This window comes from Flavobacterium ginsenosidimutans (assembly GCF_003254625.1).
GTDB lineage: Bacteria > Bacteroidota > Bacteroidia > Flavobacteriales > Flavobacteriaceae > Flavobacterium > Flavobacterium ginsenosidimutans.
Genome location: NZ_QJRJ01000060.1, coordinates 1 through 57,621, shown reverse-complemented (window position 1 = coordinate 57,621; position 57,621 = coordinate 1). Strand labels below are relative to the sequence as shown.

Annotated in this window: 47 protein-coding genes; 31 read left to right on the top strand and 16 right to left on the bottom strand. The window is 33.1% G+C overall.

Going from position 1 to position 57,621, the window contains the following annotated elements:
- Positions 1-219 precede the first annotated feature (219 nt).
- Positions 220-612, top strand: a complete 393-nt coding sequence (locus DM444_RS01190) for an SRPBCC family protein (protein WP_111283220.1) — start codon at positions 220-222, stop codon at positions 610-612.
- A gap of 270 nt (positions 613-882) precedes the next feature.
- Here DM444_RS01190 and DM444_RS01185 read toward each other — a convergent pair whose 3' ends face one another.
- Entirely contained in the window at positions 883-1,611 is a 729-nt protein-coding gene (locus DM444_RS01185; protein ID WP_111283218.1) for a biotin--[acetyl-CoA-carboxylase] ligase, read from the bottom strand.
- Positions 1,612-1,703: 92 nt separating this feature from the next.
- Here DM444_RS01185 and rsfS point away from each other — a divergent pair, with 92 nt between their 5' ends.
- The 8 genes from rsfS to DM444_RS01145 all read left to right on the top strand — a co-directional run bounded on the left by rsfS (position 1,704) and on the right by DM444_RS01145 (position 8,457).
- The gene (rsfS, locus tag DM444_RS01180) at positions 1,704-2,075 is read left to right on the top strand and encodes a ribosome silencing factor (protein WP_008462770.1); all 372 of its coding nucleotides are present in this window, start codon (positions 1,704-1,706) and stop codon (positions 2,073-2,075) included.
- Between the two features lie 15 nt (positions 2,076-2,090).
- A complete protein-coding gene (ftsH, locus tag DM444_RS01175; RefSeq protein WP_111283216.1) occupies positions 2,091-4,016 on the top strand; it encodes an ATP-dependent zinc metalloprotease FtsH in 1,926 nt (641 codons plus the stop codon).
- 118 nt (positions 4,017-4,134) lie between these two features.
- Positions 4,135-4,740 carry a lactate utilization protein B/C gene (locus tag DM444_RS01170; protein ID WP_111283214.1) on the top strand — a complete coding sequence of 202 codons (606 nt, stop codon included), beginning with the start codon at positions 4,135-4,137 and terminating at the stop codon, positions 4,738-4,740.
- A 1-nt stretch (position 4,741) separates the two neighbouring features.
- Complete coding sequence (locus DM444_RS01165; RefSeq protein WP_111283212.1) at positions 4,742-5,632, top strand: phosphatidate cytidylyltransferase; 891 nt, start codon at positions 4,742-4,744, stop codon at positions 5,630-5,632.
- Positions 5,622-6,275 carry a phosphatidylserine decarboxylase family protein gene (locus DM444_RS01160; protein ID WP_111283210.1) on the top strand — a complete coding sequence of 218 codons (654 nt, stop codon included), beginning with the start codon at positions 5,622-5,624 and terminating at the stop codon, positions 6,273-6,275. Before DM444_RS01165 ends, DM444_RS01160 begins: the two co-directional genes overlap by 11 nt.
- Positions 6,276-6,545 carry an acyl-CoA-binding protein gene (locus DM444_RS01155; protein WP_111283208.1) on the top strand — a complete coding sequence of 90 codons (270 nt, stop codon included), beginning with the start codon at positions 6,276-6,278 and terminating at the stop codon, positions 6,543-6,545.
- A gap of 8 nt (positions 6,546-6,553) precedes the next feature.
- Entirely contained in the window at positions 6,554-7,333 is a 780-nt protein-coding gene (locus DM444_RS01150) for a superoxide dismutase (protein WP_111283206.1), read from the top strand.
- Positions 7,334-7,398: 65 nt separating this feature from the next.
- Positions 7,399-8,457, top strand: a complete 1,059-nt coding sequence (locus tag DM444_RS01145; protein WP_111283204.1) for a glycoside hydrolase family 130 protein — start codon at positions 7,399-7,401, stop codon at positions 8,455-8,457.
- Between the two features lie 65 nt (positions 8,458-8,522).
- Here the strand turns inward: DM444_RS01145 and DM444_RS01140 are convergent, their stop codons facing one another.
- Entirely contained in the window at positions 8,523-10,394 is a 1,872-nt protein-coding gene (locus DM444_RS01140) for an alpha-amylase family protein (RefSeq protein WP_111283202.1), read from the bottom strand.
- A gap of 287 nt (positions 10,395-10,681) precedes the next feature.
- Between DM444_RS01140 and DM444_RS01135 the strand changes: the two genes are divergently transcribed.
- The 7 genes from DM444_RS01135 (at position 10,682) to DM444_RS01105 (ending at position 19,947) form a co-directional block, all read left to right on the top strand.
- On the top strand, positions 10,682-12,358 hold the full coding sequence (locus tag DM444_RS01135) for an OstA-like protein (RefSeq protein WP_111283200.1): 1,677 nt from the start codon (positions 10,682-10,684) through the stop codon (positions 12,356-12,358).
- A 260-nt stretch (positions 12,359-12,618) separates the two neighbouring features.
- The gene (locus DM444_RS01130) at positions 12,619-13,812 is read left to right on the top strand and encodes an aspartate aminotransferase family protein (RefSeq protein WP_111283198.1); all 1,194 of its coding nucleotides are present in this window, start codon (positions 12,619-12,621) and stop codon (positions 13,810-13,812) included.
- A 263-nt stretch (positions 13,813-14,075) separates the two neighbouring features.
- A complete protein-coding gene (locus DM444_RS01125) occupies positions 14,076-15,470 on the top strand; it encodes a tetratricopeptide repeat protein (protein WP_111283196.1) in 1,395 nt (464 codons plus the stop codon).
- 2 nt (positions 15,471-15,472) lie between these two features.
- The gene (locus DM444_RS01120; RefSeq protein WP_111283194.1) at positions 15,473-16,225 is read left to right on the top strand and encodes a shikimate dehydrogenase family protein; all 753 of its coding nucleotides are present in this window, start codon (positions 15,473-15,475) and stop codon (positions 16,223-16,225) included.
- 67 nt (positions 16,226-16,292) lie between these two features.
- Positions 16,293-17,039, top strand: coding sequence for a lipid A phosphoethanolamine transferase (locus DM444_RS01115; RefSeq protein ID WP_111283192.1), 747 nt, complete (start codon positions 16,293-16,295; stop codon positions 17,037-17,039).
- Between the two features lie 250 nt (positions 17,040-17,289).
- Complete coding sequence (locus tag DM444_RS01110) at positions 17,290-19,269, top strand: DUF349 domain-containing protein (RefSeq protein ID WP_111283190.1); 1,980 nt, start codon at positions 17,290-17,292, stop codon at positions 19,267-19,269.
- Positions 19,270-19,527: 258 nt separating this feature from the next.
- Positions 19,528-19,947 carry an OsmC family protein gene (locus DM444_RS01105; RefSeq protein ID WP_111283188.1) on the top strand — a complete coding sequence of 140 codons (420 nt, stop codon included), beginning with the start codon at positions 19,528-19,530 and terminating at the stop codon, positions 19,945-19,947.
- A gap of 67 nt (positions 19,948-20,014) precedes the next feature.
- Here the strand turns inward: DM444_RS01105 and DM444_RS01100 are convergent, their stop codons facing one another.
- Positions 20,015-21,283, bottom strand: a complete 1,269-nt coding sequence (locus DM444_RS01100) for a tetratricopeptide repeat protein (protein ID WP_111283186.1) — start codon at positions 21,281-21,283, stop codon at positions 20,015-20,017.
- Between the two features lie 37 nt (positions 21,284-21,320).
- Positions 21,321-23,960 (bottom strand): DNA gyrase subunit A, encoded by a 2,640-nt coding sequence (gene gyrA, locus DM444_RS01095; protein ID WP_111283184.1) that lies wholly within the window; start codon positions 23,958-23,960, stop codon positions 21,321-21,323.
- 256 nt (positions 23,961-24,216) lie between these two features.
- Here gyrA and DM444_RS01090 point away from each other — a divergent pair, with 256 nt between their 5' ends.
- From DM444_RS01090 to DM444_RS01080, 3 genes are all read left to right on the top strand, one after another.
- The gene (locus DM444_RS01090) at positions 24,217-26,763 is read left to right on the top strand and encodes an ATP-dependent Clp protease ATP-binding subunit (protein ID WP_111283182.1); all 2,547 of its coding nucleotides are present in this window, start codon (positions 24,217-24,219) and stop codon (positions 26,761-26,763) included.
- Positions 26,764-26,904: 141 nt separating this feature from the next.
- Positions 26,905-28,275 carry a 30S ribosomal protein S6--L-glutamate ligase gene (gene rimK / locus DM444_RS01085; RefSeq protein WP_111283180.1) on the top strand — a complete coding sequence of 457 codons (1,371 nt, stop codon included), beginning with the start codon at positions 26,905-26,907 and terminating at the stop codon, positions 28,273-28,275.
- A gap of 96 nt (positions 28,276-28,371) precedes the next feature.
- A complete protein-coding gene (locus tag DM444_RS01080) occupies positions 28,372-28,890 on the top strand; it encodes a DUF421 domain-containing protein (RefSeq protein WP_111283178.1) in 519 nt (172 codons plus the stop codon).
- On the opposite strand, the gene DM444_RS01075 is transcribed toward DM444_RS01080, so the two are convergent.
- The 6 genes from DM444_RS01075 to hutH form a co-directional block, all read right to left on the bottom strand.
- On the bottom strand, positions 28,887-29,423 hold the full coding sequence (locus DM444_RS01075; protein WP_111283176.1) for a hypothetical protein: 537 nt from the start codon (positions 29,421-29,423) through the stop codon (positions 28,887-28,889). The genes DM444_RS01080 and DM444_RS01075 overlap by 4 nt on opposite strands.
- Positions 29,424-29,593: 170 nt before the next feature.
- Entirely contained in the window at positions 29,594-30,220 is a 627-nt protein-coding gene (locus tag DM444_RS01070) for a hypothetical protein (protein ID WP_162614894.1), read from the bottom strand.
- A gap of 177 nt (positions 30,221-30,397) precedes the next feature.
- The gene (locus DM444_RS01065; RefSeq protein WP_162614893.1) at positions 30,398-31,021 is read right to left on the bottom strand and encodes a hypothetical protein; all 624 of its coding nucleotides are present in this window, start codon (positions 31,019-31,021) and stop codon (positions 30,398-30,400) included.
- A 225-nt stretch (positions 31,022-31,246) separates the two neighbouring features.
- A complete protein-coding gene (locus tag DM444_RS01060; protein WP_111283170.1) occupies positions 31,247-32,587 on the bottom strand; it encodes an inorganic phosphate transporter in 1,341 nt (446 codons plus the stop codon).
- Positions 32,588-32,617: 30 nt separating this feature from the next.
- Positions 32,618-33,262: a DUF47 domain-containing protein gene (locus tag DM444_RS01055; RefSeq protein ID WP_008462731.1), complete on the bottom strand. Its 645-nt coding sequence runs from the start codon at positions 33,260-33,262 to the stop codon at positions 32,618-32,620.
- 48 nt (positions 33,263-33,310) lie between these two features.
- Positions 33,311-34,825 carry a histidine ammonia-lyase gene (gene hutH / locus DM444_RS01050; RefSeq protein ID WP_111283224.1) on the bottom strand — a complete coding sequence of 505 codons (1,515 nt, stop codon included), beginning with the start codon at positions 34,823-34,825 and terminating at the stop codon, positions 33,311-33,313.
- 645 nt (positions 34,826-35,470) lie between these two features.
- On the opposite strand from hutH, the gene thrA reads away from it, so the two are divergent.
- The 4 genes from thrA (at position 35,471) to DM444_RS01030 (ending at position 44,234) form a co-directional block, all read left to right on the top strand.
- Positions 35,471-37,918: a bifunctional aspartate kinase/homoserine dehydrogenase I gene (thrA, locus tag DM444_RS01045; protein ID WP_111283168.1), complete on the top strand. Its 2,448-nt coding sequence runs from the start codon at positions 35,471-35,473 to the stop codon at positions 37,916-37,918.
- 156 nt (positions 37,919-38,074) lie between these two features.
- The gene (locus DM444_RS01040) at positions 38,075-38,995 is read left to right on the top strand and encodes a homoserine kinase (protein WP_111283166.1); all 921 of its coding nucleotides are present in this window, start codon (positions 38,075-38,077) and stop codon (positions 38,993-38,995) included.
- A 412-nt stretch (positions 38,996-39,407) separates the two neighbouring features.
- Positions 39,408-40,697 (top strand): threonine synthase, encoded by a 1,290-nt coding sequence (gene thrC, locus DM444_RS01035; protein ID WP_111283164.1) that lies wholly within the window; start codon positions 39,408-39,410, stop codon positions 40,695-40,697.
- A gap of 102 nt (positions 40,698-40,799) precedes the next feature.
- Positions 40,800-44,234 carry a leucine-rich repeat domain-containing protein gene (locus tag DM444_RS01030; RefSeq protein ID WP_111283162.1) on the top strand — a complete coding sequence of 1,145 codons (3,435 nt, stop codon included), beginning with the start codon at positions 40,800-40,802 and terminating at the stop codon, positions 44,232-44,234.
- Positions 44,235-44,386: 152 nt separating this feature from the next.
- Here DM444_RS01030 and DM444_RS01025 read toward each other — a convergent pair whose 3' ends face one another.
- On the bottom strand, positions 44,387-44,776 hold the full coding sequence (locus DM444_RS01025; protein ID WP_111283160.1) for a helix-turn-helix domain-containing protein: 390 nt from the start codon (positions 44,774-44,776) through the stop codon (positions 44,387-44,389).
- Positions 44,777-44,909: 133 nt separating this feature from the next.
- Between DM444_RS01025 and DM444_RS01020 the strand changes: the two genes are divergently transcribed.
- Positions 44,910-45,434: a hypothetical protein gene (locus tag DM444_RS01020; protein WP_111283158.1), complete on the top strand. Its 525-nt coding sequence runs from the start codon at positions 44,910-44,912 to the stop codon at positions 45,432-45,434.
- Positions 45,418-45,651, top strand: coding sequence for a hypothetical protein (locus DM444_RS01015; protein WP_012024635.1), 234 nt, complete (start codon positions 45,418-45,420; stop codon positions 45,649-45,651). Before DM444_RS01020 ends, DM444_RS01015 begins: the two co-directional genes overlap by 17 nt.
- A gap of 165 nt (positions 45,652-45,816) precedes the next feature.
- Here the strand turns inward: DM444_RS01015 and DM444_RS01010 are convergent, their stop codons facing one another.
- Entirely contained in the window at positions 45,817-46,587 is a 771-nt protein-coding gene (locus DM444_RS01010; RefSeq protein ID WP_204251655.1) for a hypothetical protein, read from the bottom strand.
- Positions 46,588-46,742: 155 nt separating this feature from the next.
- On the opposite strand from DM444_RS01010, the gene DM444_RS01005 reads away from it, so the two are divergent.
- Complete coding sequence (locus DM444_RS01005) at positions 46,743-47,249, top strand: GNAT family N-acetyltransferase (protein WP_111283156.1); 507 nt, start codon at positions 46,743-46,745, stop codon at positions 47,247-47,249.
- A 184-nt stretch (positions 47,250-47,433) separates the two neighbouring features.
- On the top strand, positions 47,434-47,982 hold the full coding sequence (locus DM444_RS01000) for a HutD family protein (RefSeq protein WP_111283154.1): 549 nt from the start codon (positions 47,434-47,436) through the stop codon (positions 47,980-47,982).
- 277 nt (positions 47,983-48,259) lie between these two features.
- Here DM444_RS01000 and DM444_RS00995 read toward each other — a convergent pair whose 3' ends face one another.
- Positions 48,260-48,832: a Crp/Fnr family transcriptional regulator gene (locus DM444_RS00995; protein ID WP_111283152.1), complete on the bottom strand. Its 573-nt coding sequence runs from the start codon at positions 48,830-48,832 to the stop codon at positions 48,260-48,262.
- Positions 48,833-49,068: 236 nt separating this feature from the next.
- Between DM444_RS00995 and DM444_RS00990 the strand changes: the two genes are divergently transcribed.
- Complete coding sequence (locus DM444_RS00990) at positions 49,069-50,184, top strand: pectate lyase family protein (RefSeq protein WP_111283150.1); 1,116 nt, start codon at positions 49,069-49,071, stop codon at positions 50,182-50,184.
- 335 nt (positions 50,185-50,519) lie between these two features.
- Here DM444_RS00990 and DM444_RS00985 read toward each other — a convergent pair whose 3' ends face one another.
- The 3 genes from DM444_RS00985 to DM444_RS00975 form a co-directional block, all read right to left on the bottom strand.
- Positions 50,520-50,903, bottom strand: coding sequence for a DUF3037 domain-containing protein (locus tag DM444_RS00985; protein WP_111283149.1), 384 nt, complete (start codon positions 50,901-50,903; stop codon positions 50,520-50,522).
- Positions 50,893-51,672 (bottom strand): HipA family kinase, encoded by a 780-nt coding sequence (locus tag DM444_RS00980; RefSeq protein ID WP_111283147.1) that lies wholly within the window; start codon positions 51,670-51,672, stop codon positions 50,893-50,895. Before DM444_RS00980 ends, DM444_RS00985 begins: the two co-directional genes overlap by 11 nt.
- A gap of 333 nt (positions 51,673-52,005) precedes the next feature.
- Entirely contained in the window at positions 52,006-52,854 is an 849-nt protein-coding gene (locus DM444_RS00975; protein WP_111283146.1) for an NAD(P)H-hydrate dehydratase, read from the bottom strand.
- Positions 52,855-53,111: 257 nt separating this feature from the next.
- Here DM444_RS00975 and gcvT point away from each other — a divergent pair, with 257 nt between their 5' ends.
- From gcvT to DM444_RS00960, 3 genes are all read left to right on the top strand, one after another.
- The gene (gcvT, locus tag DM444_RS00970) at positions 53,112-54,194 is read left to right on the top strand and encodes a glycine cleavage system aminomethyltransferase GcvT (RefSeq protein WP_111283144.1); all 1,083 of its coding nucleotides are present in this window, start codon (positions 53,112-53,114) and stop codon (positions 54,192-54,194) included.
- Positions 54,195-54,394: 200 nt separating this feature from the next.
- Entirely contained in the window at positions 54,395-56,428 is a 2,034-nt protein-coding gene (locus tag DM444_RS00965; protein WP_111283142.1) for a S41 family peptidase, read from the top strand.
- 346 nt (positions 56,429-56,774) lie between these two features.
- On the top strand, positions 56,775-57,488 hold the full coding sequence (locus tag DM444_RS00960; RefSeq protein WP_026729302.1) for a YebC/PmpR family DNA-binding transcriptional regulator: 714 nt from the start codon (positions 56,775-56,777) through the stop codon (positions 57,486-57,488).
- The last annotated feature ends 133 nt before the right edge of the window (positions 57,489-57,621 follow it).

Genomic DNA, 57,621 nt, shown 5'->3' with positions numbered 1-57,621 from the left:
TTTTAGATTTTAGATTTTAGATTTTAGATTTTAGATTTTAGATTTTAGATTTTAGATTTTAGATTTTAAAGTCGCTTTGCTCCTTTTGGAATTTGGGATTTAAAAAATTGGGATTTTATTTAAAATTTCAGCTTTGCGAACTTAAATAAAGTCATAGTAAAGAAAAAAACCTTGCGTTCTTTGCGTTAAAAAAAACAAAAACAAAACAAAAAACACTATATGAACTTAGAAAGTCCAAAAGTTACAGTTCAGAAATCAGCACAGGATTTATTCGATCAACTGACTGACGTAAAGAATTTCGAAAAATTAATGCCAGACAATATCGCTAAATTTGAAGTAACTGGCGAAGACGCTTTTATTTTTGGATTGAAAGGGATGCCTGAAATCAAATTGAAAATGAAAGATAAAGTAGCGCCAAACAAAATTGTTTTGGGCGCTGCAAGTGATAAACTTCCGTTTACACTAACTTCAAACATTGACACTGTTTCTGATTCAGAAAGTGCTGTTCAATTGTTCTTTGAAGGCGAATTCAACGCTATGATGGCAATGATGGTTAAAGGTCCAATTAGTAAGTTTATTGAAACTTTAGCAAACAATATGAACAAGTTATAATGGTGAATTGTAAATTGTGAATTATAAATGAAAAGTCCAATCTAACGATTGGACTTTTTTATTTTTTGTAATTTATCATTCTTGAAGGTGATAAACTATGTGGTAACTTTGCGTTAGACGCACTGCAGTGCGTCTCTACTGAAAATTCTTTATCAAAAATCTTAGAATCTTAGTAACTCAGAACCTTAGCACCTTAGGTTAGACGCACTGCAGTGCGTCTCTACAGAAAAAACCTTAGAATCTTAGTAACTCAGAACCTTAGTCACTTTCTCAATAAAGCATCTTAACCTCTTTAATCTCAAATTCCACAACAGAATCATCTTCTAATAAAACCTGTAGTTTACCAATTGGAGAAACTCCTTGAATGATTCCCATAAAATCCTGGTTGTTATTGTCTCTAAATGCTGTTGGAACACCTTTCTTAAATAAGAAATTAAAATAATCCTTCCAGAAATTTTCCGAATCGGTTTTCCAGAACTGAATCTTTTCTTTTAGTTTTTCAACGATTAAAATTGCTAATTCTTGCTTATCAAAAGGTTTTCCCGAAATCACTGCTATTGAAGAAGCATTTGGCAATTCATCAAAATCGATTTGATTGACATTAATTCCGATTCCGACAACTGACACAATTCTGCCATCGCTTTTTAAGGTGTTTTCGATTAATATGCCAACTAACTTCTTATTGTATGACAGAATGTCGTTTGGCCATTTTATGCATATATTAGGAATATTTATCGATTTTAAAGTTTCTGCAACAGCCAAAGAAACAGCTACGCTAAGATTAAAGACTTGCTCGTTATCAAAAAGAAAATCTTTTACCAAAATGCTCATAGTTAAGTTCTTACCAGCTTGAGTCTTCCATACTCCACCAACTTGTCCTTTCCCTTTTGTCTGATTTTCAGCTGTTACGACCGTAAAATTCTCCAGTTCTTCTTTGCTGGACAATGATTTTAAGAAATCATTTGTCGAATCTATGGCATCGAGTTTGATTAGTTTCATTAAATAATTTAAATATCTTAATTTAATATTTTGTTAAGGTTCAAAAATAATCACAAAATTTGGTAACTTTACAAATTCATATAAAATAATTCATGGCGAAAAAGACTATTAATAATGATGTTCTACTGGCGAACATAATCAAAGGGATTGAGGAAGTAAAAGGAAATGATATCGACATTCTTGACTTAAGAGAAATAGATACAGCTGTATGCGACTATTTTGTTATTTGCAACGGTAGCTCAAACACCCAAGTTAACGCCATCGTAAACTCAATTCAAAAAACTGTATCAAAAGACTTAAAAGATAAACCTTGGCACGTAGAAGGAACCGATAACGCAGAATGGGTTCTTATGGACTATGTACACATTGTAGTACACGTTTTCCAGAAGCATATTCGCGAATATTACAACATCGAAAGCCTTTGGGGCGATGCCAAAATAACTTCAATCGAGAACAAATACTAAAGAAACTTTCATTAAATGGCTAAAGATAACAATCCAAATCCGAATAAATTTAAAATAAGTCCTTGGTTAATATACACCGCAATACTTTTAGTTTTTTTATTCATAAGTTTTGCCACAGGAGGATCAAGCTTAAGCGAACCTGCTCAATTAACTTCTTCTAAATTCAACACCCTTTTAGAAAAAGGACAGATTGAAAAAGTAATTGTTTACAATAAAGCAGAAGCTGAGGTATATTTAAATGCTGCCGCTCTTAAAGATCCGGCAAATAAAAAAGTAGCTGAAGATATTTTCAAACAACCAAACAAAGGTCCACACTATACGTTGGAAATTGGTAATGACCAAATCTTTCAGACTAAACTGGAAAAAGCAGTTAGCGAAGGGAAATTAAAAGATTTTAACTTCCTTCAAAAAAATAACTGGAGCGATATTTTAATCAGCTTACTTCCTATCATCATCATTGTTGGTGTATGGATTTTCATTATGCGTAAAATGTCTGGCGGAGGTGCTGGCGGAGGAGGACAGATTTTCAATATCGGAAAATCTAAAGCTAAACTTTTTGATGAAAAAACAGACATTAAAACAACTTTTAAAGATGTTGCAGGTCTAGAAGGTGCAAAAGAAGAAATTCAGGAAATCGTTGAATTTCTTAAAAACCCAGAAAAATACACGAATCTTGGAGGTAAAATTCCAAAAGGCGCTTTACTTGTAGGACCTCCGGGAACTGGTAAAACGTTATTAGCAAAAGCTGTTGCTGGTGAAGCTCAAGTACCTTTCTTCTCTTTATCAGGTTCTGATTTCGTAGAAATGTTCGTAGGAGTTGGTGCTTCACGTGTACGTGACTTATTTAAACAAGCAAAAGAAAAATCTCCTGCTATTATCTTCATCGACGAGATCGATGCTGTTGGTAGAGCAAGAGGAAAAAGCAATATGTCTGGCGGAAACGACGAGAGAGAAAATACTTTAAACCAATTACTAACAGAAATGGACGGTTTTGGTACAAACTCTAACGTAATCGTTTTGGCTGCAACTAACAGAGCTGATGTTTTAGACAAAGCTTTAATGCGTGCTGGACGTTTTGACAGACAAATTTTTGTTGACTTACCAGACATTCGCGAAAGAGCTGAAATCTTCAAAGTACACTTAGCTCCTATCAAAAAAGTTGAAGGTCTAGATTTAGATTTCTTAGCTAAACAAACTCCAGGATTCTCTGGTGCTGATATTGCCAATGTTTGTAACGAAGCCGCTCTTATCGCCGCACGTAACAACAAAGCAGCAGTTGACAGACAAGATTTCCTTGATGCTGTAGATAGAATTATTGGTGGTCTTGAAAAGAAAAACAAAATCATTACTCCAGAAGAGAAAAGAGCAATTGCAATTCACGAAGCTGGTCACGCGACTGTAAGCTGGATGTTAGAGCACGCTGCACCACTTATTAAAGTAACAATTGTTCCTCGTGGACAAAGTTTAGGAGCTGCATGGTACTTACCAGAAGAGAGACAAATCGTAAGAACAGATCAAATGTTAGACGAAATGTGTGCTACTATGGGAGGTCGAGCTGCTGAAAAAGTAACTTTCGACAGAATTTCTACTGGTGCTTTAAGCGACTTAGAAAAAGTAACACGTCAGGCTCGTGCAATGGTAACAATTTATGGATTAAACGATAAAATCGGAAATGTTACTTATTACGATTCAACTGGACAAAGCGAATATAATTTCTCTAAACCATATTCTGATGAAACTGCAAAAATCATTGATGCTGAAATTTCAGAATTAATCGAAGGTCAATACAAAAGAGCTATTCAGATATTAGAAGAAAATAAAGATAAATTAAATCAACTTGCTGATATTCTGATCGAAAAAGAAGTTATTTTCAAAGATGACTTAGAAAACATTTTCGGAAAACGTACTTTTGATAAAAATTTAGAAGAAGTAGTTTCATAAGTTAATTACGAAATACGCAATAATTTTTTAAAATCTTAATTCAAAATACCCTTTTGAATTAAGATTTTTTTATCTTTGAACGTTTTCAATTAACATGTAAAGCATTTCATATAAAAAAATGAATTTTTTCAAAAAAATATTTGGCTCAAGCGAAGCCGCTTCTGATGAAGAGCACGAAAGCGAATATGCGGGCACACCTGCTCAGAATAGTCATTTATCTTTAGATGAACAGTTTATTTTCAACTTCAAAAAGAATGGAGGTAAATTTTTATACTGTGAAAACACTCTAGAAGTTGCTGAACAATTTGAAAACATTTTAGAAGAAAATGATTGGTTCGAAAATGAAGTTTTATGCTACGAACCGGCACTTTTTGGTTTACTGGAAGAAAACAAATTATTTTATATTGCTCCAACAAAACCAAGATTCTTATTAGCAAGCTGTGAAAACCTTATAGCCGATGAAGGTTCGATTTTATTTTCATCGAAACAAATCAGACAAAACAAACCAAACGAATTACCTGCTAATATTGTTATTATTGCAACCACAAGCCAAATCCTTCCAATGAAAAGCGACGGATTGAGCGCTATAAAACGCAAATACGAACGAGACTATCCTACTAATATCACTACAATAAAATATTTCGAAAAAGCGAAAGAAGAAGATTTTACACAATACGGAAGTGTTGCGAAAAACCTATATTTACTGCTTCTAGAAGATCTTTAAGATGAACGAAACACTGAAGAGAACCATTTCTGGTGCTGTTTATATCGCTTTATTATTAGCTTCGATATTGTTTTCCACAGAGAGCTTTATTACTCTTTTTGGTATTTTCTTGATTATTACGATATACGAATTTTCTAATATCGTAAAATTGAACAAAGTGTTTTCTATATTTTTCGGAATCTTAGTCTATGCAGCAATTATCCTTGTTAGTCATTACAATAAAGAAACGAGCCTATTTTTAAATGATTCGTTTAATTCTAATATAAGCTTAGAAACAAACATTAAACAGCTCGATTTAGTCTTGCTGGCAGTTACTATTGTTGTTTCCATTAAATGCATCATATTCTTATTTTATGATTCTGTACAAAATGTAAGCACCTCTTCAAAATATTTATATCTACTAGGATATATTACACTTCCATTTGTATTTATTGTCAAAATCTCTTTTGGAACAAATGATTATAATCCGAAAATTATTTTAGGTTTATTTGTCTTGATTTGGACCAATGATACTTTTGCGTATTTAGTTGGAAAATCAATGGGAAAACACAAATTATTTGAACGTGTTTCGCCTAAAAAAACAATTGAAGGTTTTATTGGCGGTGTTGTTTTTGCTGCATTTGCAGGTTTTTTGATCTCTAAGCTTTACATTCAGCCAAAACCTGAGTTTAGCAGTAAATCGATTTTAATCTGGACTGTTATCGCATTAATAGTAAGTATTTTTGGAACTATTGGAGATTTAATAGAATCCAAATTTAAACGAATTGCAGGAATAAAAGACAGCGGTTCGATAATGCCTGGTCACGGAGGTATTTTAGATCGATTAGATAGTGTTATATTTGTAGCACCAATTATATTTTTATTTTATCAAATTTTATATTATGTTTCATAAAGAGGGAGGCCCGTCCATTTTATTAGGTACTGTATTTACTGTAGCTGTACTTTTACTTGCTGATAAATTCATTGATATTGCTTGGCTGAGAATGCTTGTTCAATTTGCAGCGCTTGTAATTTTGATTATTATTTTACAATTCTTCAGAAATCCGAAGAGAATTGCAGTTAGAAACAGTGATCATATCCTTGCTCCAGTAGATGGAAAAGTGGTGGTTATTGAAGAAGTTTATGAAGGAGAATATTTTAAAGATAATCGTTTACAGGTTTCTATTTTTATGTCGCCAATCAATGTGCACGTTACTCGTTACGCAATGGATGGTATCATCAAATTTAGCAAATATCATCCTGGAAAATTCTTAGTTGCTTGGCATCCAAAAGCAAGTGAAGAAAACGAAAGAACTACAGTAGTTATCGAAAATGAAACTTTCGGCGCTATTTTATATAGACAAATCGCTGGAGCATTGGCTCGTAGAATTGTAAATTACGCTAAAGAAGGAATGCAAGTGATTCAAGGAACTGACGCTGGTTTCATTAAATTTGGATCGAGAGTAGATTTATTTTTACCTTTAGGTACACCAATCAATGTTGAGTTAAATCAGAAAGCGATTGGAGGAAAAACAATTATTGCTACAAAGGCATAAATGGCTGATAAAGATTTAGATATTCGCTTTGCTAAAGCTGTAGAAGTTGCGATGACAATGACTCAGGCTTCACTGCCGCAAGATGTGCAGTTGAGACTTTACGCTTTTTACAAACAGGCCACTTTTGGTACAGCAGTTTACAATCAATCTGAAAATTTTGATTTAAGAGATGCTTTTAAAACCAATGCTTGGATGCAAATTAGCCATATGTCGATTGATGAAGCTAAAGAAAATTATATCGAGATCATCAATTCATTAACATCAAAATAAATAACATTATGAAGAAAAACGTTGTTCTTTTTAGCACTTTAGCTTCATTTTTACTATTGTTTTCTTGTAAAGAAGATAAGCTGACAGAAGTTGTTGAGGTTCCTCTGCCAACAAAAGAGGAAAAAATAACTATTGGTTCGCCAAATGATGTTAAAGCTGATGCCGGTTCTTTTGAAATGACGAAACTGCCATTTAATTATGATGCCCTTTCGCCAGACATTAGAACTTTAACTTTAGAAACTCATTATTCTAAGCATTATTTATCGTTCACAAATAATTTCAATAAAGAAATTCTTTCGACTGAATTTGAAAATATGCCTATTGAAGACATTTTAAAAAAAATGCCTCTTACTAATTTAAAACTTCGTCAGAATGCTGGCGGATATTACAACCATACGCTTTATTTTAATACCTTGACTCCAAAAGAGCAGACTCCAAAAGATACGCTTGCAGGTTCAATTAATAAAGAATTTGGTTCGTTTAATAATCTAACCAATCAATTTAAAGCGCAATCAGAAAAGCAGTTTGGTTCTGGATGGGTTTGGCTGGTTGTAGACCGATATGGTAAATTACAAATTACTGCAACTGACAATCAAGATAATCCGTTAATGAAAAATGCTTTGATTCCTGGAACACCAATTATGGGAATTGATCTTTGGGAACATGCTTATTATTTAGATTACCAAAACCGAAAAGGGAGTTATATTGATGCCTTTTTCAAACATATTAATTGGGAAAAAGTAAACGAATATTACGTTGAAGCACTCAAAAAGGTTAAAAAAGTATAGAAAAAAAGCTGATGCAATTAAGTATCAGCTTTTTTTTATACCTTTTAGGTACTTAAACGAAGATCATGAAAGACATTGCCAATCGTTTTATAGAAAACCCTTTATTATCACCATCAGATTTACCACCAAGCAGAGAAGGATTAGAAATTACCTGTTTGCTGAATCCTGGCGTGTTTCAATTTCAAAATAAAATCTGGCTTGCAGTGCGAGTTGCAGAAAGACCAAAACAAAGCGAAAATATCATTTCGTTTCCTGTTCTTAATGACGCTGGCGCCATTCAAATTATTGAAATTTTAAAAGATCATCCGGAACTTATTGCAACAGATGCACGAGTAATAAACTATCAAGGAATTGATTATTTAACTACTCTATCTCACATTCGTTTATTATGCAGCACAGATGGGAAACATTTTTACGAGCCAGAAGATTACCCTTATTTGGTTGGTGAAGGTATTTTGGAAACTTTCGGAATTGAAGATTGCCGTGTTTCTTTAATTGAAGGAAAATATTACCTCACTTTCACTTCAGTTTCTGGAAATGGCGTTGGTGTAGGTTTAAGAACCACAACGGATTGGAAGAATTTTCAAAAACACGGAATAATATTTCCTCCTCACAATAAAGATTGCGCTATTTTCGAAGAAAAAATAAACGGATTATTTTATGCTTTACATCGTCCGAGTAGTGTGGATATTGGCGGAAATTATATTTGGATTGCTTCTTCTCCAGATGGAATTCATTGGGGAAATCATAAATGCATCATCAAAACCAGAAAAGGCAATTGGGACAGTAAAAGAGTTGGCGCTGGCGCTGCACCAATTAAAACCGAATTGGGCTGGCTCGAAATTTATCACGGAGCAAACGAATTTCATCAATATTGTTTGGGCGCATTTTTAATGGATTTAGAAAATCCTTCAAAAGTAATTTCAAGAACTGAAACTCCAATTATGTTTCCTAAAACAAGTTATGAATTAAGTGGTTTCTTCGGAAATGTCGTATTCACAAATGGCCACATTATTGATCCTGATGGCGATACATTAACGGTTTATTATGGCGCTTCGGATGAATTTGTGTGTGGCGCGCAATTTTCAATTAGAGAAATCCTTTCGTTACTTAAAAAGGTTTAAAAACAAAGAAACTTGTCTAGAGAATTACTAGACAAGTTTCTTTTTTAAACCTTTTTTTCTTTTTATTAATTCACTTCATAAATAAATGATTCAGAAGGCTTTATTTTAACTCTTGCGGAACCTTCTCCATTTTTAACTGTAAAATAAGTTTTACTTGCTGAATATATTTTATCTACAAGCACATAAGAACCATCTTTCAGCTTCCACTTTGAAATAATAGATGAAGGAATTTTCAAATCAAATTCGCTTTCTTTTTCTGATGAGAAATTAGCTATTACAATTAATTTTTGGCTCTCTGACCAACGAACATAGCTATATAATAACGCATCATAATTTGAATTTCCTTGACGATTTACGGATTGAATTTCCTCAAAACTTCCCATTAAAGCACTGCTTTTGATTGTGAAATTCAACAAACGTTTGTAAAAATCACGAAGTTCTTTTTCTGAATTAGAAAGCTGTCCGCCATCAAATTTACCATCATTCATCCAACGCTGATGATTTGGAACTCCGATATAATCAAAAATGGATGTTCTCGAGCGTTTTCCAAAACCGGCATCTTCGTTTCCTGATTCCCCTACTTCTTGCCCGAAATAAATCATTGTTGGCGAAGTACTAATCGTTGCCGAAATTACCATCAAAGGTTTTCCTCTTTCTGGCGTTCCTGCAAATTCTGGACTTGCTAAACGCTGTTCATCGTGATTATCTAGAAAATGAAGCATATGATGTTCGATATCCGACATTCCGTTTTGGATTTTTGTTAATTCGTCAGGCGAAGATTTTCCACGAATAACATCTTTCAACTTATCGTAAGTTTCTACTTTATCATACAAATAATCCATTTTTCCTAAACGAATATAATTTCGGTATTCATTAGGGTTATAAACTTCTGCCAATAAAAATGCTTTTGGATTTTTCATTTTTATAGAAGAGTTCATATAACTCCAAAATTCGTAAGGAACCATTTCTGCCATATCATAACGGAATCCGTCAACTCCTTTTGCGATCCAATACAATGCAATATCTCTAAATTTCTTCCAAGAATTTGGAACATCTTTATCTTGCCAAAAAGCAAAATGCTCTTGATATGATTTTTGGTCAAAACCAGCAGGAAGTTCAGGAAAATCTTTAGTTCCGCCTGGGCGAACTCCATAATTTACTTTTACCGTTTCATACCAGTCATTTTGGTCTGGTTTGAATTTTCTTGAACCATTTCCGGTCCATTTCGCAGGATTTTCGTCAAACTTTCCATCAATCAATGGATTCTTTTCTCCATTTAAAGGAACATCTCCATCTGGAATTTCGAAATGCTCATTTGGAATATAATAGAAATTATTATCTCGTTTGTATTCAACCGTTACATCATCATCTGCACCAAAATCATTTATGCCCGCAGGATTTGATTTTCCTTCGTATTTACGAGCAATATGATTAGGAACAATATCAATAATTACTTTTAAACCCGCATTGTGAGTCCGTTTTATTAAAGCTTCAAATTCTTCTAAACGCTTTGCAGGATTAACAGCCAAATCCGGATTTACATTATAATAATCTTTCACAGCATAAGGCGAACCTGCGCGTCCTTTTACTACTTCTGGATCATCATTTGAGATTCCGTATGCTGTATAATCGCGCACTAAAGCATGATGAGGCACTCCAGTGTACCAAATATAAGTAACACCTAAATCTTTTATTTCATGAAGCGCTTTATCTGTAAAATCATTAAACTTTCCAACACCGTTTTCCTCGATAGTTCCCCAAGGTTTATTTGTTGTATTTTTATTTCCGAAAAGGCGTGTAAAAACTTGATAAACTACAACTTTCTTTTCTGTTGCAGTTTGTTCTTTTGCTGTACTCATTTTTAAATCTTTTGTTTTACAGGCTGAAAATAGTACAGTTAACGTAATTCCGGCTGCAATTATTTTTTTACTTATCATATCTTTTTTGGCTATTCTTAACTTGTCTTATAATTTAAATACCACAAAAGGCATTAAAACTAATCTCTAAATGTAATTCATTTTTTAAAATTCAGAACATCATCTTTTTAAAATGCTCTGTTTTAAGTCTAAAATACCACAACTACAACGTGAGAGTTCTTTGTTTTGTTGAAAAAATAAATGATGTTCAACTTCTTAATTAAGGTATTGATGACGAATTATAAATTAATGCTAATATCAGCCACAGGTTCTAACCTTTTTTATAAATTTGACAAAAATTTAATCAGTTGAATAAATCACTCTTTTTCATATTTTGTTGTTTGTTTCTTAGTGCACAATTTATTTCTGCGCAAGCAAAAAAAACTGCACAAACTCCTAAAACTATCGTCATCGAAAATGCTGACTTTTCTGATGTTGATCAGGTCAACGTACCAGATGCACTTTTACTTACCGGAAATGTAAAAGTAAATCATGATGGTGTTGTATTAACTTGCAATAAAGCCTATTTTTTTCAGAAAGAAAATTATTTAAAAGCATTTGGAAATGTACAATTAGTACAAGGAGACACTTTGTTCTTGAATAGTAAATATGCTGAATATAGTGGAAATGAAAAGAAAGCTTTTGCGACAGGAAATGCAGTTTTAACTTCTCCTGATGCTACTTTACAGACCGATACGATTAATTTTGATAGAAATATTCAGGAAGCTTTTTATAACACAAAAGGAACTATCATAAACAAAGACAATACTTTAGTAAGTAAATCTGGAAGATATTTTGTTAAAGAAAAGAAATTCCAGTTTTTAACTGAAGTTACAATTACGAATCCAAAATATGTGATTAAATCAAATCATTTGGATTATTACAGTAATTCTGGGCACACTTACCTTCTTGGTCCTTCGACTATTACAAGTAAAGCCAATTACATTTATACAGAAAAAGGTTTTTATGATACGAAGAAAAACTTAGCTCATTTTCTGCGAAGATCGTATATCAAATATGACGATCGGCTTATAGAGGGCGATAGTTTATACTATGATCGAAATATAGAATTTGCGTCAGCAACACGAAATGTAAAAATTACTGATTCTATAAACAAAGGAATCGTAAAAGGCCATTACGCAGAGCTTTACAAACTTAAAGATTCGATGTTTGTAACCAAAAGAGCTGTTGCAGTTAATCTAGTTGAAAATGACTCTGTTTATATTCATGGACAGAAATTAATGGTGACTGGAAAAGAAGGGGAAAGAATTTTGAGAGCTTATAAAAATGTTCGTTTCTATAAAACAGATATGAGCGGTAAATGCGATTCGATACATTCTGATTCTAAAACTGCCTTGACAAAACTAATTGGAAATCCGATTCTTTGGAATGGCGACAATCAGATTACTGGAGATATAATGCATTTAATTGGTGACAATAAAACGAGAAAAATCGACTCTTTAAAAGTTTTAAACAATACTTTCGTCCTATCCAAAGACACGCTCGGAACCGGTTTTAATCAAGTCAAGGGACTGAATCTGTTTGGAAAATTTCGGGACGGAAAACTTCATGATGTTGATGTCATTAAAAACACCGAGGTGATTTATTACATGCGAAATGATACCAAAGAATTGATTGGAATCAATAAAAATGTCAGCAGTAAAATCAACATGATATTGGAGAATAATGCTATTGAAACCATTACTTTCTACAATAAAGTAGATGGAGATATTTATCCCGAAGACGAACTTCCTGAAAATGCCCGTAAACTGCGAGGTATGAATTGGAGAGGCGATGAAAGAATAAAGTCGAAAGACGATATTTTTACCGATGAAGACAATGAAATGAATGAAAAGCTGATTAAAGAAGGAAAAGAACAGGAAGAAAAAGGTAAAAATGTCCCAATGAAAGTCAGGAAAGAGACTTTGAATTACGACAAGAAAAACCCAACTACTAAAACGGAACCAAAGCCTAAAAGTAAATAGTTTTTAGTCGCGGTCGCAGTTTACAGTGCCTTGCGATTGTTTAAACCACAAAGTTTAAGCGTAATTGGAAAGTTTTCAGTCGCAGTCACAGTTTACAGTGCTTTGAGAATAATTAGTTCAAAAAGTTAACCTAAGCGTAAAATAAAAAAAACTTAGAATCTTAGTACCTTTGCAACTTTGAATTTTAAAAGTTTACAGTCTCAGTTTACAATAAAAAACTTAGAAGCTCAGAATCTTAGCCTCTTAGCAACTTAAAAAAAATGAATCCAGATTTTATAAAATACCAAGCGCAAACTTCTCCTTACCCACTCGGAATGGAAGTTTCACACGCCATTGGCTCTTACATATACGACACAAACGATAAAAAATATTTAGATTTTGTTGCCGGAGTTTCGGCTTGTACTTTAGGACATCAGCATCCAAGAGTAAATCAGGCGATAAAAGATCAGTTGGATAAATATTCGCACGTAATGGTTTACGGAGAATACTCACAGAGTCCAGCCGTTCAATATTGCAAATTAATGGCCTCTCTGCTTCCAGAATCTTTAAATAAAACCTATTTGGTCAATTCTGGTACAGAAGCGATTGAAGGCTCGTTAAAATTAGCCAAACGAGTTACAGGACGTAGTCAGCTTATTTCATGTCATAATGCGTATCATGGAAACACAATGGGTTCTATGAGCGTTATGGGATTTGAAGAAAGAAAACAAGCTTTTAGACCTTTGCTTCCAGATGTTGACTTTATTACTTTCAATAACGAAGAAGATCTGCAAAAAATAACTACGAGAACAGCAGCCATTCTTTTAGAAACCATTCAGGGAGGTGCTGGTTTTATTCAGCCAGAAAACAATTTCCTTCAAAAAGTCCGCAAACGCTGTGATGAGGTTGGAGCCTTAATGATTGTTGATGAAATTCAACCAGGTTTCGGAAGAACTGGAAAGCTTTTTGGTTTCCAAAATTATGATGTTGTTCCAGATATTGTGGTTATGGGTAAAGGAATGGGCGGCGGAATGCCGGTTGGAGCCTTTACTGCTTCTGCTGAAAAAATGGATCTTTTAACAGAAAATCCAAAATTAGGGCATATTACCACTTTTGGAGGCCACCCTGTCATTGCGTCAGCTTGTTTAGCTACTTTGCAAGAATTAACTGAAACAAATTTAATGGCAGAAACGCTAGAGAAGGAAAAACTCTTCAGATCGCTTTTGGTACATCCTTTGATTACAGAAGTTAGAGGAAAAGGATTAATGCTTGCCGCTATGACAGAATCGGCAGATATTACAAACGAAGTTATTTTAACCTGTCAAGACAGAGGACTTATTTTATTCTGGCTTTTATTTGAAGGATGCGCAATAAGAATTACACCTCCTTTGACCATTTCTGAAGACGAAATTAGAGAAGGCTGTGCAATTATTCTAGACGTTATGGACGAAATAATGAAGAAGAAGAACAATTAAAATACAAAATTATTTGAGCGCTATTTTAATAAAACTGACAGAAATGAACGCTCAATTTCTATTTCAAAAAAGTCTTCCAACACAAATAAAAAAATGACAATACCGAAGCTAATCCCTTAATAATAAAGGAGATTTCTTCCCAAAATAGAATAAAAAACGCCATATATTGTTAATTAAATTGTTCAAAACAATTAATTTCTTATCCTTACAGCGATTATATGGTTGCCTAAATTTATAACAGGCTAATTTCAAATATACGAAGTATGCAATTAAGCAACGAAGAAGAAGATTATAACCTATCCCTATCCAAATTTGAGTCAATGTTAAAAACTAACAAAGTACTCTTTTTTGATTCTGAAGAATTCGAAGAAATCATTCTTCATTATTTAGACATAGGCAAGGCTAATTTAGCAAAAAAAGCCTTGAAACTTGCATTAGACCAGCACCCAAAATCTACAGGCTTAAAGTTAGTACAAGTAGAAATGTTGGTTTATGATGACAAACTCGACATTGCTGAAAAGCTTTTGAATGAGTTATACGCAATTGAACCTAACAACGAGGAAATCTATATCCAAAAAGCCAATATCTGCTCAAAAAGAGATCAGCACGAAAAAGCAGTCGAACTGTTAAAAATCGCGCTTCAATACACTGATGATTATGCCGATGTGTACAATTTGATTGGTATGGAATATCTTTTTATGGATAACCTTGAGATGGCAAAGGAGAGTTTTATCAAATGCCTTGAAGAAGACTTAGAGGATCAATCTGCTCTTTATAACGTAGTGTATTGTTTTGAATTTTTAGATCAAAATCAAGAAGCTATTGTCTATCTAAACGAATACATCAACAGAAATCCGTACAGCGAAATTGCGTGGCATCAGCTTGGACGTCTTCATTATGGCGTAAAAGAGTATGAAAATGCTATTCGCGCATTTGATTACGCAACACTGATTGATGATGAATTTTTAGGCGCTTTTATGGAAAAAGCAAAAGCTTATGAGCGTCTAAAAAAATACAATGAAGCAATCGAAAGCTATAACAGAACCATCGAATTAGACGATGCAACCTCGTATGCACTTCTTCGAATTGGAAAATGTTATGAAAAACTTGGAAATTTAGCGAAAGCGATCCAATACTATAACCAAACTGTTCACGAGGATCCGCTTTTAGACAAAGGCTGGATTGCAATAACAGATTTTCATCTTCGCCAGAAAAACTATCAAAAAGCATTATTTTTTGTGAATAAAGCTTTAGCAATCGACAATCAAAATCGTTTGTACTGGAAAAGATATGCCACAATCAATAAACAAATGAATTTCTTTGAAGAAGCCGAATTTGGTTTCAGAAAAGCAGTTGAATTTGGAGATTATGCATTAGACACTTGGTTGTATTGGGTTGATATTCTTCAGTTTTTAGGAGAATTTGAAACAGCAATTCAGACTTTATTGCAAGCTTCAGAATATTTTCCTGAAGAAAATGAAATTGAATATCGTTTGGCTGGATTGTATTTTATGATTCAAGACACCACAAAAGCTAAATTCCACTTAAGCAATGGCTTACGTCTAAACTTTGAGAATTATATCTTAATTGAAGATTTGTTTCCTGTAGTTTGGGCAAAAAAAACAGTAAAAAATTATATAGAGAAACATCGTAAATAAGAATGGTTGATATTTTATTAAGAAGACGTTTTGGATTGTTAGGTCGCAACATAAGCTACTCTTTTTCAAAAGGTTATTTTACAGAGAAATTTAATAATGAAGTTTTTGCTGGAAACAGCTACGAGAATTTTGACATTTCAGAAATTAATTATTTTACAGAATTAATTAAAAACAATCCTGATCTAAAAGGATTAAATGTTACTATTCCGTACAAAGAACAAGTTATTCCTTTCTTGGATAAACTATCAAAAAAAGCCTCTTTAATTGGCGCTGTTAATACTATTAAATTCACCAAAAACGGCAAACTAAAAGGCTACAACACCGATTATTACGGATTTAAAAAATCTCTAAAACCATTATTGGAGCCACATCATAAAAAAGCTCTTATTCTAGGAACAGGCGGAGCTTCTAAAGGTGTTGCTTTTGCTTTGGATGAACTTGACATTCCGTACACTTTTGTTTCTAGAGAAGCAAAGGAAAACATAATCGATTATGACTTGATCAATGCTACTACTTTTGATAATTTCCAAATCATAATCAATTGCACGCCAGTTGGAACAAGCCCAAATATTGAAGCTTATCCAAATTTACCTTATGAGTTTTTTACCGAAAAACATATTGCTTACGACCTGATCTACAATCCAGCAGAAACTACTTTTTTACGAAAAGCAAAAGAAAAAGGTGCCGTAACCAAAAATGGACTCGATATGCTTATTTTTCAAGCTGAAAAAGCATGGAAAATCTGGAATAAATAAATAAGTATCAAAAAATAAAATGTTAACGTATTTTTCGTATTTTTAAACCACTAATTAACAGGTGGTTATGAAGAAAATACAATTACTTAGCATTTTATTTTTTTTATTTAACAATCTACTTTCGGCTCAAAATACAGACACCATACAAAGTCCGCTATCTGAGCCTCGATACCATTATTTTCTAAAAACAATTCTGTTTTATAATGAGTATCTTGATACAGACAAAGGTTCTTTTAATACAACCCAAGTTCGTTTTTTGGTACCAATTGGCAACAAAGCCTGGAATTTACGTTTTGATCTTCCACTGGTTTCTACTAATACAAATTCTACCAATAAAACAGCTATTGGTGATGTTGGAGGCGGAATAAGTTTTATTCCTTACTTAAGGAACAATAATGGAGTTGCGGTAAGAACTCGTATTTATTCTAACACCGCTGAAGATCCAAATTTTGGAACTGGAAAATGGGTTGTCATGCCTGCAGCAGTTTATGGAAGATATTTTAATCAAAAAAAGTTTTTATCATTAACAACACTGGAATATCAGCAGAGTTTTGCAGGGAAAAGTGATCGTGATGACATCAGTATAATTCTTTTCGAAAATCTCTTAATGCATTTTTTTGGAAAAAACTGGGTTTCTGGCGATGTTGCTTTTCGCTATAATGCAGTTTTAGAAGGATTTCAAAATAATGCTTTTGTCGAATTCGGACGAAAAATAACGCCTTCAAATCTAGTTTACATACATCCCAGCGCTGGATTTGGACCAAATAGAACCTACAATTGGGGTATGGAAGTTGGAGTATTAATCCTTTTTTAATTGAGAAGAATAACAATAGAAGCTTTATAAATTTGATTATTAAGCAATTTATATAAAAAACAATAGTGATTTCGGATTTACATATACTTCAGTATTTCAATTAAAATAGATTCAACCTAGATAGCAAATACTTGTAAAGAATATGAATTTCGTCGTAAAATACCGTATAAACAAGCGATTTATTTTGTAGTTAGAAACACCTTTACTATCTTTCGCATTGTTTAAAATAAAAACCTTATACATTTTAAAGATGTTAGAAGAAAAGAATGATAACCTGCATGAAGCAGACGGAAAATCAGGAATCGAAATAAATGATTCTGTAGCAAATGATGCAATTGAAACATCAGATTCTGAAACTGTAATTCAAAATTCAGATCCAGAAACTGAAAATGAATTAGTTAACCAAGAAAATGCTCATCAAGAAGCATTAGATGTCATTACAAATTCAAATGCTGCTGAAAGCGAAGACGAAACTTTAAAAGATCGTCATGCTATTCCTATGCAAGATTACAATACATTTTCTTTAGATGCTCTTGTTGATGAACTTAAAAAACTGGTAAATACAGATAAAGTAATGTCTGTAAAAGACCATATTGAAGAAATCAAAAAGGCTTTCTTACTACAATATCACCATCTCCTAGAGGAAAAAAAAGAAGAATTTCTTGCTTCTAATCCTGATCCTAACGAAGAATTCGAATATCATTTACCTTTAAAATCAAAATTCGACGAATATTATAATGTTTTCAGAGATAAGAGAAATGTCCATTTTAAACATTTACAGACTAATTTAAAAAGCAATTTAGAAAACCGTCTGGCAATTGTCGAAGAACTAAAAGAGCTTATTAATCCGCAGGAAAATATAAAAGACACTCTTAAACATTTTAATGAATTAAGAGAAAGATGGAAAAACGCTGGAGCTATTCCAAAAGACAAATACAATCACGTTTGGAATAATTACCATTTTCACGTAGAAAACTTTTACGATTATCTTCACTTAGACCGTGAAGCGAGAGATTTAGATTTTAAACACAACCTAGAATTAAAACAAAAAATAATCGCTCGTGTTGAAGAATTAGTAAACGATGCAGATGTAAATAAATCTTTCCGTGAATTACAGGATTTGCACAGAATCTGGAAAGAAGAAATTGGACCTGTTTCTAAAGAATACCGTGACGTAATCTGGAATCAATTTAGCGAATTAACTAAAAAAATCCACGATAAGAGAGAACTTTTATTTGAAAACCAAAGAGCAAACGAGCACAAAAATCTTGAAGTTAAAAAAGAGATTATAGCTAAAATCGAGACTCTTGGAAGTGAAAAAGTAAATTCTCATTCGCAATGGCTTGTTCAAATTCAAAAAGTAGAAGATTTAAGAAATGAATTTTTCTCAGCTGGAAAAGTACCATCTGAAGTAAATGAAGAAACATGGGCAGCATTTAAAACTGCTGTTAGAAACTTCAATGCTTTTAAAAACTCTTTCTACAAAGACATCAAAAAAGATCAAAACGACAATCTAAATAAAAAACTGGCTCTTGTTGCAAAAGCAAAAGAATTACAGGAAAGCACCGATTTTACTGCTACAACGCCTGTAATGAAACAAATCCAAGAAGAATGGAAACAAATTGGCCACGTTCCTAAAAAATATTCAGATAAAATCTGGAAAGAATTTAAGGATGCCTGCAACCATTATTTCGATAAATTAAAAGAACATAAATCAGAGGAAAACAGCGAAGAAGTAGCCGCTTTTGACAATAAAAAGGCATATTTAGATACTTTAAGAGCTTTCCAATTAACTGGAGACCACAAAACTGATTTGGATGCTATAAAAGCGCATATTGAAACTTGGAAAGGATTTGGAAAAGTTCCTTTTTCAAGAAGACATATCGAAGGAAAGTTCAATAAAATTCTAGATGCTCTTTTTGAAAAATTAAGTCTTAGCAAAAAAGAATCTGAAATGATGCGTTTTGCAAACCGCATCGATTCATTATCTGACAGCAACGACACGCGTAAATTAGACAATGAAAAAATCTTTATTATGCGTAAAATTGAAGAAGTTCAAAATGAAATTTTCCAATTAGAAAATAACATTCAATTCTTTACAAATACAAAAAATGCAAAAAAAGAGAATTCAATAGTTACTGAAGTACGCAAAAACATTGCTATCCATAAGGAAAGTCTTGATGTATGGAAAGATAAATTGAAACAATTAAGAAACTTAGGACAGGAATAGACTTAAGTTTATAAAAAATTAAAAAGGTGTAATGAGTTTCATTGCACCTTTTTTTGAGCTTATTTTTTTAACGCAAAGCTTTGCGAACTTTGCATAAACCTTTGTGTCTTTGCGTTTAAATCAAAACGATAAATCTAAAACTTAACATTCTCATTAAATTTCATAAAACTATTCTGCAAAATATTGATTATATTTGAGTTACCACTATTCATTAACATCAAACAAATAACATTTAATTAATTTTTAAATAAGAAGAATATGAAATTTACAAGAAAAGCACACGCCAACTGGAAAGGAACTGGCATGGAAGGAAAAGGAACTATTAGTACACAAAGTACAACTTTAGATAATGCTCAACTGTCTTTTAAAACTAGATTTGCTGATGGTGTAGGAACCAATCCTGAAGAACTAGTTGCTGCGGCTCATTCTGGCTGCTTTACAATGCAATTAAGTTTTTTATTGAACGAAGCTGGTTTTACTGCAGATGATTTAACCACAGAAGCTACAGTAACATTTGAAGATGGCTCAATAACTTTAATCCATTTAGATTTAAAAGGAAAAGTTCCATCAATTTCTGCAGAAGAATTTGCTTCAACCGCAGCTAAAGCAAAAGAAATCTGTCCAATTTCAAAATTATTAAACACAACTATTACTTTATCTGCTGAGTTAATAAGCTAGAAAAATTAGACATAAAAAAAACCATTCACAGCGGTGAATGGTTTTTTTTATTTATAAGAATCTCTAATTACATTTTTGCTTTTAAAGCTTTTGCTTCTGCAGTCATTTCAAGAGCACTGTAAACTCCTAATAATGTTTTAGAAACATCTTCGTTTTTAGGATCTAATTCGTTTGCTTTTTTAAGGTAAGGAATTACACCTTTGAAAACACTTTCTCTTTGCGCTTTTAAAACATCATAACGTTTCATGTCTTTAGCAGAAGTACCTAGTTTGTTCATTTCATCAATGATTGGTTTCTCTGCTTCTAACTTTAACGCCGCAAGGTTTAAGTAAGCATTTGTATAGTTAGGATTGATTTCGATAGCTCTTAAATAATATTTTTCTGCATCAGCATTATTTTTAGCACCAGCACTAATTACTCCTAAATTGAACACTAAATCAGCATTGTTTGGATCTTTCTGTAAAGCTTCACCAACTAATTTTTTGTACATCTCAAAGTCTTTAGTCTCTAAATATAGATTAGCCTCTGTTAAGATTAAAGAAGTATCATCTGGATTTGCTTTTCTAGCATCAGCGATTGCTTTTTTAGCATCTTCTGTACGTCCTTTTTGAACTAAGATTAATGCTAAGTTTTTGTAGATTTCACCTCTTTTAGAAGGAATTGCTTCTGTTTTAGGTTTTTCGTGAGTACCTAATTTAACAGCCATATCTCTTTCTTTAGCATTGGCAAAACTATCATCATTTCCAGAAGCTTTGTTTACAGCTGTATACATAGTTCCTTTTCCAGAATAATTTAGTTTTTTCAACTCTTCATACATTGGTAAAGCAAGATCAAAATCTTGTGCATTTACAGCTGTAGAAGCTGCATAGTACAAGTTGATGGTATCTTTCTTGTCTAAAGCATAAGCATCATATAATTTCTTAGCTCCTTCAACATTTTTGTTTGATTGAGTATCAGCAATTGCAGAGTTAATCAACAAACCTTTAATACTAGTAATTGATGCAGCTGCTTGAGTTGAATATTTTTGTTTTCCTGAAGTTTTTTCAACTTCAATTAATTTTTTATAGCTCTCAGCAGCAGCAGATAAGTTTTTGCTTTCTTCAACTTTTTTATTTGCAAGCTCTAATAGAGCATTTCCTTGCACGAAATAAAATTGTGCTTGCTCAGTATCTTTAGCATTTACAATTAAGTTCTCTGCATCTTTTAATTGAGCAAGAGCACCTTGTGCATCTCCACCCTTTAATGCCTTTTCAGCATTCTTAATTTGATCTTTTTGAGCAAACGTAGCTACAGAGATCAGTAATGCTGATGCAAGTATTACATATTTACTTTTCATAATGATATTTGTTTGTATTTAATTTTTTGTTTTTTAATTATTCTTCAGACTCCTCGTCTTCTGCGTCCTCCGCTTCATCTTCTACTTCATCGTCAGAATCATCTTCGTCTTCAGCAGTTCCGTCATCTTCTAAAACTTCCAGGTCAGGTTTAATTCTTTCGATTGTAGACTCGATTACATTTCCGTCTTCGTCTAATACTACTTCTTCTGCATCGTCTTTCATTACAGTTGTAACAGCAGCAATAGAATCTTTACCTTTAAGATTAATCAATCTAACACCTTGAGTGGCACGTCCCATAACACGTAAATCTTCGATTGCCATTCTAATAGTTAATCCAGATTTATTAATAATCATTAAGTCGTCTGCATCAGTAACAGCGTTGATCGAGATCAATTTACCTGTTTTGTCCGTAATATTTAGTGTTTTAACACCTTTACCTCCACGGTTTGTAATTCTGTACACATCTTCTCCGTCGTCGTCAACTAATTTCGTACGTTTTCCGTATCCATTTTCTGTTACAACAAGAATTTGAGATGTAGAAATATCATTTTTATCCACAGTAACCATTCCGATTACTTCATCAGTTTCGTCTTTTAATGTAATACCACGAACTCCAGAAGCTGTTCTTCCCATCGGACGTGTTTTAGTTTCTTCAAAACGAACTAATTTTCCAGATTTAACTGCTAAAATGATTTGGCTTTCTCCATTTGTTAATTGAGCTCCAATTAATTCATCTCCTTCTTTAATTGTAATTGCAGCAACTCCATTTGCTCTTGGTTTAGAATATTTCTCTAAAGAAGTTTTCTTCACCTGACCTTTTTTCGTCACCATTACAAGATTGTGCGTATTGATATAATCTTTATCTTTTAAATCTTGCGTACAAATGAAAGCTTTTACTTTATCGTCACTTTCAATATTCACCAAGTTCTGAATTGCTCTACCTTTTGCAGTTTTGCTTCCTTCTGGAATTTCATAAACGCGCATCCAGAAACATTTTCCTTTTTGCGTAAAGAACATCATATACTGGTGATTTGTTGCAACAAACATGTGTTCCAAGAAATCTTGATCTCTTGTTCCAGCGCTCTTCTGTCCAACTCCACCTCTATTTTGTGTTTTGTATTCTGTAAGGTTTGTACGTTTAATGTAACCTGCATGCGAAATTGTAATCACTACATTCTCATCAGCAATTAAATCTTCGATACTTACATCTCCTCCAGAATATTCAATTTGAGAACGACGATCATCACCATATTTATCGCGAATTTCAGTCAGCTCTTCTTTAATTAAATCTGTTCTTAAATTAATATCTGCCAATAACGCTTTCAAATGCTCAATTAACTTCATTAATTCGTCAAACTCAGCTCTCAATTTATCTTGTTCCAGACCTGTTAACTGACGTAAACGCATCTCAACAATAGCACGAGCTTGAATATCAGATAATTTAAATCTCTCGATTAATTTCTCTCTAGCTTCATCTGTATTTTTAGAACCTCTAATTAACGCAATAACTTCATCAATATTATCAGAAGCAATGATTAATCCTTCTAAGATATGAGCTCTTTCTTCTGCTTTACGCAATTCAAACTGCGTTCTTCTAACTACTACTTCGTGACGGTGCTCAATAAAGTAATGAATCATATCTTTCAGATTCAACATTTGCGGGCGACCTTTTACTAATGCAATATTATTTACACTAAAAGAAGATTGTAATGAAGTATACTTATATAAGGTATTTAAAACTACGTTTGGCGTAGCGTCACGTTTTAAGATATAAACGATACGCATACCGTTTCTATCCGACTCATCACGGATATTGGCAATACCTTCAATTTTTTTCTCGTTAACTAAATCAGCCGTACGTTTGATCATTTCGGCTTTGTTAACTTGATATGGAATCTCAGTAACGATGATGCATTCTCTTCCGTCAACTTCTTCAAAACCAACTTTAGCACGCATTACAATACGTCCTCTACCAGTTTTAAAAGCTTCACGAACACCTTCATAACCATATATTACACCACCAGTTGGAAAATCTGGTGCTTTAATATGCGTCATTAATTCATCAACTTCAATATCATTATTATCTAAGTACGCTAGAGTACCATTGATCACTTCAGTTAAATTGTGTGGTGGCATATTGGTTGCCATACCAACTGCAATACCTGTAGCTCCGTTTACTAATAAAGTAGGAACTTTTGTAGGCATTACTTTTGGTTCATATAATGTATCGTCAAAGTTCAATTGAAAATCAACTGTTTCTTTTTCAATATCCGCCATAATTTCTTCAGAAATTTTGCGCATTCTAGCCTCAGTATAACGCATTGCTGCAGGACTGTCACCATCGACAGAACCAAAGTTACCTTGACCATCAACTAATAAATAACGCATACTCCACTCCTGCGCCATACGCACCATTGCGTCATAAACAGAGGTGTCTCCATGCGGGTGATACTTACCCAGAACCTCCCCTACAATTCTCGCAGACTTTTTGTGGGCAGATCTTGATGTTACACCTAAATCATACATTCCGTAAAGAACTCTTCGATGTACTGGTTTCAAGCCATCTCTAACATCAGGAAGTGCTCTCGATACAATTACTGACATCGAATAATCGATGTAAGCTGACTTCATTTCATCCTCTATGTTAATAGGAATTAACTTTTCTCCTTCAGACATAAGTTGTTATATTAAAAAATTATATTAGTTTCAAAGCGTGCCAAGATACGTTTTTTTAAAATTTTTTCAGCTATTTCCTTACACTTATTTAAATGATTTATTAACAACTTTATTTTGGTTTTTAGTTAATAAATTAAGCGTTTTTTAACGCTTTTATTGTCTTTTTTTTCGTCTATTAGCTGACAGTAGTTCTTGAAGGTACGGTTTTTGTTTTTAAAACAGTAATTCACTAAATTTACAATACCAATTATATATTATGGATGATAATTTTTCACCAAGAGTAAAAGATGTAATTACGTACAGTAAGGAAGAGGCTCTTAGATTAGGCCACGACTTTATTGGTACAGAGCATCTTATGCTAGGTATTTTAAGAGATGGTAACGGAAAAGCTATTCATATACTTAATAACCTAGCTGTCGATTTAGATCATTTACGCAGAAAAGTAGAAGTACTTAGCCCTGCTAACCTGAGCGTTGAAGTAAATGCAGAAAAGAAAAACCTTCATCTTACCCGACAGGCCGAAAGAGCCCTGAAGACCACTTTTCTTGAAGCAAAAGTATTTCAAAGTTCATCAATTAGCACCGCTCACCTGCTGTTATGTATCTTGAGAAACGAAAACGATCCAACAACCAAGCTATTGAATAAACTAAAAATAGATTATGACGTAGCTAAAGAACAGTATTTAAATATGACTCCAAACGAAGAAGAATTCTTAGAAAACTTGCCAAGAAACGAATCATACAATGATGATTCAGGACAAGATGACAGTCTGAAAGAAAGCAGCTTTAATAATCCCGCCAATAAGTCAAACAAGAAATCTAAAACCCCAGTTTTAGATAATTTTGGGAGAGATTTAACAGAAATGGCTGAAGAAGGGAAATTAGACCCAGTTGTAGGACGAGAAAAAGAAATTGAGCGTGTATCGCAAATTTTAAGCCGTAGAAAAAAGAACAATCCGCTTCTTATTGGAGAGCCTGGAGTTGGTAAATCTGCTATTGCAGAAGGACTTGCTCTACGTATTATCCAAAAGAAAGTATCGCGTATTCTTTTCCACAAACGTGTTGTAACTCTTGATCTTGCAAGTTTAGTTGCAGGAACAAAATACAGAGGACAATTTGAAGAAAGAATGAAAGCCGTAATGAACGAGCTTGAGAAAAACGACGATATTATTCTTTTTATTGACGAAATCCACACTATTGTAGGCGCTGGTGGAGCAACAGGTTCTCTTGATGCTTCAAATATGTTCAAACCTGCTTTAGCTAGAGGAGAAATTCAATGTATTGGCGCTACTACTCTTGATGAGTACAGACAATACATTGAAAAAGATGGTGCTTTAGAAAGACGTTTTCAAAAAGTAATTGTGGAGCCAACTTCTGTTGAAGAAACAATTGCGATTTTGAACAACGTAAAAGATAAATACGAAGATCACCACAACGTAACTTATACTCAAGAAGCTATCGAAGCTTGTGTTAAGCTAACAAACAGATATATGTCTGAGCGTTTCTTACCAGACAAAGCGATCGATGCAATGGACGAAGCTGGTTCACGTGTACACATCACCAACATCGATGTTCCAAAACAAATTTTGGATCTAGAACGTCAGTTAGAAGAAGTTCGCGAAATGAAAAATATGGTTGTTAAAAAACAAAAATATGAAGAAGCAGCCAAACTTCGCGATGATGAAAAACGTATCGAAAAAGATCTTGCTTTAGCACAGGAACAATGGGAAGAAGATTCTAAAAACAACAGAATTGAAGTTACAGAAGATAACGTAGCTGATGTTGTTTCTATGATGACTGGAATTCCTGTAAACAGAATTGCACAAACAGAAAGCAACAAACTAGCTCAATTGCCTGAATTGATTCAGAACAAAGTAATTGGTCAAAATGAAGCTGTTTTAAAAATCGCTCGTTCTATTCAACGTAACAGAGCTGGACTTAAAGATCCGAACAAACCAATTGGTTCATTCATTTTCTTAGGTCAAACTGGGGTTGGTAAAACACAATTGGCTAAAGTATTAGCTAAAGAATTATTCGATTCAGAAGATGCATTAGTTCGTATCGACATGAGTGAATACATGGAGAAATTTGCGATTTCTCGTTTAGTTGGAGCGCCTCCAGGATACGTTGGATACGAAGAAGGTGGTCAATTGACTGAAAAAGTTCGTAGAAAACCATACTGTGTAGTTCTTTTAGATGAGATCGAAAAAGCACATCCAGATGTATTCAATATGATGCTTCAAGTTTTAGATGATGGATATTTGACTGATAGTTTAGGCCGCAAAATCGACTTTAAAAACACAATCATTATCATGACATCTAACGTTGGTGCTCGTCAGTTGAAAGATTTTGGACAAGGTGTTGGATTCGGAACTGCAGCAAGAACAGCTCAAGCAGATGAAAACTCAAAAAGCATTATCGAGAACGCTTTGAAGAAAACTTTTGCTCCTGAATTCTTAAACAGAATTGATGATGTAATTGTATTTAATGCATTAGAAAAAGCTGATATCGATTTGATTATCGAAATCGAATTGAAAAAACTTTACTCTCGCATTGCAGAGTTAGGTTACAAATTAAGCTTAACTGATAAAGCAAAAGCATTTATCGCTGAAAAAGGTTTTGACAAGCAATTTGGAGCAAGACCGCTTAAGAGAGCGATTCAGAAATATGTTGAAGATTTATTAGCAGAAGAAATCATCACTTCGAAAATTCATTCAGGCGATGAAATCATGATGGATCTAAAAGACGATTCACAAGAATTGTCAGTAGAAATACATAAAGCAGAAGAGCCGACTAATCAATAAATTAGTTAAAAAATTATAACACACATAATATGCCCGTTACGTTTTCATAACATAACGGGTATTTTTTTTATTAAAAATCACTATCTTTAGTAAAAGCAAATAGCTATTTTTGAATTTAAATTCATAACAAAAAAACAATTTATGCTTCAAAACAAAGTCATTTTAGGCAGCGAAGAATGGTGCTCATTTCCAGAACTAGGAATCCCCACAATCAAGGCTCGTGTGGATTCTGGCGCTAAAACTTCGGCAATGCACGCTATAAACATAGCTCCTTTTATAAAAAATGATGCTAATTGGGTTAAATTCGACATTAATCCAATTCAGAATAATATTAAAACTGTTATTCACTGCGAAGCACCACTTGTCGACAAAAGAATTGTAAAGAGTTCAAGTGGTTTTAGAGAACACCGTTATGTCATTCAAACCAGCTTAAAAATTGGTGAAGCAAAATGGCCAATCGAAATGACTTTGACTAATCGCGATTCTATGGGATTTAGAATGCTTTTAGGACGCGAAGCCATGAGCGGAAGAGTTTTAGTTGACCCAGAACAAAAATATCTTTTAGGACAGCCTACAGCCGAATCTTTAAAAGAATTATACCAAAATTCAGAAAAAGCAAAAACAGGCTTACGAATTGGTCTTTTAGCCAGTAATCCTGAATTGTATAGCAATAAAAGAATTATGGAAGCCGGTGAAATGCGTGGGCACGAAATGCATTTCCTGAACATCAAGGAATGCTACATGAAATTGGACGCAAAAAAACCTGAAATTCATTACAGAGGTGGAAAAATTCTAAACGAATTTGATGCTATTATTCCGAGAATTAGACCAAGCATTACTTTTTACGGTTGTGCTTTAACGCGTCAGTTTGAGGCTTTGAAGGTTTTTGTTTTAAATTCGGCAACAGCCATTACGCAATCTAGAGATAAATTATATTCATTACAACTTCTTTTGAACAGCGGAATTGATATTCCAACTACAGGATTTGCCAATTCTCCGCTTGATACAGACAACTTAATTAAAATGGTGGGCGGTTCGCCTTTAATTGTGAAATTATTAGAAGGAACGCAAGGAAAAGGTGTTGTTTTGGCTGAAACTAAAAAAGCAGCTGAAAGCGTAATCAATGCTTTTAAAAGCTTAAATGCCAACATCTTAGTTCAAGAATTCATCAAAGAAGCTAACGGAAAAGATATTCGTTGTTTTGTAATTGACGGAAAAGTGGTTGCAGCAATTCAGCGTGAGGCTATGCCAGGAGAATTTAGAGCTAATATTCACCTTGGCGGAACTGCATCAGTTATAAAAGTAACGCCTGAAGAGAAAAAGATCGCGATTAAAGCAGCAAAAGCAATGGATTTGAAAGTAGCTGGTGTTGATATTATTCGTTCTTCAAAAGGCCCGTTATTACTGGAAGTAAATTCATCTCCAGGTCTTGAAGGAATTGAAGGTGCTACAAATAAAGATGTTGCTGGAGAAATGATTAAAGCTATTGAAAAGAATTTCAAATTGAGTTAAGTTCATTTTAACTTAATATCGTATAAATAATTTAGCAGCTTTGTCAAAGTTTACAACTTTGGCAAAGCTTTTTTATTTAACTTTAAAATAAAAAACATGCATTTTCCTTATTTAGATATCATCATACGAAGTGTTGCCGTTTATTTTTTCATGACAATTGCTTTAAGAATCTTTGGCAAAAAAGAACTTTCTCAATTAAACACAGCCGATATTATTCTGATTTTATTAATCAGCAACTCTGTTCAAAATGCAATGGTTGGGCCAGACACTAGTCTGTTAGGCGGTTTGGTCGCAGCTTTAGTTTTGTTTGTAATTAATTTCATAATTAAAAAACTAACACGCCGATACAAAACTCTTGGCAATATATTACTTGATAAACCAGAAGTATTAATTCACGACGGAAAACTGGATTTTAAAGCTTTAAGCAAATTAGATATTTCCGACGAAGAATTAAAAGAAGCAATGCGCGAACACGGAATTGAATTCTTCAAAAATGTAAAATTGGCCATGTTAGAAATCGACGGAACAATAAGTATTATTTCTGAAGATCAAGAAAAATTAAAACAAACGCATTATAAACGTAAGCATAATCATAAGAATTTGCAGAAGTTTTAATTCTTATTTTTAAACGAAACTTTTGATTTTCCATAAAATGAAAGAAGCAAATCTTCATCTGCAAACTTCCCATCAAAATCATATTTTGAAGGTGTTTTTACTAAAAGAGTGCTAAAATTTCCTTCAACATCAATATAGATCTTTTTCATATTATATCTTTCCGATGTTAAAAGACAATGGTTAATTGCAAACAACAATTTTCTCCTTGAAGATTTTTCAATTCCTATCATATCAGTAACTTTTGTGATTACCAAAATAGTATCATTTCTTTCTACCGTATAATATTTTAATTTATTTGTATCAATACCTTTTAAAGATCTACTAACCGATTCTTTTATAAAGCATGAAATTACATCTGACTCTTCGTTTGGATTGCTCGTTACTTTCTTTTGATCTACTTTTAAGCGAATCCTCCTTACATCATCTTCTTGGCAAGAAAACAATGAGAAAAAAATAAGTGAGAAAAACAGTTGTGAAATTATCTTATTTTTGAATTTGTACATTACTTTGGGGTTAGCTGTTTTCAAAATCATTTTAAACTTTTTTTCTCACTTTGTCATTTATTAAAACTGATAAACAACTATGCAAATGTCCATCTAAAAAATAGTATGAATAGCTACTAAAAATTTAAAAAATATCATTTAAAGACATATATAAAACAGAAAACAAAAAGCCGATTTTAAGTAAAATCGGCTTTGTAAAACTATTTCACAGCACTAATCTTAATCGGAGGATTAGCCATTCTTTTAAACATCCATAGTAAACAACATACTGTCAAAACTACCGTGATAATTAAAAACGGATAGAAGCCTATTACTTCAGCTACTTTTTCAAAAATATAAACATACCACTTTATAATCCTTGTACGAGTTATTACACGCGTCTCCATATATTTAGCATACCAAGTGAAAATTCCTCCCATAACGGCAACAAAAGCCGCAACAGATCCAGGAATAACAGCAGCACTAAGAGCTGATATTTGCTTTTCTTCTCGCTTAAAGCCTAATTGTTTAAATTTTTCACTAATTGATTTCTCTGCTTTTCTTGTAGTTTCAGAATCTTTAAAATCAATAGTTTTATAAGTTACAGAATCTGCATTTCTCACTTCAAACATAATGTGTGAATCATTTTCAGGTTCAAATTCATATTCAAAGATTTCATTAATATTTATTATCGATTCAAATTCAGATAAATTAAAAACGTTTTTCTCTATTCTTTCAATACTTAAATCAGCATTTTCTTTTGTAATATTTCCAATTATATGATCTCCATAAATTAGAACTACATTTCCTTCTTCGCCTTCAAGAATTATCGGTTTTTCAAAAATCATTGCCATTCGCTTTTAAATTAATTAGTAAAATCCTCAATAAATAATTTTGCAAAGGTCTTTACATAGAATTCAATTAATAGCTCTTAAAAGTTTTTAAACTATCATTTTAAGACATTTAATTTTTCATTTTAAAACATAAAAAAAGCCGATTTCATATTTGAAATCGGCTTTTTAAAATTATTTTGTAGCCTTAATTTTAAAAGGAGGATTAAACATTTTTTTAATTAGCCAAAACAAACATAAAATAGTTAAAACAGCTGTAAGAACTAAAAAAGGAAGATATCCTATAGCTCTCGATATTTCATCAAACAATTTTACATACCATTTAATTCTTCTGCGTGTTGACTCATAATTATCAACATTATAGGCAAACCAAGTAAGTATTGCTCCACCTCCGGCAACTCCAAGCGTAGTTATAGCTGGAGAAACAGCAGCTTGCAATGGTGTTAATTGAATTTCTTCTCGTTTAAAACCCAATTGTTTAAATTGTTTTTCAATTGACAATTCAGCTTCTTTCGCAACATCTACATTTTGAAAATTAATATTCTGGAAAGAAGTGTCATTATTTTTAGATATTTCAAACTTTAAAAAAGAATCATTTCCTATAATAAATTCATATCCCACAATATCATTTATAAAGATAATTGAGTCAAATTCTGATTCAGCAAGGGAGTTGTTTTTAATTTTCTCAATACTTATATCTGCATCCTCTTTTGTAATATTCCCAATAACATATTGTCCGTAAATTAATACTACATTTCCACCTTGACCATTATGAATTATCGGTTTTTCAAAAATCATTGCCATTTGCTTTTAAATTATAATTTGTAAAATCCTTATTAAATAATTTTGCAAAGGTCTTTACATAGAATTCAATGAATAGCTCTCAAAAGTTTTTAAACTATCATTTTAAGCCATTTATTTTTTCATTTTAACCCATAAAAAAAGCCGATTTCAAATATGAAATCGGCTTAAATATGTTTACAAAATGTGATTTACAACTCACATTTCACAATAATCATTTTACTAAATAAACACGCTTAGCACAAAATAAACCAAACCTGCTAAAATTGCTGAAATTGGAATAGTTAGAATCCAAGCCCAGATTAAGCTTACTGTAACTCCCCAACGAACTGCAGATACACGTTTTGTTAATCCAACCCCAATAATAGAACCTGTAATTGTGTGGGTTGTACTTACTGGAATTTTTAAATGTTCTGTAAAGTAAAGTGTTAAAGCTCCTGCAGTTTCAGCCGCTACACCTTCAAACGAACTTACTTTTGTGATTTTAGATCCCATTGTTTTCACAATTTTCCATCCACCGCTTAAAGTTCCTGCTGCAATTGCAGAATAACACGCTAACGGAATCCAAGGCGGCATTTTAAAAGCACCATCTTCAGAAGGAAGAGCTACATCTAACCATGAATCCATATGAACACCAGGATTTGTATTAATATAAACAACAACTGCTGCTGCAATGATACCCATTACTTTTTGCGAATCATTTCCACCGTGCCCTAAACTAAAAGCTGCAGAAGATAGTAGTTGCATTTTCTTTAAAGCAGCATCTGCCTGATGAAGATTTAAACTGCTAAAAATTAAACAAAAACCGCTTACTGTTAATACGATAAACGCAACTAAAAACCATTTTATATTATGAGGTTCAAATGCAACGCTCCAAAAAACAGAAGAAGCAAAACGGGGTTTATGTCCATCTTTTATAATTTCCTCGTAAGGAATCATTTGTACGTAAACAAACCAAATCGTTGCAATCATTAAAGCTACTGTAAATATTTTTGGACCAATACTTTTACGAGAAGCATTTAATAACCAAATCGAAATCAAATAGGACGCTAAAGCTCCTAATAGTGGTGCTAGAACAATAAAAGCAATAATAATAAGAACTCCCGAGGGCATCCCACCATCTTTTCCAGCCTTATACCAACTCACTATATCATACCAGTGATGTGTTGTTCCGTCTGCTCCAACATAAGCTGAAAAACCATGAACTGCAATAGCATGCGCTACCGCCGCACCAGCAAAACCACCGATAAGAGTATGCGAAGAACTTGAAGGAATACCTAACCACCAAGTCAATAAATTCCAGCATATTGCAGCAATTACACCTGCTAAAATTACCACTAGGTCAATTTGCATTGTATCTGCTGTTTTAGCAACAGTATCTGCAACACCAAATCCGAAAACCCAATAAGCTAGAAAGTTGAAAAATGCTGCCCAAAGAACCGCCTGAAAAGGCGTTAAAACCTTTGTCGCAACAACTGTCGCTATAGCATTTGCCGCATCATGAAAACCATTGATGTAATCAAAAATTAAGGCAAGCACTATAATTAATATAAGTATAGTCATAAAATTATAACTTCAGATTGAAAAATTGAATTAAGAATGTTTTACAGAAATAGATTCTAGTATGTTCGCAACACTCTTACATTTGTCTGTTGCTGATTCTAAAACAGATAACACTTCTTTATATTTAATGATATTTTTAGCGTCTGTTTCGTTTTCAAAAATTTCAAAAACTGCTTTGTTATATACGTTATCAGACTTGTTCTCTAGTTTGTTAATTCTAGCACAAGCATCTTTAATAACTTTAAAATTCTGTAAGTTTCTCAACTCTTTTACTGCACTGTCAATGTTTTGACAAGCTTCAAGGTTGATTTCTGTCATCTTTCTGATAGATTTTGTAATCTTATCAACTTGATACAATCTCATACGGCTAGATGCACCATGCAGGTAATCTGCAACGTTGTCAATTGAAGTAATTAACGTGTGAATATCTTCTCTATCAAATGGAGTAATAAAGTTTCTGCTTAACTCAAGGTTAGTCTGACGTGTGATGTCTTCTCCTTTTTGTTCTAATTCGTCAATCTTTTGAAAAAGAATTTCTCTTTCTTTTAATGGTAAATTTACAGCTTCGTGTAAGTTAGAAGCTAATTCAATTAAATTGCTAGAAGCCTCTTCAAAAAGTGGAAAGAATTTTTTGTCTTTCGGCACTAAAAATTGGAAAATACTGTTTATTGACATTGTTTTATTTTTGATAGTGCAAAATTACTTCAATAATATTTTGCAATGTTAAGCCATTGTTAACAAATCGTTTTCTATTTGGAAACTCTCAAGGAATAACACCGTGTTTTCTATGTCATTATGTAAGATTCTGTCTTCTTTTACCAAAGGCACAACTTCTCTGTAGCTACTCAAGAACATTTCGATAAAATCGCTTGATTTTAGTGGCTCTCTGTAAGCAATTGCCTGAGATGCATTCAATAATTCGATCGCCAAAATGCGCTCTAAATTATCTAAAATTCGTAAGGCTTTTGTAGCGCCGTTTGCTCCCATGCTCACGTGATCTTCCTGACCGTTGCTCGAAACAATGCTATCTATACTCGCTGGAGTTGCCAATTGTTTGTTCTGACTTGCAATACTTGCTGCTGTATACTGCGGAATCATTAAACCAGAATTCAATCCCGGATTATCAACCAAAAATGCTGGAAGATTACGCAATCCAGAAATTAACTGATACGTTCTTCTTTCAGAAATACTTCCTAATTCTGCCAAAGCAATCGCCATAAAGTCTAGAGCTAATGCCAAAGGCTGTCCGTGGAAATTTCCACCAGAAATAATCTGATCAGCTTCTATAAATATATTTGGATTATCGGTAACCGAGTTGATTTCTGTCTTGAATACTTTTCTAACATAATCAATCGCATCTTTTGAAGCTCCGTGAACTTGTGGCATACAACGGAAAGAATATGGATCTTGAACGTGTTTCTTTTCCTGAGTGATAATTTCGCTTCCGTCTAAGAATTCCGTAATTCTTTGTGCGGTTACAATCTGCCCTTTATGCGGACGTATATAATGTATCAATTCGTTGAATGGCTCGATTCTTCCATCAAAACCTTCTAGAGAAATGGTTCCGATTAAATCTGCTAAATACGAATATTTATAAGCTTTAATTAAAATATGAGCTCCGTAAGCACTCATAAACTGTGTTCCGTTCAATAAAGCCAAACCTTCTTTAGACTGTAAAACGATTGGTTCCCAGTTAAAATGTTTTAAAACTTCAGCAGAAGCGGTTTTCTTTCCTTCAAAAAGAACAACTCCTTCGCCAATTAAAGGCAAAGATAAATGCGCTAATGGTGCTAAATCTCCTGAAGCTCCAAGTGAACCTTGTGTATAAATAATTGGCAGAATATCATTATTATAGAAATCAACCAAACGCTGCAATGTGATTAACTGAATTCCAGAATGTCCATAGCTTAAAGACTGGATTTTAAGTAAAAGCATCATTTTCACAATTTCGGCAGGAACTTCCTCTCCTGTTCCGCAAGCGTGCGATTTTACTAAGTTTTCCTGAAGCTTAGATAAATTTTCGTTAGAGATTTTTACACTATATAAAGACCCGAAACCTGTGTTGATTCCGTAAATTGGTGCCGTATGCGTTGCCAACTTTTTATCTAAATAGTCACGGCATTTTTGAACATTTACTTTAGCCTCTTCAGACAATTCAAGAATTTTATTGTTGGATAAAATTTCGTGTAAAGTTTCTAAAGTTATTGTTTCAGTACTTATATAATGGATCTCTCTCATGATGCTTTTCAATTTTAAGACGTCAAAATTCAACAAATCAACATTAAAAAGCAACATTTTATCACAATAATTAAAATTTCAATCTCAATTGATCTCTGTCTTTATTTGTTTTTAAAAGCGAAACATCATGTGTTTTAATGCTTTTTAGCCAATTTTCGAATTAAAAATCAGCCCTTTGTATGGGTTTGATTTATAAAAATGCTATTCTAAAATCTATCAAAACCTCAGTTTAGAATATTGAATTTTAACAAATACTCAATATTGAATTAATCCAATTTGAATTATTAAAATATTCGCAAAAAGACTTTTAGAGTTTTTAATACTTCTAAAAAACTGTACTTTTGAAAAATCAAAAATGAAAAGTAACAGCATAAAATATCAATCTACAATTATTACAGCTCAAACAGGAGTTGCAATTGCTGCTACCATTATTTCTACTACAACAACTACTACCCCTTAGGGGTATACATTTTTACATATAATCCTAGGTTATCTATACTTTTTTCTTGAAAGAAGAGAGTCATTGGATACATAAAAAACATTTACAAAGAAAAAAAGTCGCAGTTTTCAGTTTCAGTTCACAGTTGATAACCTTTGAACCTTTGTCACTCAAAACCTTTGCACCTTATTAAAAAATATCATAAAATGAAAGTATTAAAATTTGGCGGAACTTCGGTTGCCAATGCTCAAAATATAAAACTCGTTCTCGAAATTGTTAACCAAAAAGCTAAAAATGACAAACTTGTTGTTGTAGTTTCAGCGCTAAGCAAAGTGACAGATTTACTGCAATTGGCGGCGGCAAAAGCGGCGGCAAACGACGAAAGCTTTAGAGAAGTTGTTGCCGAAATCGAGAAAAAACATCTTGATACACTTAAAGAACTGATTCCTGTAAGCGAACAAAGCAGTCTTTTAAGCCACGTAAAAAGAATCATCAACCATTTAGAAACTTTATTAGACGGATGTTTCTTGCTTGGCGAATTATCTCCAAGAACTGCTGACACTATTTTAAGTTTTGGCGAATTACTTTCTTCATTCATCATTGCTCAGGCATATCAGCAAATCAGTAAAGATGCAGTTTACAAAGACAGCCGTGAATTAATTAAAACTGATAATAACTTCGGAAAAGCAGTTGTTAACTTTGAAGTTTCGAATAAATTAATTCAAGAATATTTTGCTTCGAATAAATCAAAAATAAATATTCTTCCAGGATTTATTGCGCAGACTTTAGACGGAATCACTTCGACTTTAGGACGCGGTGGATCTGATTACACTGCTGCAATTATCGCTGGAGCAATCGATGCGGAACAATTGGAAATCTGGACTGACGTAAACGGAATGTTTACTGCAAATCCAAAAATTGTAAAACAAGCACAGCCAATTGCTAATATCTCGTATCAAGAAGCAATGGAATTGTCTCACTTTGGTGCTAAAGTTTTGTATCCGCCAACAATTCAGCCTGTTTTAAGAAAAAACATTCCGATTTTAATTAAAAATACTTTTGAACCAGAAGCTGAAGGAACTTTAATTTCAAATCAGGTTTCATCAAAAGATACTGTTGTAAAAGGAATTAGCCATATCGATCATATTTCGCTTTTAACTCTTGAAGGTCCAGGAATGATTGGAGTTGCGGGTTCTTCTAGACGTTTGTTTGAAGTATTATCTCAAGAAAAAATCAACGTAATTTTTATTACTCAAGCTTCTTCTGAGCATTCAATCTGTATCGGAATTTTGAATTCTGATGCTGAAAATGCTGAAATTGCGATTAACAGAGCTTTTGAAATCGAAATTTCGCAGAACAAAATCGATCCTTGCTACGTAGAAAAAGACCTTTGTATTATTGCTTTGGTGGGTGAAAACATGAAAAATCACCAAGGTTTGAGCGGAAGAATGTTCTCTACTTTAGGAAAAAACAACGTAAACATTCGTGCGATTGCGCAAGGTGCTTCTGAAAGAAATATTTCGACTGTAATTAACGAAAGAGACGTTAAAAAAGCGTTGAATACTTTACACGAAAACTTCTTCGAAGAAAACACAAAACAGCTGAATTTATTCGTAATGGGAGTTGGAAATGTGGGAGAAAAATTCATCGAGCAGATTCACAATCAGAAGAAATTCTTAAAAGATGTTTTAAAAATCAACGTTCGCGTTATTGCTTTGTCTAACTCAAGAAAAATGATTTTTGACGAAGATGGAATTTCATTAAAAAATTGGGATTCGGCTTTAGCAGAAGGTGAAACAGCAAGTATCGAAGGATTCATAAAACGTGCAGAAGATCTGAATTTACGTAACAGCATTTTTGTAGATATTACTGCAAACGCAACAGTTTCTGAAGCCTACGAAAGATTCTTAAAAGAAAGTATTGCCGTTGTAACTTGCAACAAAATTGCCTGTTCATCTGCTTACGACAACTATAAAAAATTAAAAAACCTATCTCGTCAATACAATGCTCCTTTCTTGTTTGAAACAAATGTTGGTGCGGGATTGCCAATTATCGATACAGTTAAAAATCTTATTGCATCTGGAGATAAAGTGCATAAAATTCAAGCCGTTTTATCTGGAAGTTTGAACTTTATTTTTAACAATTTTGACGAAAACAACTCTTTCCACGATGTAGTAAAAGAAGCTGGAGTTCAAGGATTCACAGAACCAGATCCAAAAATTGACTTAAGCGGAATCGATGTGGCTCGTAAAATCCTGATTCTTATTCGCGAAAGCGGTTACGAAATGGATATTGACGCTATTGCAAACGAATCGTTTTTACCAGCCGAATGTTTAGCAACAACAAACAACGAAGATTTCTTTGCATCGTTAATCAAACACGCTGCTCATTTTGAAGGTATTTATAAAGAAGCTTTAGCCAAAGATTCAAGATTGAAATACGTAGCGCAATTCGAAAACGGAAAAGCAAGCGTTGGTCTGCAATTCATCCCGAAAGATCATCCTTTCTACAATTTAGAGGGAAAAGATAATATCGTGCTTTTCTACACAGATCGTTACGTAGACCAGCCTTTATTGATAAAAGGAGCCGGTGCTGGAGCTGCGGTAACAGCCTCAGGAATTTTTGCAGATGTTATTCGAATAGGTAATATTTAGAGGTGCTAAGGTTCTAAGATACTAAGGTTCTGAGTTTTTTTCAAAACTAATCTTAGCCTCTTAGAATCTCAGAACCTTAGAAACTAAAAAATAAACAGTTGCAAAGAAAAACTTAGAACCTTAGCATCTTAGCAACTCAGAACCTTTAAAAAGAAAATGGAAATAAAATTATTCTGTCCCGCTACAATCGCCAACCTCTCATGCGGATTTGACGTATTGGGACTTTGTTTAGACAATGCGGGCGATGAAATGATTGTTCGAAAAGTCGATCAAAAAGGAGTTCGAATCACTAAAATTGTCGGTGCCGATTTGCCTTTGGAAACTGAGAAAAACGTTTCCGGAGTTGCGGCTTTGGCAATGCTTGAAACTTTAGACGAACTGGATTTTGGATTCGAAATCGAAATTTATAAAAACATAAAAGCTGGAAGCGGAATCGGAAGCAGTGCTGCAAGTTCTGCCGGAGCGGTTTTCGGAATTAATGAATTATTAGGAAGACCATATTCTCGTAAAGATTTGGTTCAGTTTGCGATGCAGGGTGAGAAATTAGCCAGCGGAAACGCACATGCCGACAACGTTGCTCCTGCCCTTTTAGGCGGATTTACTTTGGTAAGAAGTTATGCGCCGCTTGATATTATTAGAATCGATAGTCCAGAAGAATTGTACGCAACGGTGGTTCACCCGCAAATTGAGTTGAAAACATCTGATGCACGTTCGGTTTTGAAACAAAATGTTTCCTTAAAAAGCGCCATCATGCAATGGGGAAATGTGGGCGGATTAGTAGCAGGACTTTACACTAAAGATTACGAATTAATCGGACGTTCGCTTCATGACGAAATCGTTGAGCCTTTAAGAAGTGTTTTAATTCCAGGTTTCGATCAAATCAAACAAACCGCTCTTGAAAACGGCGCTTTAGGTTCTGGAATTTCAGGTTCTGGCCCGTCGATTTTCGCTTTAAGCAGAGGAAAAGAAACCGCCGACCAAATCGCAAAAGCCATGAGCGAAGTTTACGAAAAAATGAATTTACCGTATGAGATTCATGTTTCGAAGATAAATCCTGATGGAGTAAGAATTTTGTAGAAGAGTATTAAGTACGAAGAATTAAGTATTAAGACAAAGTTTGTCAGGCTGAGCGGTTCCGAGGCTTCGGGAGAAGCCCGCGCAAAGTATAACCGCACAGTTTGTCATAACCATACAGTTTGTCATCCTGAGGAACGAAGGATCACACAAGAAGCTCGACAAAGATTGGATTAACGTTGCGGAGTTACTTGCGAAGATTTCTCCTTTCAGTCGAAATGACAAACTTTGAGAATTTACTTTATGTCAATACGTTGCGCGGGCTTCGACGGAGTTTATCCTGAGGAACGAAGGGCTCAGCCTGACAAAAGTAGCCTATAATTAAAAATATAATTTATTGGAATTTGGAATTTAAAAATTTGGAATTTCCCTCCAAAAAATCTAAAATCTAAAATCTAAAATCTAAAATATCAAAATGAAATACTACAGTTTAAACCATAATGCCCCAAAAGTTTCTTTTCAAGAAGCTGTTATACAAGGATTAGCAACTGACAAAGGATTATATTTCCCAGAAAGCATCACACCGCTTGATCCTTCTTTTTTTGATAAAATCGAAAGTTTAAGCCACGAAGAAATCGCTTTTGAAGCGATTAAACAATTCGTTGGCGATGAAATCCCAGCAGAAAAACTAAAAGAAATCATTGCAGAGACTTTAGTTTTTGATTTTCCGGTGGTGAAAGTCGAAAACGGAATCTATTCGTTAGAATTATTTCACGGACCAACAATGGCTTTTAAAGACGTTGGAGCACGTTTTATGTCACGTTGTTTGGGGTATTTCAATAAAGACAAAAAAGACGCTAAAAACACTGTTTTAGTAGCCACTTCTGGAGATACAGGCGGAGCCGTTGCGAGCGGATTTCTAGGCGTTGACGGCGTTGATGTTGTCATTTTATATCCGTCTGGAAAAGTGAGCGATATTCAGGAAAAACAATTGACTACTTTAGGGCAAAACATAAAAGCACTGGAAGTTGACGGCGTTTTTGACGATTGTCAGGATATGGTTAAAAAAGCATTTTTGGATGAGACTCTGGCGCATAAAAACCTGACTTCTGCCAACTCGATTAATATTGCACGTTGGTTGCCGCAAATGTTTTATTTCTTCTTTGCTTACAAAGCGTTGAAAAGCCAAAACAAACCTTTAGTTTTTTCTTGCCCAAGCGGAAACTTCGGGAATATCTGCGCTGGAATTATGGCAAAGAAATTAGGTTTGCCAATTGAACATTTCGTTGCGTCTACAAACGTAAACGACACCGTGCCAAGATTCTTAGAAAACGGAAAATACGACCCGAAACCTTCTAAAGCGACAATCTCTAACGCCATGGACGTTGGAAACCCAAGTAACTTTATTAGAATTCAGGAATTATACAATAATGATTTAAAAGCTTTCGAAAAAGACTTTTCTTCTTATAGTTATACTGACGAAGAAACGCTTGAAGCCCTAAAGAAAATTTATAACACAGACGGTTATATTGCAGAACCGCACGGCGCTGTTGGTTATTTAGGTTTGAAAAAAGAACTAGAAAAACACCCTAACGCAATTGGTATTTTCTTAGAAACGGCGCATCCTATTAAGTTTTTAGATGTTGTTGAACCTGCTTTGGGAATCACACTTCCTATTCCTGCTCAAATTGAGAGTGTTATCAATGAGGAGAAAGTTAGTGTGAAGATTGGGACTTATGAGGAGTTGAAGGCGTTTTTGAGATAGTAAATTTATAACTCGACATATAAAAACGGCTGAAATAATATTTCAGCCGTTTTTTTAATAAACTTTACCATATTTGTATTCTTTAATACTTAGAAAAAAGCAATGAACAAAATCAAAGAAATCTTAATACTGGAAAAACATTTCGATTTATCACTCGAAGAATACGATAAAGCTTACCCACTATTTGACTATGAAAATTGTAATAGCTTTGAACTAAATGAAAAAAATGAAGTAATTGGATTAAATTTAAGCTATAACAATATCACTGATCTTTCAGCACTCAAAAATTTAAAGTCACTAAAATATCTTCAATTAGAAAGTAACGAAATTAGTGACATTACAGCCATAAAGGATTTAGCGTCTATTACTTTATTAAATTTAAGCTACAATAACATTTCTGATTGTTCTGCGCTTACAAATTTTAAAAATATAACTGATCTAAATTTAGAAACGAATGTAATTACCGATATATCATTTCTAAAAAACTTAATAAAAATTGAATCATTAAACCTTACTAGTAATCGTATTACTGACTTATCTGTTTTAAAATATTTAAAAGCAATTACAGATTTAAGCTTAGGTTATAATGAAGTAATTGATTTTTCAATACTAAAAGAATTAGTTACACTAACTTCTCTTAATGTAAGCAATAATTTTATTGATGATTATTCTTTTTTAAAAAAACTAAGTAACTTATCTTTCCTAAACATAAGTAGCAACCAAATTTCTAACTTTTCTTTTATAAAAGATTTAAGTCATTTAAAATCGTTAAATTTATCAAATAACGATATATCAGAGATTAATTTTGTAAAAAGCCTAATAAATATCAATCATTTAGACTTGAGCAATAATATGATTTATGAGCTATCAGTTTTTGAGAACTTTAATTCTGAGATAATTTCACTAAATTTAAACAATAATTCTATTGATGAAATTTCAGCTTTAAAAAACTTAATGAGCATTAAGTTTTTAAATTTAGATCGTAACAATATTGTCGACATTTATCCTTTAAATGCTTTAAAAAATATTACAACTTTAAGTTTAAGCGAAAACTTAATCTCTGACATTTCTGTATTAGGAAACTTAAATAAACTAGAAAGCTTAGATTTACGAAATAATCATATTTCAGATATTAAATCAATCAAAGATTTGATATATCTTAGATTTTTAACGATAAGTGACAATAAAATTTTAAATATTTCTGCCTTAAAAAATTTAAAACAACTCAATTCCCTAATTGCTTGGGCTAATCAAATTACGGATATCAGTCCAATAAAAAATTTAACTAAATTGAGAAATTTAGATTTTAGCAATAATCAAATTGCAGATATATCACCATTGGAAAATCTAATTTTAATTGAAAATTTATATTTAGATATTAATAAAATCTCGAATATTAATGGTCTTAAAAATTTAAGCAAATTAAATCTTTTAGTTTTAGAAGACAATCAAATTTCAGATTTCAGGCCAATTGAAGGATTAATTAGAAAATTACATGTAATAAAAGAAACAGACAGAGGATATAATGAGGAAGACGGAATATACCTTTCGCATAATATTTCTACGATTCCGCCTGTAGAAGTTATAGAACAAGGTAATGAAACTATTTTACAATATTTTAACGATGCTACTAAGTATGGACTAAAAGCATTAAATGAATGTAAACTAATTTTAGTTGGAGAAGGTGGCTTAGGTAAAACAAGTTTAATGAAAAAAATAGTTGGCCTACCTTTTTCAAAAGAAGTAACTACTCATGGAATTAATAAAAAATCGTGGAATGAAGTAATTAATGAAAATGGCGAAAATATTAAAGTTAATTTATGGGATTTTGGAGGGCAACATATTCAACATTCATTACATCAGTTTTTCCTAACTGAAAAAGTTATTTATATATTATTATTAGATCCTAGAAATGATACAAAAGCACTTTATTGGATGGAACAAATTGATAAATTAGGTAAAGATTCTGAAGTATTAATTGTTTATAATTGTAAAGATTCGAAAGATCGAGATTCTCATAATAATAAAAATTTTTTTGAATTAAGAAAGACTTACCCTAATTTACGAAACCCATTTGTATTGTCTTGCAAAGATAATTATGGATTTGAAGAGTTTAAATCAGAATTAGTAAGCACAATTTTAAGTCAAAATGATTTACTTGTTCAATATCCTCTTAATTGGTTTAAAATTAAAGATGAATTAGAAAAAGATGTTACCATTAGTAAAAATTATATTGCATATAATGAATATGATTTAATTTGTAAGAACAACAAATATACTAATGAAACAAATAAAAAAAATCTTCTCAAACAGCTCGACAAAATAGGTTCAATTGTTTTTTTTGACAAACCTATATTAAATGATTTGCAAGTTCTAAATCCAGATTGGATTACAACAGGAGCATACTCAGTAATAACATCTGAAATAACTAGAAATAAAAAAGGGCATTTAAACTATAATGATTTAAAAGAAATTTTTAAAGATGAAAAATCCTTCTTTGCAAACGAAAAGATTAAACTAAAATATAAAGAAAAAGACTTCCAATTTATTTTAGCATTAATGACAGACTATGACTTATGCGTAATTAACCCTTTTGAAAAAGATGAATATTTAGTTCCTTGTGCATTTGAAGGTGAAAAACCTGTAGAATTTGACAAATACAAAAAAGAAAGTACTAGATATCGCTTTCAATTTGAATCTTCTTTTGAAATGTTAATCATGTATCGTTTTATGGCGCGTAATATTTCAAATTGTGTAAAAAATGGTTATTGGCAATCTGGTATAGTAATAAAAGATCAACATAGCAAAACTTTTGCACTTGTAGAAACAAACCTTCATTCAAAAATAATTGATTTTTGGATTAAAGGTGATAATATTAGAGGCCTTTGGGAAGTATTAAGAAGAGATATCAAAGATATAAACTCTAAATATTCATTAAAATTTAAAGAAGAAGTTCTTTATATATCTCCAGAAAATAGAAAAGAGGTCTTTTTATCTTATGATGAAATGATTGATAGCCTTAAAAATGGACTTAGTGTAATACCTTACCATCCTACCTACAGAATTCGTAATATAGATGTATTAAAAGTAATTGATAATTTTGAAGATTCACAAAAAATATTAAATGCAATGAATAAAGAAGGTCATGTTTTTAACGTCAGAGGGAATTTCATAACAAATGGGAATACTCAAATAGGAGGACAAAATAACACGCAAAACTCCTATATAAATAATTATTCTAATAATACTCAAATTCAAGAATTAAAAGATATTCTGGAAGATTTTGAAGATGTATCAAAAGATAATAAGGAATGGCAGGAAAATTTCTGCAATGCATTAAAAGAATTATATCGTTTGGAACAAGCTAGTGATGAAATAGATGAAAAAAAATCAATTTCTAAACTACAAAAGTTTTTCACAAAAGCAAAAGAGGTAAAAGATTGGGTTGCTATAAGTGTACTACCAGCAGAAATTGCAACAAAAGGAGCTAAAATGATGGAATTAGGAGAACAACTATTTAGTTTCATTACAAAATAGAAATTAATCGATTTTAAGACTCTTATTAGTAAACACAAAGAAATTTAGAACCAATTGGAGCGTTCATGAGCGAAATGCTCGCGATAGCAATTCAACATAAAAAAAGAGGTCATATTAAGACCTCTTTTTTCATTTATATATGTTTTAAAAAATTATTTCCCATTCAATAACTTCTCCAAATACTCAACTTTATCTTTTTCAGCTTGCACCAAACGTTCGTAAAGTTCAACCACTTTATCTAAAGGATTAAAAGTACAACCGTAATTGCCTGTAGTAATAGCACCGTGATCTTGAAAAGTATTCCCAATAATATTAAAAACCGCTTCTTCCGAAAAGTTTTTAATTGCTTCAACAGAAACTCCAAGAGCTTTTGCTATTTCAATTAGTTTTTGTTCATCTACAGTTTCGCTGTTTTCAATAGCCGAAATCGTCTGCTGATTTGTTCCTATAGCCTGTGCCAGTGATTCCTGTTTCATATCTTTAAGCTCTCTGATACGGCTTATATTTCTGCCGATATGTTTTGGTTTTGTTGCTGTACTCATAATTCAAAGATATTTAAAATTCTTAAACGAAAATAAATTTCCGTAAAAAACAAAGCTGTTTTTGTAAGATACTATTTTCATATTTTCTATATTAGCCTCGAGAGTAATTATCAATTATTAATCTTATCGTAAAATGGCAGTTTGGCAATATCTTTTAATCGTAGTTCCTGAAGATTCTATTGATAGCAATTACGAATGTATTTTTAAAAATAACAAAACAGAATTTCTCCCAGAAACTGATTCTTTTTGGAATAGCTTTAATGGCGATATTCCTTCAATTATCTCTGAACTTGACAAAATTATCCCTAAAGCTAATTGGGGAAATGAGACTTATTTAAACTGGAAAGGAAATGGAAATAAGGATGAAGATAATGATGCCTGTATTTGTTTAAGCGATGATAAATCAAAAATTGAAAGTTTTCAATTTCGAATTGATTTAAGAAAAGCTTCCAATATTACTGACGTTTTGCAATCTATTTTAAATCTTTGCAAAAAAAATCACTTCATTTTAATTGATTTAAAGGGAGAAATTTTTAAACCAAATTTAGAGGATATTTTCAAAAGTATTAAAGCCTCAAATGCTACAAGATTTTTAAATGATCCCATACAATTTTTTGAAGATTTAAGTGAAAATAATTCAGATGAAACAAGAACATAAACTTATCCTTGAGTTACTAGAATCTTATTTGGAAAAGAATCCAAGTCAGAGATTTGGACAGGCATTGTTCAATCTTAATATTAATGAATTTCAGAAAACTACAGACCCAAGAAATCCGAATTATAATATCAGAGATATTCATGGTGACAATGATTTAGATATTATTGAACGAATCAAAAATCGTTTAGATTTGATTGAATCACAGAAAAATAATTAGTTCTCTCGCGCTAGCAAATGCGCACAATATTAAAATCAATTGCCTCCAGCTTTAGCTGGAGGTTTAGTTTTGTATAGTAAAAGGCTTTAGCCAAAAATGCACGAAAGATTAGGCTAAAGCCTTTTTCTAATATACTTTACTCCTACAGCTAAAGCTGTAGGCAATTCATTTTTTAGTTCCCAACAAATACAAAATCTTTGCAGGTCCAGATTTTACTTTTCCAACTTCCCAATTAAAACTGTCTTTGTTCTCTAATTTAGAAATCAATTCGTTCATTTCTTCAACAGAATAGGTTCTTAAAGAAGAAACCACACCATCCCACAAAACCAAAATGGGCACAATTGGAATTAAATACGTAAAAATGATTCTGCCAATTTTAAACGGTCTTATAAAAGGCGTTGTCAGCAAAACAGAAATCGGCGACAATATCATCGCTACAATACTTGGAACGCTTCTCTCCTGCCCTTCAAAAATCGCGATGGAACTATTACTATCAATCGTATTTTGCAGAATTTGCTGTGCATCTTTCGGTTTAAAATGATGAAAGGATAAAAATTGGGTTCGAAGTCCTTTTAAGTTTTCAGGAACGTTTCTGGCATCAACAGAGGTTTTTACAAAATCGAAATTATCTGCTTGTTTTTGTGTATGTTCAAATGCTGGAATATTAGGAAAATAATCGGTCAATAGAATTTTTAAATCGGGATTATTTTTTCGCAATTCGTTATTCAGCCAAATCAGTCCACCACCGCCACCCGAAGCTAAATCTATAATTTGATTGGTTTGGGTTTCTTTTAAAGCTTTTTCAATTACAGGAACAATGCCTTTGTACATGGCAGTTTTATTCGAAAGAAACTGCAAAAAATCAGTCATATAATTTCTAATAAACTCTGGAAGCCATTGTTGATCTTCAAATTCAAACAAGTGTATTCTGCTCATACTTATTGATTTTGTGTTCTATACAAATTTCAATATTTTTATTTAAATATTTACTTACATAAATCAAAAAACTTCTTTTCATTTCACATCAAATTGTAATTTTACAACTCACATTTTACAACTCACATTTTACATTTCACCTTTTACAACAATATATGATTACAAAAGCAACAATAGAAGACATTCCAGCATTAACCATCTTAATTAACTCAGCATACAGAGGAGAAACCTCAAAAAAAGGCTGGACAACTGAAGCGCATTTACTAGAAGGAAAAAGAACCGACGAGCAGGAAATGACCGAAATCTTTCTTGATCCAAAAAATACAATTCTGAAATTTACAGAGAATGACAAAATAATTGGTTCAGTTTTATTGGTTGAAAAAGGACATCAATTGTATTTAGGAATGCTAACCGTTTCTCCAGAACTTCAAAACAGCGGAATCGGAAAAAAACTTTTGGCTGAAGCCGAAAATCATGCAAAATCTTTAGGTTTATCGAGTATTATTATGACGGTAATTTCAGTTCGCGAAGAGCTTGTGGCGTGGTACAAACGTCATGGTTATGTAGATACAGGAAAACGTGAGGCTTTCCCTGAAAGTGAAATTCATGTTACAGTTTCTGAAGAGCCTTTGGAATTTATATATTTAGAGAAAAGTATTTAAGTTTTTCTTTTGCCACGAAGGCTCGAAGACACGAAGTTTTTTTAATCTCGCAATCCCGATAGCTATCGGGAGTAAAGTCGCAAAGTTTTTTTTCTTTGTCGAGCTACTTGTGATCCTTCTCCCGAAGCCTCGGGATCGCTCAGGAGGACAAAAAATGAGAATAAATCATTAAAATATTCAATAAATGAACATACAGCTTTTCTCTAAAAAAAACACTAACCCCTCTATTTGGAGTGGCGGATTGACATACGAATATATGATCTATCCAAAAACCGCAAATTATGCCGATAGAGATTTTGTATTTAGAATAAGTAGTGCTACAATAGAGCAAACGCCTTCAGAGTTTACCAAATTTAAAGGTTATTACCGATATCTCGTTATGCTCGATAATGGCTTAGATGTTGAGGTAAACAAAGAAAAAAAGGTATATGAGAAATATGAAATCATGGAATTTCATTCGGATGATGATGTAACTTCTTTCACAAAAGGCATTGATTTTAATTGGATGGTTTCTGAAAAAATATCCCATCATAAACTGGAAATAGCCAATAGTAATCAGAATTGTAATGCTGACGTAGTAATTTTATTTTCTTTACATGCAACAGCTATTTCAATTAATGAAAAGGCACACCATTTAGAACCTTATGATTTATTGGTTATTGAAAATCCAAAAAAGGAAAATGTAATGCTTCATTTTTCTAATGAATGCCTGTTTGGGATATTGGATTTTTAATTCTTTGTTTTAAGTCGTTTTGCCGCGAAGACACAAAGGCACGAAGATTTTTTAATCTCGCAAAGTCGCAGAGATTTTTCACGCAGATTTAAAAAAATTTAAGCAGATTTAAAATAGATCATTTATTAAATTAAATCTGCCTTAATCTACAAAATCTGCGTGAAACAAAAATCATTTTAATCTCTTTAATCTGTGGCAAATACCTAGACGCACCGCAGTGCGCCTCTACAGAAAAACCTTTGTCACTTTGCATCTCTGCACCTTTGATCCTTAAAAACTAAGATACCGTTCTCTTAATCTTCGAAAGAAACTCGTGCGAAACGCCCAAATACGATGAAAGATTCTTATTATTTATCGAACTTACCTTTTGCGGATAACGCTCTTTAAAATCCAGATAACGCTGTTTCGAAGTTTTATTAAGAACATCTAAAAGTCGCTGTTGAATCGCAACATTAGCACGTTCAATCATAAGAACATGAAACTTAATGAGTTTTGGTATTACGGCAAATAAATACGCTTTTTGCATTTTATTTATTACTACTATTTCACTGTCTTCGATTGCTTTAATGTTGTAGGTGGTTGGTTTTTGGTGATAAAAACTTTCCAGATCACACATCCATTCGTTTTCGAATGAGAAGAAAATGACAGTTTCAGTTCCGTTTTCGTTTAAAATGTAGGTTTTGAACGATCCTTTTAAAATAAACCCTTCATAACTGTTGTTCGAATTTTGAATTTGTAGGAATTGATTCTTTTTAAGTTTAATGAGTTCTGCTTTTGAGACAATAATGTCCCATTCTTCATCAGTGAGCGGAATCTTTCGCTCAATGTTTTTTCTTAGTAGGTTGTACATTCTTGTGGTTTTTGTTTAAGGAATAAGTTTGTTTATCCATTCATCATTAATTAGGGGCTTAATCAATGTAATCGATTACGTAAAAATACGCTATTTGTGCATTTTTGTAAATTAACAAGTGTTAAAAAAAGACATTTCGTAGAATTTTTTCCGAAAGTTTGAACTTGTTCAACTTTTTTCCTACAGATAATTCTGAGTTTTGCGCTGTTAAACTTTTATAAATAACCAAACTTATTATGAACTTAAAATCAAAACTTTCAATGTTCGCAGCAACATTGCTTTTCGGATTTACAGCATGTAATTCTGAAGAAATTGCTTCAAACACAGAAGCAGGTGTCCAAACAAACGAAACAACAGTTGAAACTCCTGCAACTAACCCGACTGCTAAAATCGGAAACTGCGCTGAGGTTCCAGGTTGGGCTTCACAAAACGGCGGAACAACTGGTGGTGGATCTTCTGCCGAGACTACTGTTACAACTTACGCTCAGCTAAAATCGGCTATTGAGAACACTTCTGTAAAAGTGATTAAAGTCTCTGGAACAATCACAGTTACTACAAGATTGTCATTTCAGGATCAAACAGGAAAAACGATTTACGGGGCAAGCGGTGCAAAACTGGTTTCAACAAATCAGACAAAAGATGCTTCTGGAATTATTAACATCAAAAGATGTAAAAACATTATCATCAGAAACTTGATTTTTGAAGGTCCTGGTGCTTATGATACTGATGGATGGGATAATGCCATTCTGGATGAATGCACAAATGTTTGGGTGGATCACTGCGAATTTAGAGATGGTGTGGACGGAAATTTCGACATCAAAAACAAATCTGATTATATTTCGGTTACGTATTCTAAATTCCACTATTTAAAACCTCCAAAAGCAGGTGGTTCTGGAGGATCAGATGATCATAGATATTCAAATTTAATTGGTTCAAGCGATGGTGCAACTGCTGACCGTGGCAAATTAAGAATCACTTTTGCAAGATGCTGGTGGGCTCCAGGCTGTAAAGAAAGAATGCCTAGAGTTCGTTTTGGACAAGTGCATATTGTAAACAGTTTCTTTAACAGTACAGTAAGCAACAAATGTATTGCTGCAGGATTTGAAGCAAATATTCGCGTAGAAAGCAACGTTTTTGAAGGTGTAAAAAATCCAATCGATTTAATGACAGGCTATACTGCTGTTACAGCTACAGATAATGTTTTTACAAGTGTAACAGGAACTCAAGTAGGAAGCGGTACTGCTTTTACTCCGCCTTATTCTATCGTGAAATTGGCTAAAACTGCCGTTAAAGCTGATATTTCTGCAAATGCAGGACCTACTTTAGGCGGAAATGTTTGTGGATCTTTTTAATTGAATTAGTATAAAAAGTAAGTTAGTTTTTAGTTAGAACCACGGATTGCAGCGATGCAGTTCGTGGTTTTTTATTTATTTGCCACGAAGACACAAAGACGCTAAGTTTTTTTTAATCTCGCAAAGTCGCAGAGTCGCAAAGTTTTTTTTCTCTTTACCATATAAGTTATATAAGATAATCTAAGCTATACCTAAAATGAATTTATATTACCTACATGGTTAAATTACTTTGCGACTTCACGCCTTTACGAGATTTTTTTACGCAATGTCAAACGCACTGTCCGTCTCTACAGAAAACCTTAGAACCTTAACATCTTAGAACCTCAGTACCTTTTTTAAAGCACTAACTCCTCAAACAAACGTTGAATCGTTTTTTCCAAATCCTGACACAAACCTGGATGCGGTCTTGAGGTTTGAATTGCCGAACTTCTTATAGCTGTTAACCATCGAAAACGTTCCGGAATCTCAAATTCGGCGATTGGACCACCGTCTTTGGCTCCTTTGGCGATTTTTTCTAATGAAGTTAAATTACATTCTAATTGCTCGATGTCGAAATCGGCAGAAAGGGCTTGTATTTTTTCTTTATTTAAATGAAAAAGAACCTTTATAAATTTGGCTTTTTTGCAAAACAAAATGATTCCGATATTCAGGAATTCTTCGCGCTCTACCCTTGGCACAACACGAATCACAGCATATTCGTATAAGTGATTATCTTGCATTTTGAGCCTGATTTACAAATATTTCTGAATTCTCTAATCTTGTTTTTAAAAACTGCAAATAAACGTTTCGCAATCCTTCTGGAGTTTCGTCTGCGTCTTCCCATTGCAGCCAATCTAATGGAATTGTATTGACAATTTCTTCTAAAATTTCTGGCGTTAAAATCGCTTTAAATTCGGCATCAACTTCTTTTAAAAGTGAAGCTTGCGGTAACAAAACGTGATCTTTTATTAACGCAAACGGACTTTTAGCGTGCTGTTCCCAATTGTTCCAAGAATGGTGGAAATACAAACAAGCGCCGTGATCGATCAGCCATAATTCTTTATGCCAAATCAGCATATTCGTATTTTTGAAAGTTCGGTCAACATTGGTGATATATGCATCTAACCAAACAATTTGAGAAGCTAATTTTGCATCTACAGTTGTTACAACAGGATCGAATGTAATTGCGCCAGATAAAAAGTGAAGTGCCAAGTTTAATCCCTGACTTCCTTGCAATAAATCCTGAATTTCCTCGTCTCCTTCGGTTCTCCCGAAAGCTTCGTCAAGGTTCGCGAATACTAATTCTGGTAATTGTAATTTTAATGCTTTTGCTATTTGTCCGCCTACTAATTCGGCGATTAGGGCTTTTACGCCGTGTCCGGCTCCCCTGAATTTTAATACGTATTTAAAGTCGTCATCGGCTTCTGCCAAAGCGGGTAAAGAACCGCCTTCGCGCAGTGGCGCTATATATCGCATGACGTTTACTGTTCTTAAGTCGAAATTTTTCATATTACAAACTTAATGATTTTTGATTTTAGATTGTAGAGAGTATATTTTAGATTTTTTTTCTAACTGAGAAGTTTTTTTGTAGCGCAAAGTTCACGGAGGTTTTACGCAAAGAGCGCTGAGTTTTTTTGAGTTTGCTTTGCTTTTTTTAAGGTCACAAAGTTTTTTATTGCAGAATAAAACATTTGACTTGTCATCCTGAGGAACGAAGGATCACACTAGGAGCTCGACAAAGATTGGCGAATTACTTTGTGGTTACTGTGTGGAGTTTCTTGTGTGACCCTTCGTTCCTCAGGGTGACAAAACGTAAAACTAATTATCTAATTGACACATTCTCTAATTCTCTAATTCTAAAAAAGCTTTTCCAAGATACTTAATAATAGTAGAAGCCGTAAAAGACTCATAACCCGTTTTGGGCAAGGCTAAATCGGCTGTTAGTCCGTGGAGGTAGACGCCAAATTTTGAAGCGTATTTGGGTTCGTAGCCTTGTGCTAAAAGACTGGTGAGGATTCCGGTTAAGGTGTCGCCGCTTCCTGCGGTTGCTAAAGCTGCGTTTCCTGTTGTATTTTCGTATACCGAAGTTCTATTTATAATGAATGTCGGAGCGCCTTTCATGACAATAATAACTTTGTATTTTTCTGAAAAAGCGATTGTTTTTTGAAATTTTTCGGCTTCTGAATTCCATTTTCCAATCAAGCGTTCTAATTCTTTTGGATGAGGTGTTAGAATCGTGTCTTCGGGAACTAATTCCAGCCAGGATAAATTTTCAGAAATGATGTTTAAGGCATCGGCATCTAGAACTAAAGGCGCTTTGTTGACTCTTAAAAATTCAAATAAGGCTTTTTGTGTTCCAAGTTCCTTCCCTATTCCGGGTCCAATTCCAACTGCTTGCGGGATTAATGGCAAATGAATATTGGTAATGAAATTTGTGTTTTCATCGGTTACAGTCATTACTTCTGGAATGGAGATTTGAAGGATTTGATAACCGCATTTTGGTATAAAAGTTGTTACGAGCCCGCAGCCTGATTTGAGACAAGATTTTGAAGCCAAAACTGCTGCTCCTATTTTGCCATAACTTCCGGCTATAATCACCGCATGACCTTGTGTTCCTTTGTGTGCTTTGGAATCTATTGGTTTGTATAATTTCAGAATCTCTTCTTTTGTAATTAAATGCGATGATTTCATTCGAATGCTTTTATATAATAAAATTACGTAAAAAATTGAGAAGATGATTTTTCTTTTTGAAACTGTCAGCCCTAGCCCTGATAGAAGCGGCATCTCCCGATTTAGAAAAACAAGGCTCTTTAGCCGTAGTTTTTGTTTATCGGGAATATAGCGGATAGCAGGAAATAGCTCCTGATTATTGCGAAATTTATAATTTAAGGCATTCTAATTCGATATTTTTTGAATAGATTTGCAGAACAATTTTATATAACAACACAATGAAAAATACTGCGCTTACGCACATACATGAGGGTTTGGGAGCGAAAATGCTGCCTTTTGCAGGTTATAACATGCCTATTACATACGAAGGAGTTAATGCTGAACATGAAACAGTTCGTAATGGTGTGGGTGTTTTTGACGTTTCGCATATGGGTGAATTTTTGTTGACAGGTCCAAATGCTTTGGCTTTAATTCAGAAAGTGACTTCAAATGATGCATCGACTTTGACAATTGGAAGAGCGCAATATTCTTGTCTACCAAATAATGAAGGCGGAATTGTTGACGATTTGATTATTTATAAAATGAAAGAGGAAGAGTATTTGCTAGTTGTAAATGCTTCTAATATTGAAAAAGACTGGAACTGGATTACTTCTCACAATGATTTGGGAGTTGATATGAAGAATCTTTCTGATGAATATTCTTTATTGGCAATTCAAGGTCCAAAAGCGGTTGAAGCTATGCAGTCTTTAACTTCTGTTGATTTGTCTGCGATTACATATTACCATTTTGAAGTGGGTGATTTTGCAGGTTTTAGTGATGTAATTATTTCTGCAACTGGGTATACTGGTTCTGGAGGTTTTGAAATTTATTGCAAAAATGCTGATGCTGAAGCAATTTGGAACAAGGTTTTTGAAGCTGGAGCTGCTTTCGGAATTCAACCGATTGGTCTTGCTGCACGCGATACTTTACGTTTAGAAATGGGATTCTGCCTTTACGGAAACGATATTAATGATACTACTTCTCCTCTTGAAGCTGGTTTAGGATGGATTACTAAATTCACTAAGGATTTTACAAATTCTGAAGCACTTAAAAAGCAAAAAGAAGCTGGTGTTACAAGAAAATTAGTTGCTTTTGAAATGCAAGAGCGCGCAGTGCCAAGACACGATTATGAAATTGTTGACGGCTCTGGAACGGTAATTGGAATTGTAACTTCTGGAACTATGTCTCCTTCTATGAATAAAGGAATTGGTTTAGGATATGTTACTGTTGCAAACAGTGCTGTTGACAGTGATATTTTTATTAGAATTAGAAAAAATGATGTTCCTGCTAAAGTGGTAAAATTACCTTTTTACAAGAAATAATTTAAACCTATAATTTGAAGAATGCATTACGTTTGTAATGCATTTTTTTTTGTCTCAAAATGAAAAAAATCGGGTTAATTCTTTTCTTAATCTGTTCGTTTAACGGTTAAAAACTTTTTGTCGTCGATATTTCAATAAAAATACTACAATTTGTAAAAAAATTAGTGTAACTTTAATCATGAACCCACGAATTTCCATTTATGAAAAAGATTTCACTACTCCTTTTTTTGCTGACATCAACTGTCTTTTTTGGTCAGAACAGCGCAGAAACTTGTGAAATATTAAACAAAATAAATGCGCTTATTCAAAAAGAGCATCTTAGACCTAAACCTGTTGATGACAGCTTATCTGTGTTCGTTTTTGACAATCTCATTAACGATCTGGATCCTTCGCGCAATATCTTTTTTAAGAGCGAATACGATGAATTGGCTCAAAAATACCGTTACAATCTTGATGATTTAATTTTAAAGAATGACTGCAGTTTTCTTAGTGAAATTAAAGCGAAATATGTCGATGGCCTTATACGAACTAAAAAAGTTTTAGAAAAAATTCAGACTCTGCCTATTGATTACAATAAAAAAGATACGATTCGTTTTTATAAAAAGTCTTTTGCCTTTTATCTTAAAAAAGAAGACATCGAAAAGGTTTGGGTAAAAAAACTGCGTTATCAAATTTTAGACGATATTGCTGAAACAAGTGAAGATTTAGATTCCATAAAAGCTAATTTTAAGACCATTGAACAAGCTTCAAAAAATAGAATTGTCTCAAATGAAATTTGCCGTTTTACGACTTTATTAGAAAGCAATGCTAAACAGGAAGAAAAGTTATACAATTTCTTTTGTACTTATTTTGATCCTCATACGGCTTATTTTAGTGATGATTCTAAAACTAGTTTTGTGGCTTCGTTATCAAAAGAACATTTATCGCTTGGAATGACGGTTAATTTGAATGAGAAAAACGAAATTATCATTGATGAAGTAGATCCAAATGGTCCTGCATATCAAACTGGACAAATAAAAAAAGGCGATCAGATTATTTCGATTTCAAATCAAAAAGAAACCCTTCAAGTTTCTTGTGCTTCGCTAGAGTCTATTTCTACCATGATTTTATCTGAAAACAACAAACATATTACACTTACTTTAAAACGTAATTCGGGTAAAAGTTTTGATGTTTACATCGAAAAGCAAATGATGAAAGATGAAGATAATTCTGTTTTCAGTTTCATTATTGGCAAGGACAATAAAATTGGCTACATAAAAATTCCAAGTTTCTATGCAGATTTAGATGGAAACAGCAGAAAAGGCTGTGCTGATGATGTCGCACGCGAAGTTATAAAACTCCAAAGAGATAATATTAAAGGTCTTGTAATTGATCTTATTGACAACGGCGGCGGTTCTATGGAAGAAGCTATAAAACTTGCCGGAATGTTTGTAGATTACGGTCCGCTTTCTATTGTAATTGATAATAAAAAAGAGAAATCGGTTATAAATGACCCTTTTAGAGGTGTTATTTATAGAGGTCCAATTGTCGTTTTGGTTAACAGCAATACGGCTTCGGCAAGCGAATTCTTTTCTTCTATAATGCAGGATTATAATCGTGCTTTATTGTTAGGAAGCAATACACTTGGGAAAGCGACAATGCAGACTATTCTTCCGCTTGACGAAGAGAAAAATACGGATTTCTTAAAAATTACGATTAATAAATTTTATAGAATTACAGGAAAAAGCCATCAGTATTTTGGTGTAAAACCAGATGTTGTCCTTCCTGAATTTTATGAGGATATTTATCAGAAAGAAAGTGATTTTCCGACTGCTATTAAAAACGATAGTATAGAGCCTTTCTTAAAATATAAAACGTATGTAAAGCGAAATTTGATTGATAAAATTGCCAAAAACAGTTCAGATAGACTTGCAGATAATTACTTTTTTAACAATATCAAAAAGATCAACCTTAAAATAGATCAGATTGTAAATACTCCAAAGTCTGAAATTCCGATGACATTAGATGCGGTTTTCAAACAGAAAAAAACGCTTAATGCTCTTTGGACAGAGATTAATACTTTTAATGACGAGAATAATCCACTGGATGTTTATAATTCGAGTATTAATCAGTTTTTACTTGGCGCTTCAAATGAAAAAGCGATTAACCAATATCAAATGGATAATCTCAAAACCAATCCATACCTGAACGAAGCCGTAAATATTATAAACGAGTTTAATGGGATGAGTAAATAAGGGATTTGTTTCAGGTTTCAGGTTTCAGGTTTCAGGTTTCAGGTTTAACTGTATGAGAAGTTTTTTTACCGCAAAGTGCGCAAAGGTTTACGCAAAGAAATTTTTAAGTTAATTTACAAAATAAACGAGCTCGCAAAGCTTTATCCATTTAGCTTTGCGAGCTTTGTGTTTATAAGCGTAATCTTAAATAAAAAAACTTTGCGAACTTTGCGGTTAAATTCAACACAAACCAAGTAACTTGAAACCTGAAACTTTAAACCTTAAAACTGAAACAAAAAAGAACAATTTTGTTTTTGGAAAAATAAGGAATAACCGTATTTTTGCATCACAAAACTAAAAATTAGAAATGGGAAGAGCATTCGAATTTAGAAAAGGAAGAAAAATGAAACGTTGGTCTGCAATGGCCAAAACATTTACCAGAATTGGTAAAGATATCGTAATGGCTGTTAAAGAAGGTGGTCCTAACCCAGATGCCAATTCTAGATTAAGAGCTGTTATACAAAACGCGAAAGCTGCTAACATGCCTAAGGACAATGTGGAGCGCGCGATTAAAAATGCTAGTAATAAAGATACTGCTAACTATAAAGAGATTTTGTTTGAAGGATATGCTCCTCACGGAATCGCTATCTTGATCGAAACTGCTTCTGACAACAATAACAGGACTGTAGCAAACATTCGTAGTTATTTTAACAAATGTAACGGAACAATGGGAACTCAAGGTTCTGTTGAGTTTATGTTTGATCACACTTGTAATTTCAGAATTGCAAATAATGGTCTTGATGCTGAAGAATTAGAATTAGAACTTATTGATTTTGGTGCTGAGGAAGTTTTTGAAGATGAAGACGGAATCTTAATCTATGCTCCTTTTGGAAGTTTTGGTGCTTTACAGAAAGAATTAGAAAACAGAGGTCTTGAAATTTTATCTTCTGGTTTTGAGCGCATCCCGCAAATCACAAAAGAATTAACCGAAGCTCAAATCGCTGACGTTGAAAAATTAATCGAGAAAATCGAAGAAGATGATGACGTTATGAACGTTTATCATACAATGAAAGAAGAATAGTCTTTCTATAAAAACATATTTTAAAAAAGCTCTGGATTTTTTCTAGGGCTTTTTTTTATTGATACTATGTCTTGTCCTGAAATAGCGATACACAAAAAGTATCATTATGGAAAAAGATCAAGAATTGCGCTAT

What these genes read in the sequence shown, in the direction of transcription:
- DM444_RS01155 (WP_111283208.1), top strand. Translation starts at nt 6,276, where the DNA reads ATGGCTGATAAAGATTTAGATATTCGCTTTGCTAAAGCTGTAGAAGTT.
- DM444_RS01185 (WP_111283218.1), bottom strand. Translation starts at nt 1,611, where the DNA reads ATGAAACTAATCAAACTCGATGCCATAGATTCGACAAATGATTTCTTA.
- DM444_RS00995 (WP_111283152.1), bottom strand. Translation starts at nt 48,832, where the DNA reads ATGTACAACCTACTAAGAAAAAACATTGAGCGAAAGATTCCGCTCACT.
- DM444_RS01015 (WP_012024635.1), top strand. Translation starts at nt 45,418, where the DNA reads ATGAAACAAGAACATAAACTTATCCTTGAGTTACTAGAATCTTATTTG.
- DM444_RS01125 (WP_111283196.1), top strand. Translation starts at nt 14,076, where the DNA reads ATGCAATTAAGCAACGAAGAAGAAGATTATAACCTATCCCTATCCAAA.
- DM444_RS01190 (WP_111283220.1), top strand. Translation starts at nt 220, where the DNA reads ATGAACTTAGAAAGTCCAAAAGTTACAGTTCAGAAATCAGCACAGGAT.
- DM444_RS00960 (WP_026729302.1), top strand. Translation starts at nt 56,775, where the DNA reads ATGGGAAGAGCATTCGAATTTAGAAAAGGAAGAAAAATGAAACGTTGG.
- gcvT (WP_111283144.1), top strand. Translation starts at nt 53,112, where the DNA reads ATGAAAAATACTGCGCTTACGCACATACATGAGGGTTTGGGAGCGAAA.
- DM444_RS01020 (WP_111283158.1), top strand. Translation starts at nt 44,910, where the DNA reads ATGGCAGTTTGGCAATATCTTTTAATCGTAGTTCCTGAAGATTCTATT.
- DM444_RS00975 (WP_111283146.1), bottom strand. Translation starts at nt 52,854, where the DNA reads ATGAAATCATCGCATTTAATTACAAAAGAAGAGATTCTGAAATTATAC.
- DM444_RS01140 (WP_111283202.1), bottom strand. Translation starts at nt 10,394, where the DNA reads ATGATAAGTAAAAAAATAATTGCAGCCGGAATTACGTTAACTGTACTA.
- DM444_RS01160 (WP_111283210.1), top strand. Translation starts at nt 5,622, where the DNA reads ATGTTTCATAAAGAGGGAGGCCCGTCCATTTTATTAGGTACTGTATTT.
- DM444_RS01070 (WP_162614894.1), bottom strand. Translation starts at nt 30,220, where the DNA reads ATGATTTTTGAAAAACCGATAATTCTTGAAGGCGAAGAAGGAAATGTA.
- DM444_RS01150 (WP_111283206.1), top strand. Translation starts at nt 6,554, where the DNA reads ATGAAGAAAAACGTTGTTCTTTTTAGCACTTTAGCTTCATTTTTACTA.
- DM444_RS01000 (WP_111283154.1), top strand. Translation starts at nt 47,434, where the DNA reads ATGAACATACAGCTTTTCTCTAAAAAAAACACTAACCCCTCTATTTGG.
- ftsH (WP_111283216.1), top strand. Translation starts at nt 2,091, where the DNA reads ATGGCTAAAGATAACAATCCAAATCCGAATAAATTTAAAATAAGTCCT.
- hutH (WP_111283224.1), bottom strand. Translation starts at nt 34,825, where the DNA reads ATGAGAGAGATCCATTATATAAGTACTGAAACAATAACTTTAGAAACT.
- DM444_RS01025 (WP_111283160.1), bottom strand. Translation starts at nt 44,776, where the DNA reads ATGAGTACAGCAACAAAACCAAAACATATCGGCAGAAATATAAGCCGT.
- DM444_RS01075 (WP_111283176.1), bottom strand. Translation starts at nt 29,423, where the DNA reads ATGATTTTGAAAACAGCTAACCCCAAAGTAATGTACAAATTCAAAAAT.
- DM444_RS01100 (WP_111283186.1), bottom strand. Translation starts at nt 21,283, where the DNA reads ATGAAAAGTAAATATGTAATACTTGCATCAGCATTACTGATCTCTGTA.
- gyrA (WP_111283184.1), bottom strand. Translation starts at nt 23,960, where the DNA reads ATGTCTGAAGGAGAAAAGTTAATTCCTATTAACATAGAGGATGAAATG.
- DM444_RS01040 (WP_111283166.1), top strand. Translation starts at nt 38,075, where the DNA reads ATGGAAATAAAATTATTCTGTCCCGCTACAATCGCCAACCTCTCATGC.
- DM444_RS01010 (WP_204251655.1), bottom strand. Translation starts at nt 46,587, where the DNA reads ATGAGCAGAATACACTTGTTTGAATTTGAAGATCAACAATGGCTTCCA.
- DM444_RS00965 (WP_111283142.1), top strand. Translation starts at nt 54,395, where the DNA reads ATGAAAAAGATTTCACTACTCCTTTTTTTGCTGACATCAACTGTCTTT.
- DM444_RS01130 (WP_111283198.1), top strand. Translation starts at nt 12,619, where the DNA reads ATGAATCCAGATTTTATAAAATACCAAGCGCAAACTTCTCCTTACCCA.
- DM444_RS01120 (WP_111283194.1), top strand. Translation starts at nt 15,473, where the DNA reads ATGGTTGATATTTTATTAAGAAGACGTTTTGGATTGTTAGGTCGCAAC.
- DM444_RS01060 (WP_111283170.1), bottom strand. Translation starts at nt 32,587, where the DNA reads ATGACTATACTTATATTAATTATAGTGCTTGCCTTAATTTTTGATTAC.
- DM444_RS01080 (WP_111283178.1), top strand. Translation starts at nt 28,372, where the DNA reads ATGCATTTTCCTTATTTAGATATCATCATACGAAGTGTTGCCGTTTAT.
- DM444_RS01110 (WP_111283190.1), top strand. Translation starts at nt 17,290, where the DNA reads ATGTTAGAAGAAAAGAATGATAACCTGCATGAAGCAGACGGAAAATCA.
- DM444_RS01005 (WP_111283156.1), top strand. Translation starts at nt 46,743, where the DNA reads ATGATTACAAAAGCAACAATAGAAGACATTCCAGCATTAACCATCTTA.
- DM444_RS00990 (WP_111283150.1), top strand. Translation starts at nt 49,069, where the DNA reads ATGAACTTAAAATCAAAACTTTCAATGTTCGCAGCAACATTGCTTTTC.
- DM444_RS01165 (WP_111283212.1), top strand. Translation starts at nt 4,742, where the DNA reads ATGAACGAAACACTGAAGAGAACCATTTCTGGTGCTGTTTATATCGCT.
- thrC (WP_111283164.1), top strand. Translation starts at nt 39,408, where the DNA reads ATGAAATACTACAGTTTAAACCATAATGCCCCAAAAGTTTCTTTTCAA.
- DM444_RS01170 (WP_111283214.1), top strand. Translation starts at nt 4,135, where the DNA reads ATGAATTTTTTCAAAAAAATATTTGGCTCAAGCGAAGCCGCTTCTGAT.
- rimK (WP_111283180.1), top strand. Translation starts at nt 26,905, where the DNA reads ATGCTTCAAAACAAAGTCATTTTAGGCAGCGAAGAATGGTGCTCATTT.
- DM444_RS01115 (WP_111283192.1), top strand. Translation starts at nt 16,293, where the DNA reads ATGAAGAAAATACAATTACTTAGCATTTTATTTTTTTTATTTAACAAT.
- DM444_RS01065 (WP_162614893.1), bottom strand. Translation starts at nt 31,021, where the DNA reads ATGATTTTTGAAAAACCGATAATTCATAATGGTCAAGGTGGAAATGTA.
- DM444_RS01055 (WP_008462731.1), bottom strand. Translation starts at nt 33,262, where the DNA reads ATGTCAATAAACAGTATTTTCCAATTTTTAGTGCCGAAAGACAAAAAA.
- DM444_RS00980 (WP_111283147.1), bottom strand. Translation starts at nt 51,672, where the DNA reads ATGAAAAATTTCGACTTAAGAACAGTAAACGTCATGCGATATATAGCG.
- DM444_RS01145 (WP_111283204.1), top strand. Translation starts at nt 7,399, where the DNA reads ATGAAAGACATTGCCAATCGTTTTATAGAAAACCCTTTATTATCACCA.
- DM444_RS00985 (WP_111283149.1), bottom strand. Translation starts at nt 50,903, where the DNA reads ATGCAAGATAATCACTTATACGAATATGCTGTGATTCGTGTTGTGCCA.
- DM444_RS01030 (WP_111283162.1), top strand. Translation starts at nt 40,800, where the DNA reads ATGAACAAAATCAAAGAAATCTTAATACTGGAAAAACATTTCGATTTA.
- rsfS (WP_008462770.1), top strand. Translation starts at nt 1,704, where the DNA reads ATGGCGAAAAAGACTATTAATAATGATGTTCTACTGGCGAACATAATC.
- thrA (WP_111283168.1), top strand. Translation starts at nt 35,471, where the DNA reads ATGAAAGTATTAAAATTTGGCGGAACTTCGGTTGCCAATGCTCAAAAT.
- DM444_RS01105 (WP_111283188.1), top strand. Translation starts at nt 19,528, where the DNA reads ATGAAATTTACAAGAAAAGCACACGCCAACTGGAAAGGAACTGGCATG.
- DM444_RS01090 (WP_111283182.1), top strand. Translation starts at nt 24,217, where the DNA reads ATGGATGATAATTTTTCACCAAGAGTAAAAGATGTAATTACGTACAGT.